Annotated in this window: 54 protein-coding genes (2 of these 54 running past the window's edge); 29 read left to right on the forward strand and 25 right to left on the reverse strand. The window is 65.9% G+C overall.

Going from position 1 to position 57290, the window contains the following annotated elements:
* Both D619_RS0107830 and D619_RS0107835 read right to left on the reverse strand, forming a co-directional pair.
* Positions 1-301 carry the start of an NADP-dependent oxidoreductase gene (locus D619_RS0107830; RefSeq protein ID WP_017668026.1) on the reverse strand. It extends 707 nt beyond the left edge of the window, so only the first 301 of its 1008 coding nucleotides appear in the window; it begins with the start codon at positions 299-301; its stop codon lies beyond the left edge, outside the window.
* Complete coding sequence (locus tag D619_RS0107835; RefSeq protein WP_152417363.1) at positions 301-1224, reverse strand: alpha/beta hydrolase; 924 nt, start codon at positions 1222-1224, stop codon at positions 301-303. The genes D619_RS0107830 and D619_RS0107835 overlap by 1 nt, the downstream gene beginning before the upstream one ends.
* A gap of 69 nt (positions 1225-1293) precedes the next feature.
* On the opposite strand from D619_RS0107835, the gene D619_RS17240 reads away from it, so the two are divergent.
* Entirely contained in the window at positions 1294-2013 is a 720-nt protein-coding gene (locus D619_RS17240; protein WP_017668028.1) for a TetR/AcrR family transcriptional regulator, read from the forward strand.
* Between the two features lie 30 nt (positions 2014-2043).
* On the forward strand, positions 2044-3417 hold the full coding sequence (locus D619_RS0107845; protein ID WP_017668029.1) for a protein adenylyltransferase SelO family protein: 1374 nt from the start codon (positions 2044-2046) through the stop codon (positions 3415-3417).
* A gap of 181 nt (positions 3418-3598) precedes the next feature.
* Here D619_RS0107845 and D619_RS0107850 read toward each other — a convergent pair whose 3' ends face one another.
* On the reverse strand, positions 3599-3976 hold the full coding sequence (locus tag D619_RS0107850; protein ID WP_017668030.1) for a histidine triad nucleotide-binding protein: 378 nt from the start codon (positions 3974-3976) through the stop codon (positions 3599-3601).
* Between the two features lie 82 nt (positions 3977-4058).
* Between D619_RS0107850 and D619_RS0107855 the strand changes: the two genes are divergently transcribed.
* Entirely contained in the window at positions 4059-4367 is a 309-nt protein-coding gene (locus D619_RS0107855) for an alkylphosphonate utilization protein (protein ID WP_020480429.1), read from the forward strand.
* A gap of 138 nt (positions 4368-4505) precedes the next feature.
* Positions 4506-5762 (forward strand): transcription termination factor Rho, encoded by a 1257-nt coding sequence (gene rho, locus D619_RS0107860; protein WP_017668032.1) that lies wholly within the window; start codon positions 4506-4508, stop codon positions 5760-5762.
* Positions 5763-6061: 299 nt separating this feature from the next.
* Here rho and D619_RS0107865 read toward each other — a convergent pair whose 3' ends face one another.
* On the reverse strand, positions 6062-6613 hold the full coding sequence (locus D619_RS0107865; protein WP_017668033.1) for a TlpA disulfide reductase family protein: 552 nt from the start codon (positions 6611-6613) through the stop codon (positions 6062-6064).
* A 91-nt stretch (positions 6614-6704) separates the two neighbouring features.
* Here D619_RS0107865 and argH point away from each other — a divergent pair, with 91 nt between their 5' ends.
* From argH to D619_RS17245, 6 genes are all read left to right on the forward strand, one after another.
* Entirely contained in the window at positions 6705-8201 is a 1497-nt protein-coding gene (argH, locus tag D619_RS0107870; protein ID WP_152417364.1) for an argininosuccinate lyase, read from the forward strand.
* Positions 8198-8440 (forward strand): hypothetical protein, encoded by a 243-nt coding sequence (locus D619_RS0107875; protein WP_017668035.1) that lies wholly within the window; start codon positions 8198-8200, stop codon positions 8438-8440. The genes argH and D619_RS0107875 overlap by 4 nt, the downstream gene beginning before the upstream one ends.
* Before the next feature lie 4 nt (positions 8441-8444).
* Positions 8445-9710 (forward strand): diaminopimelate decarboxylase, encoded by a 1266-nt coding sequence (gene lysA, locus D619_RS0107880; RefSeq protein WP_026090839.1) that lies wholly within the window; start codon positions 8445-8447, stop codon positions 9708-9710.
* A 130-nt stretch (positions 9711-9840) separates the two neighbouring features.
* Positions 9841-11103 carry an MFS transporter gene (locus D619_RS0107885; RefSeq protein ID WP_017668037.1) on the forward strand — a complete coding sequence of 421 codons (1263 nt, stop codon included), beginning with the start codon at positions 9841-9843 and terminating at the stop codon, positions 11101-11103.
* Positions 11100-13268: a penicillin acylase family protein gene (locus D619_RS0107890; RefSeq protein ID WP_017668038.1), complete on the forward strand. Its 2169-nt coding sequence runs from the start codon at positions 11100-11102 to the stop codon at positions 13266-13268. The genes D619_RS0107885 and D619_RS0107890 overlap by 4 nt, the downstream gene beginning before the upstream one ends.
* 25 nt (positions 13269-13293) lie before the next feature.
* The gene (locus D619_RS17245) at positions 13294-14070 is read left to right on the forward strand and encodes a GNAT family N-acetyltransferase (RefSeq protein WP_017668039.1); all 777 of its coding nucleotides are present in this window, start codon (positions 13294-13296) and stop codon (positions 14068-14070) included.
* 2 nt (positions 14071-14072) lie between these two features.
* On the opposite strand, the gene D619_RS0107900 is transcribed toward D619_RS17245, so the two are convergent.
* The 6 genes from D619_RS0107900 to D619_RS0107925 are packed head-to-tail and all read right to left on the reverse strand — an operon-like array spanning position 14073 to position 19941.
* A complete protein-coding gene (locus tag D619_RS0107900) occupies positions 14073-15569 on the reverse strand; it encodes a M28 family peptidase (RefSeq protein WP_017668040.1) in 1497 nt (498 codons plus the stop codon).
* Positions 15570-15600: 31 nt separating this feature from the next.
* Positions 15601-15894 carry an HPr family phosphocarrier protein gene (locus D619_RS0107905; protein WP_243442619.1) on the reverse strand — a complete coding sequence of 98 codons (294 nt, stop codon included), beginning with the start codon at positions 15892-15894 and terminating at the stop codon, positions 15601-15603.
* Positions 15891-16292 (reverse strand): PTS sugar transporter subunit IIA, encoded by a 402-nt coding sequence (locus D619_RS0107910; RefSeq protein WP_017668042.1) that lies wholly within the window; start codon positions 16290-16292, stop codon positions 15891-15893. Before D619_RS0107910 ends, D619_RS0107905 begins: the two co-directional genes overlap by 4 nt.
* Positions 16289-17647: an RNase adapter RapZ gene (gene rapZ, locus D619_RS0107915; protein ID WP_193743271.1), complete on the reverse strand. Its 1359-nt coding sequence runs from the start codon at positions 17645-17647 to the stop codon at positions 16289-16291. Before rapZ ends, D619_RS0107910 begins: the two co-directional genes overlap by 4 nt.
* A 1-nt stretch (position 17648) precedes the next feature.
* Positions 17649-19190, reverse strand: a complete 1542-nt coding sequence (locus D619_RS0107920) for a HAMP domain-containing histidine kinase (protein ID WP_017668044.1) — start codon at positions 19188-19190, stop codon at positions 17649-17651.
* Between the two features lie 7 nt (positions 19191-19197).
* The gene (locus D619_RS0107925; protein WP_017668045.1) at positions 19198-19941 is read right to left on the reverse strand and encodes a response regulator transcription factor; all 744 of its coding nucleotides are present in this window, start codon (positions 19939-19941) and stop codon (positions 19198-19200) included.
* A gap of 202 nt (positions 19942-20143) precedes the next feature.
* On the opposite strand from D619_RS0107925, the gene D619_RS0107930 reads away from it, so the two are divergent.
* The 3 genes from D619_RS0107930 (at position 20144) to D619_RS16065 (ending at position 26087) form a co-directional block, all read left to right on the forward strand.
* On the forward strand, positions 20144-21745 hold the full coding sequence (locus D619_RS0107930; protein ID WP_017668046.1) for a phosphoenolpyruvate carboxykinase: 1602 nt from the start codon (positions 20144-20146) through the stop codon (positions 21743-21745).
* Positions 21746-21949: 204 nt separating this feature from the next.
* Positions 21950-25261, forward strand: a complete 3312-nt coding sequence (locus D619_RS0107935) for a TonB-dependent receptor (RefSeq protein ID WP_017668047.1) — start codon at positions 21950-21952, stop codon at positions 25259-25261.
* Positions 25262-25364: 103 nt separating this feature from the next.
* The gene (locus D619_RS16065; protein ID WP_017668048.1) at positions 25365-26087 is read left to right on the forward strand and encodes an HNH endonuclease; all 723 of its coding nucleotides are present in this window, start codon (positions 25365-25367) and stop codon (positions 26085-26087) included.
* A gap of 22 nt (positions 26088-26109) precedes the next feature.
* Here the strand turns inward: D619_RS16065 and D619_RS0107945 are convergent, their stop codons facing one another.
* The 6 genes from D619_RS0107945 to D619_RS0107970 all read right to left on the reverse strand — a co-directional run bounded on the left by D619_RS0107945 (position 26110) and on the right by D619_RS0107970 (position 32563).
* Entirely contained in the window at positions 26110-26847 is a 738-nt protein-coding gene (locus D619_RS0107945) for a phosphoadenylyl-sulfate reductase (RefSeq protein ID WP_017668049.1), read from the reverse strand.
* On the reverse strand, positions 26844-27338 hold the full coding sequence (locus D619_RS0107950) for a DUF934 domain-containing protein (protein WP_017668050.1): 495 nt from the start codon (positions 27336-27338) through the stop codon (positions 26844-26846). The genes D619_RS0107945 and D619_RS0107950 overlap by 4 nt, the downstream gene beginning before the upstream one ends.
* Positions 27331-28968, reverse strand: a complete 1638-nt coding sequence (locus tag D619_RS0107955; RefSeq protein ID WP_017668051.1) for a nitrite/sulfite reductase — start codon at positions 28966-28968, stop codon at positions 27331-27333. The genes D619_RS0107950 and D619_RS0107955 overlap by 8 nt, the downstream gene beginning before the upstream one ends.
* Positions 28968-29255, reverse strand: coding sequence for a DUF2849 domain-containing protein (locus D619_RS0107960; RefSeq protein ID WP_017668052.1), 288 nt, complete (start codon positions 29253-29255; stop codon positions 28968-28970). Before D619_RS0107960 ends, D619_RS0107955 begins: the two co-directional genes overlap by 1 nt.
* On the reverse strand, positions 29240-30010 hold the full coding sequence (gene cobA / locus D619_RS0107965) for a uroporphyrinogen-III C-methyltransferase (RefSeq protein ID WP_017668053.1): 771 nt from the start codon (positions 30008-30010) through the stop codon (positions 29240-29242). Before cobA ends, D619_RS0107960 begins: the two co-directional genes overlap by 16 nt.
* A gap of 72 nt (positions 30011-30082) precedes the next feature.
* Complete coding sequence (locus D619_RS0107970) at positions 30083-32563, reverse strand: Rne/Rng family ribonuclease (RefSeq protein WP_193743272.1); 2481 nt, start codon at positions 32561-32563, stop codon at positions 30083-30085.
* Positions 32564-33044: 481 nt separating this feature from the next.
* On the opposite strand from D619_RS0107970, the gene D619_RS0107975 reads away from it, so the two are divergent.
* Positions 33045-35240 (forward strand): DPP IV N-terminal domain-containing protein, encoded by a 2196-nt coding sequence (locus D619_RS0107975; protein WP_017668055.1) that lies wholly within the window; start codon positions 33045-33047, stop codon positions 35238-35240.
* 186 nt (positions 35241-35426) lie between these two features.
* On the opposite strand, the gene rpsD is transcribed toward D619_RS0107975, so the two are convergent.
* Complete coding sequence (gene rpsD / locus D619_RS0107980) at positions 35427-36038, reverse strand: 30S ribosomal protein S4 (protein WP_017668056.1); 612 nt, start codon at positions 36036-36038, stop codon at positions 35427-35429.
* Positions 36039-36295: 257 nt separating this feature from the next.
* On the opposite strand from rpsD, the gene rpoZ reads away from it, so the two are divergent.
* The 7 genes from rpoZ (at position 36296) to lepB (ending at position 42656) form a co-directional block, all read left to right on the forward strand.
* Positions 36296-36637 carry a DNA-directed RNA polymerase subunit omega gene (gene rpoZ, locus D619_RS0107985; protein WP_017668057.1) on the forward strand — a complete coding sequence of 114 codons (342 nt, stop codon included), beginning with the start codon at positions 36296-36298 and terminating at the stop codon, positions 36635-36637.
* 245 nt (positions 36638-36882) lie between these two features.
* Complete coding sequence (locus tag D619_RS0107990) at positions 36883-38991, forward strand: bifunctional (p)ppGpp synthetase/guanosine-3',5'-bis(diphosphate) 3'-pyrophosphohydrolase (RefSeq protein WP_017668058.1); 2109 nt, start codon at positions 36883-36885, stop codon at positions 38989-38991.
* 57 nt (positions 38992-39048) lie between these two features.
* On the forward strand, positions 39049-39630 hold the full coding sequence (gene pyrE / locus D619_RS0107995) for an orotate phosphoribosyltransferase (protein ID WP_017668059.1): 582 nt from the start codon (positions 39049-39051) through the stop codon (positions 39628-39630).
* The gene (locus D619_RS16070) at positions 39627-40658 is read left to right on the forward strand and encodes a serine hydrolase domain-containing protein (protein WP_017668060.1); all 1032 of its coding nucleotides are present in this window, start codon (positions 39627-39629) and stop codon (positions 40656-40658) included. The genes pyrE and D619_RS16070 overlap by 4 nt, the downstream gene beginning before the upstream one ends.
* Positions 40655-41416, forward strand: coding sequence for a pyridoxine 5'-phosphate synthase (locus D619_RS0108005; RefSeq protein ID WP_017668061.1), 762 nt, complete (start codon positions 40655-40657; stop codon positions 41414-41416). Before D619_RS16070 ends, D619_RS0108005 begins: the two co-directional genes overlap by 4 nt.
* Positions 41417-41424: 8 nt before the next feature.
* Positions 41425-41844: a holo-ACP synthase gene (acpS, locus tag D619_RS0108010; protein WP_033373241.1), complete on the forward strand. Its 420-nt coding sequence runs from the start codon at positions 41425-41427 to the stop codon at positions 41842-41844.
* Positions 41841-42656, forward strand: coding sequence for a signal peptidase I (gene lepB, locus D619_RS0108015; RefSeq protein WP_017668063.1), 816 nt, complete (start codon positions 41841-41843; stop codon positions 42654-42656). Before acpS ends, lepB begins: the two co-directional genes overlap by 4 nt.
* Positions 42657-42936: 280 nt before the next feature.
* Here the strand turns inward: lepB and D619_RS16075 are convergent, their stop codons facing one another.
* Positions 42937-43455 (reverse strand): FKBP-type peptidyl-prolyl cis-trans isomerase, encoded by a 519-nt coding sequence (locus tag D619_RS16075; protein WP_017668064.1) that lies wholly within the window; start codon positions 43453-43455, stop codon positions 42937-42939.
* A gap of 128 nt (positions 43456-43583) precedes the next feature.
* The gene (gene rpsU / locus D619_RS0108025) at positions 43584-43790 is read right to left on the reverse strand and encodes a 30S ribosomal protein S21 (RefSeq protein WP_017668065.1); all 207 of its coding nucleotides are present in this window, start codon (positions 43788-43790) and stop codon (positions 43584-43586) included.
* Positions 43791-44011: 221 nt separating this feature from the next.
* Between rpsU and D619_RS0108030 the strand changes: the two genes are divergently transcribed.
* The 3 genes from D619_RS0108030 to feoB all read left to right on the forward strand — a co-directional run bounded on the left by D619_RS0108030 (position 44012) and on the right by feoB (position 46829).
* Positions 44012-44650, forward strand: coding sequence for a COQ9 family protein (locus tag D619_RS0108030; protein WP_017668066.1), 639 nt, complete (start codon positions 44012-44014; stop codon positions 44648-44650).
* 62 nt (positions 44651-44712) lie between these two features.
* Positions 44713-44967 carry a FeoA family protein gene (locus D619_RS0108035; RefSeq protein ID WP_017668067.1) on the forward strand — a complete coding sequence of 85 codons (255 nt, stop codon included), beginning with the start codon at positions 44713-44715 and terminating at the stop codon, positions 44965-44967.
* Between the two features lie 14 nt (positions 44968-44981).
* Positions 44982-46829, forward strand: coding sequence for a ferrous iron transport protein B (gene feoB / locus D619_RS0108040; RefSeq protein ID WP_026090845.1), 1848 nt, complete (start codon positions 44982-44984; stop codon positions 46827-46829).
* Here feoB and D619_RS16080 read toward each other — a convergent pair.
* A complete protein-coding gene (locus tag D619_RS16080) occupies positions 46795-48132 on the reverse strand; it encodes an amino acid permease (protein ID WP_017668069.1) in 1338 nt (445 codons plus the stop codon). The genes feoB and D619_RS16080 overlap by 35 nt on opposite strands.
* A 173-nt stretch (positions 48133-48305) precedes the next feature.
* Complete coding sequence (locus D619_RS0108050) at positions 48306-48761, reverse strand: nucleoside deaminase (protein WP_026090846.1); 456 nt, start codon at positions 48759-48761, stop codon at positions 48306-48308.
* Positions 48762-48806: 45 nt separating this feature from the next.
* On the opposite strand from D619_RS0108050, the gene acs reads away from it, so the two are divergent.
* Complete coding sequence (gene acs / locus D619_RS0108055; protein WP_017668071.1) at positions 48807-50765, forward strand: acetate--CoA ligase; 1959 nt, start codon at positions 48807-48809, stop codon at positions 50763-50765.
* Between the two features lie 273 nt (positions 50766-51038).
* Here acs and D619_RS0108060 read toward each other — a convergent pair whose 3' ends face one another.
* Positions 51039-51635 carry a TetR/AcrR family transcriptional regulator gene (locus D619_RS0108060; RefSeq protein WP_017668072.1) on the reverse strand — a complete coding sequence of 199 codons (597 nt, stop codon included), beginning with the start codon at positions 51633-51635 and terminating at the stop codon, positions 51039-51041.
* Between the two features lie 72 nt (positions 51636-51707).
* Between D619_RS0108060 and D619_RS0108065 the strand changes: the two genes are divergently transcribed.
* Positions 51708-52595, forward strand: coding sequence for an SDR family NAD(P)-dependent oxidoreductase (locus D619_RS0108065; RefSeq protein ID WP_017668073.1), 888 nt, complete (start codon positions 51708-51710; stop codon positions 52593-52595).
* 3 nt (positions 52596-52598) lie between these two features.
* Here D619_RS0108065 and D619_RS0108070 read toward each other — a convergent pair whose 3' ends face one another.
* On the reverse strand, positions 52599-53120 hold the full coding sequence (locus D619_RS0108070) for a GNAT family N-acetyltransferase (protein ID WP_193743273.1): 522 nt from the start codon (positions 53118-53120) through the stop codon (positions 52599-52601).
* A 93-nt stretch (positions 53121-53213) separates the two neighbouring features.
* Here D619_RS0108070 and D619_RS0108075 point away from each other — a divergent pair, with 93 nt between their 5' ends.
* The 3 genes from D619_RS0108075 to D619_RS0108085 are packed head-to-tail and all read left to right on the forward strand — an operon-like array spanning position 53214 to position 55926.
* Positions 53214-53717, forward strand: a complete 504-nt coding sequence (locus D619_RS0108075; protein ID WP_017668075.1) for a GNAT family N-acetyltransferase — start codon at positions 53214-53216, stop codon at positions 53715-53717.
* Positions 53714-54727, forward strand: a complete 1014-nt coding sequence (locus tag D619_RS0108080; RefSeq protein WP_017668076.1) for a phosphotransferase family protein — start codon at positions 53714-53716, stop codon at positions 54725-54727. Before D619_RS0108075 ends, D619_RS0108080 begins: the two co-directional genes overlap by 4 nt.
* Complete coding sequence (locus tag D619_RS0108085; RefSeq protein WP_017668077.1) at positions 54724-55926, forward strand: acyl-CoA dehydrogenase family protein; 1203 nt, start codon at positions 54724-54726, stop codon at positions 55924-55926. Before D619_RS0108080 ends, D619_RS0108085 begins: the two co-directional genes overlap by 4 nt.
* A gap of 142 nt (positions 55927-56068) precedes the next feature.
* Here D619_RS0108085 and D619_RS0108090 read toward each other — a convergent pair whose 3' ends face one another.
* Positions 56069-56692 (reverse strand): HAD-IA family hydrolase, encoded by a 624-nt coding sequence (locus D619_RS0108090; protein WP_017668078.1) that lies wholly within the window; start codon positions 56690-56692, stop codon positions 56069-56071.
* Between the two features lie 323 nt (positions 56693-57015).
* On the reverse strand, positions 57016-57290 hold the 3' portion of the coding sequence (locus tag D619_RS0108100; RefSeq protein ID WP_017668080.1) for an iron-sulfur cluster assembly accessory protein. It continues 58 nt past the right edge of the window; only the last 275 of its 333 coding nucleotides appear in the window; its start codon lies beyond the right edge, outside the window; the stop codon is at positions 57016-57018.

Raw genomic sequence — 57290 nt, forward strand, 5'->3', positions numbered from 1 at the left:
TATGATCGGCCCATTCACCGAGCCCGGCCATGATCTGGCCAACCTCGACACCGGCCTTGCGGCTGGCCACGACGCGCCCGCACACGCCGGCGCGCATCGGCGCACCGAGTTCGACCGGGGGCATGTACTGCTCCTGATCGCTCATCCAGATGCGGTTGGTGGGATCAAGCGACATGTAGATCACGGCGAGCAGGAACTGGCCGTCGGCCAGCTCGGGCAGGGTTTCGCTCACCAGTTCCAGATCATTGTCGGCGATATCGCCCACCGGCCGGCGCGCCAGTTTCCACACCTTGCGTTGCATCAGGCTTCTCCCCGTTTGATGACATCCAGAAAATCACGCAGCGCGGCGGCCGCCACCGGTTCGGCCAGCGTCGGCGCATGGCCAACGCCCGGCACTGTCACGGCCGTCAGGCCGGCGAGACGGCGCTGCATTTCGGCTTGCGTCGCGGCCGAAAACACGTCCGACAGCGCGGCGCGCAGGCTCAGCACCGGCAGGCCGGCCAGGCTGTCGAACGCGGCCCAATCATCCGCACCGGCATCGCCATGCGGCAACCGGAAGGGTTCGGCGATGCGCGGATCATAATCGAAGATGATGCGGCCCTGCGGCCCGACCCGGCACAGGCGCTTGGCAAAGGCCAGCCATTCGTGCAGGCCCCAATCCGGGTGGATGGCGGCATTGCGCACACCCAGATCGCGGGCGGCGTGCACCCAGGTCATCCAGTTGCCGCCACGCCCGACATTGGCCTGCAGGCGCTTGAGGCCGGCCGGCTCGATCGCGGGGCCGATATCGTTCAGCACAACGCCGGCCATGCGGGCGCGATGCGCCGTCGTCATGCGCAAGGCCAGCAGGCCGCCCATTGAAGAGCCGATGGCCACAAAACGATCAACGCCCGCCGCGTCCAGCACCAGCGACAGGTCGCGCAAATAGGTCAGCGGCAGATAGGTGAGCGAATCGCGGGCCCAGCCCGATTCGCCGCGGCCGCGCAGATCAGGCGCGATGATGCGCCAATCGGCCCCGAGTGATTCGGCAAAATGGGCAAAATCGGCGCCATTGCGGGTCAGGCCGGCCAGGCAAAGCAAGGCCGGGCGGCCGGGCGGCACACGGGCGTCATGATGCTCGCGCCAGCACAGCCGCACGCTATCGCCTGTAATCGCATAGAGTTTTTGCCAGCCGGGCCGCTGTTCGGGCCGGGGGGAGAGGGCAGAGGGGGCAGCGAGGGCCATATTTTGACTCTGACTCAACTCTCTTGTTATAGGAAGTCAATTACCGGGGGGTAAGGAAGAACAAGCACAGTGGCAACGCGCGCTCTCGATTCTCGCAACAACGCTGGTGGTGCCAATGCCGGCCCGGCCCGTTCCGCTGGTCGTGCCGCATCGCGCGCGGCGCAGCCCGCCGCCGACATGCGGGCCCGCCGCTATGATCCCACCGAGACCAAGGCCCGGGTGCTGGCCGCGGCTCACATGCTGTTCTCCCGCAATGGCTTTGCCGCCACCGGCACTGCCGATATTGCCCGCGAAGCCGATGTTTCGGAAGGCTCGATCTTCTATCATTTCGGTTCCAAGAAGGCGCTGCTCGAAGAATTGGGCCGCCGCCATGGCGAAGCGATGATCGCCGCCATGGAAGAAGGCTATGCGCTTGAAGATCTGGAGCCCGGCATCACCGTGCCGCGCGTGCTGCGCTTCGTGCGCGACAACATGATCTGGGAAGGCAGCGAGCCTGATTGCAACGACTGCGGCCCCAAGGCCGCCATGGCTTCCAACGCCGATGCCGAACCCTTCTACCATGCTGCCAAGGCGGTCACGACCGACTGGATCAAGCGCCACATGCAGGCCGCCTTTGCCAAGCGCGGCGTGACCGGCGTGGAGATCGACATCGCCGCCAGCTTCACCCACCATATCGTTGGCGATGCCATCGATCGCTGGCTGTGCGCCGCCACGCCGGAAGAGGCGGACCGCGTCGAACGTGAAACCGTGCGCTTCATCCGCGCGGCCAGCGGATACGTGGTGGATTGACGCCGCCGCCTCGGCCATAGGCTCAGGTCCATGGCCGATTTCATTCCCGAAACCACGATCCTGGAACTGGGCGCGGACTTCTTCGATCCGGTCGAAGCCGCGCCGTTTCCGCAGGCCATCCTGCGTTTCCGCAACGATCGTGCCGCCGCCCAGGTGGGGCTTGCCGCGCTGAGCGACGACGCGTGGCTGCAGCATTTCGGCCGCTTCACCCCCCTGCCCGGCAGCCTGACCGGGCCGCTGGCGCTGCGCTATCACGGCCACCAGTTCCGCACCTACAACCCCGATCTGGGCGATGGCCGCGGCTTCCTGTTCGCCCAGTGCCGGGATGATCGCGGCCGCCTGATGGACCTGGGCACCAAGGGCAGCGGCACCACGCCCTGGAGCCGCATGGGCGATGGCCGCCTCACCCTGAAGGGTGGTGTGCGTGAGATCCTCGCCACCGAAATGCTGGAGGCGCTGGGCGTCGCCACCAGCCGCACCTTCAGCGTGATCGAGACCGGCGAGAAGCTGATCCGCAGCGATGAGCCCTCGCCCACCCGCGCCGCCGTGCTGGTGCGCCTCAATCACAGCCATGTGCGCTACGGCAGTTTCCAGCGCCAGGCCTTCCACCAGAACCGCGAAGGGCTGACCAAGCTGGTCGATTATTGCCTCACCCATCTCGCCCCCGATGCCAGCGGCCCCACCCCGGTGGCGGCGCTGATCGATCACGCGGTGAAGGGCGCTGCGCGCATGGCGGCGCAGTTCATGGCCGCCGGTTTCGTGCACGGGGTGCTGAATACGGACAATATCAACATTACCGGCGAGAGCTTCGACTATGGCCCCTGGCGCTTTGCCCCGGCATGGGATGCCGGATTCACGGCGGCCTATTTCGATCATTCCGGCCTCTATGCCTTTGGCCGCCAGGCCGAAGCCTTGCAGTGGAACCTCTATCAACTGGGCAGCGCGCTGCGGCTGATCGCCGAGACCGACGAGTTGAAAGGCCCGCTGGAAACCTATCCGCTGCGCTATCGCGCGGCCCTGTCAGACGCGGTGCTGGGCCGGCTGGGCGTCAAGCGGCTGGGACCAAGCGAGGACGAAGTGCTGGTGGGCGCCATCCAGAAAGCGTTGGTGACGACGCAGATGGACCCGGATCGCTTCTTCTTCGATTGGCGCGGCGGTGTGCGGCGTGGGCCTTCAGTGGCCGACCCGCACTACAGCCACGATGGCTTCACCGATTTCCTGACGCTGATCCCGGATTTCGCCTCCGGGCCGCCGTCACACCCCTATTGGGCCGACGAAGCGCCCTGCACCATGCTGATCGACGAGGTGGAGGCGCTGTGGGCGCCAATCGCCGAACAGGATGACTGGGCACCGCTGCACGCCAAGGTGGCGGCGATCAGGCGGATGGGCGAAGCGCACAAATAACCCCTCTCCCCCAAACCCGCCCCACGCGATTTCATCGCGTGGGGACCCCGGGGCGGGAGAGGGTCGACTCGCGCGAAGCGCGGCGGGGTGAGGGGTTGCTCAGGTGACAACAGGGGCAACACCCCTCACCCCGGGCCGCCTGCGGCGTCTCTCGCCCTCTCCCGAAAGGGGAGAGGGGAAATTACCGCGCCAGCATCGGCCCCAGCGCCCGCCCGCCAAAGATGTGCACATGCAGATGCGGCACTTCCTGGTGCGCATTCACCCCGGCATTGGCGAGCAGGCGATAGCCCGGCTCTTCCAGCCCCAGCAGCTTCGCCGTCTCCCCCACGGCCCGCACGAAGCCGGCGATCTCCACCTCGCTTGCCGTGGCCGAAAAATCCGCCCAGCTGCGATACGGCCCTTTGGGAATCACCAGCACATGGGTGGGCGCCTGCGGGTTGATGTCGTGAAAGGCCAGCGCGTGATCCGTCTCGTGCACCTTGCGGCACGGAATCTCGCCACGCAGGATGCGGGCAAAGATATTGTTGTCGTCATAGGCGCCCAGCGCGTCCACCGGCATGTTACGGACTCCCCATCGGTTGCGCCCCGTCGTATCACCGCTTTCGCGTTCGCCACAACTGGCGCGCACCAGGGATATGCCAATGGCCAGCGACGACGATGACTATGTGTATGACGAGGCCAGCGGCGAATGGCTGCCCGCTGCCGAAGCCCGCGTCCGCGCCGCTGCTGCCAACGCGGTGGAAGTGCGCGATGCCGTCGGCAACCTGCTTGCCGATGGCGATCAGGTGACATTGATCAAGGATCTCGACGTGAAGGGCGCCGGCCAGACGCTGCGCCGCGGCACGCTGATCAAGTCGATCCGCCTCACCGGCGACCCGCAGGAAATCGACTGCAAGTTCGACGGCATCAAGGGTCTCGTGCTGCGCGCCGAGTTCGTCAGGAAGCGCTGAGCAGAGTTTTCTTGCGTCCGCGCACCCACGGGCTTATTCACCCCTTGCTCGCACCCGTCCTGGCGTGCGGCAGGCTTCATCACATCATCGCCGCGTATCCGGGCCACGCGCTCGCCGCCGCGAAGCCGAAAGACCAACATGCACCTGCAAGAACTCAAGAAGACTCCGCCCGCCGAACTGGTAGCCATGGCCGAGGAAATGGGCGTCGAGAACGCCTCCACCCTGCGCAAGCAGGACATCATCTTCGGCATCCTGAAGGCCGCCGCCGAAGCCGGCACCGAAGTGATGGGCATGGGCACCATCGAAGTGATGCCCGATGGCTTCGGCTTCATGCGCTCGGCCGATGCCTCCTATCTCGCCGGGCCTGACGATATCTACGTGAACCCGCAGATCGTGCGCCGCTATGGCCTGCGCACCGGTGATACGGTGGAAGGCGAAATCAGCGCGCCCAAGAATGGCGAGCGCTATTTCGGTCTCAACAAGGTGACGGCGATCAATTTCGATGATCCCGAAGCCGTGCGCCACCGGGTGAATTTCGACAACCTCACCCCGCTCTATCCGGATGAGAAGCTCAACCTCGAGAATTTCGACCCGACCTCGAAGGACAAGACCGGCCGGGTGATCGATATCGTCTCGCCATTGGGCAAGGGCCAGCGCTGCCTGATCGTCGCCCCGCCGCGCGTCGGCAAGACGATCATGATGCAGAACATCGCGAAAGCCATCAGCGCCAACCACCCGGAATGTTTCCTGATGGTGCTGCTGATCGACGAGCGCCCCGAAGAAGTCACCGACATGCAGCGCACGGTGAAGGGCGAGGTGATCTCCTCCACCTTCGACGAGCCGGCGACCCGCCACGTGCAGGTGGCCGAAATGGCGATCGAGAAGGCCAAGCGCCTGGTCGAGCACAAGCGCGACGTGATCATCCTGCTCGACAACATCACCCGTCTGGGCCGCGCCTACAACACGGTCGTCCCCAGCTCCGGCAAGGTGCTGACCGGCGGTGTCGACGCCAACGCCCTGCAGCGCCCCAAGCGCTTCTTTGGTGCGGCGCGCAACATCGAGGAAGGCGGCAGCCTCACCATCATCTCCACCGCGCTGATCGATACCGGCAGCCGCATGGATGAAGTGATCTTCGAAGAGTTCAAGGGCACCGGCAACGCAGAAATCGTCCTCGACCGCAAGATCGCCGACAAGCGCGTCTTCCCGGCTATCGACATCGGCAAGAGCGGCACCCGCAAGGAAGAGCTACTGGTGGACAAGGAGACCCTGTCCAAGATGTGGGTGCTGCGCCGCATCCTGATGCAGATGGGCTCGACGGATGCGATCGAGTTCCTGATGGACAAGATGAAGGACAGCGTGACGAACGCGGATTTCTTCAATGCTATGAATAAGTAGTGAGGCGGCGCGAAAATAGCGAAGCTATTTTCCGACTCGCCGAACGGTCGGCCAGCGACCAAAAAAGGGCGGCCCCCACAGGCCGCCCTTTTTTGTGTCGTCTGACGGCGTGGCTCCGCCACGCTCTGCCACTTCCTTCCTTCGGCACCCCGAGCGGACTCGGCGGCTCCGCCGCCGGCCGCGCTTACACGCGCTACCTCGACAGACGGCGGGGTGCCTCGACAAGCTCGGAATGAGCGGGATGGTGCTTGCGGCAAGACCCACCCCCAACCACTCCCGCAAGCGGGAGGGGATTCGCCTTACCCCACTATCGCCTTGCGCACCTCAGCCGACCCCCAATCCAGCGTCCCCGACACCCGCCAGATCTCCTTGCCCTCTTCATCATAGAGGATCGTCACCGGCAGGCCGCGCGCCTTGATCGCCTCGGCATAGCTGCCCGGCTGATCCAGGCCGGTTTCGATATTCTTGAACTTGTCCTTGCCCCAGAACTTGTCGACCGCCTGCCAGCCTTCCATGTCTTCGGAAATCGGCAGCACCATCACCGGCACCTCGCCGGCCAGCTTGTCCAAAGCCGGCATTTCCGCGATGCACGGCGCGCACCAGGTCGCCCACAGATTGACCAGCATCTTCATGCCCTTGTGATCGGCGAGGCGCTGTTTCGTGCCGCCCTTCATCTCCCACGTCACGGCGGCCGGGCCGGGTTCGCCGGCGTGGCTGCGATCAATGGTGTTGATCGGCGCTTCGCCGGCCTTGGCCGCCGGAGCCGCCGCCGGCTTTTCCGGGGCAGTGGGGGCGGCCTGGTTGCAGCCGGCAAGCGCCAGCGTGGTGAGCAGCAGCAGCGTCTTGCGCATCATCAAATCCTTCCAACGTTGCCGCCCCGATAAACAGCGCAGTGGCACCTGCCAAGGCGCTGTGGCACCAAGGCGCAAAGGGGACAGGGCAATGACGGTTTCACGACGGGACGCAATCAAGCTGGCGGCACTGGCGGCCGGTTGCGGGGCAGGCGGCAATGCCCTATCGGCAGCGCCCATGAGCAACGACCCGACCCAGCCGGCCACCGGTGCCGCCAACAGCCTGTGGGGCGGCCGCTTTGGCGCCGGCCCTTCGGCCATCATGCAGGAAATCAACGCCTCCATCGGCGTGGACAAACGCCTGTGGCGGCAGGACATCCAGGGCAGCCGCGCCCATGTCGCCATGCTGGCCAGGCAGGGCATCGTCTCGGCCGAGGATGCCGCCGCCATCGACAAGGGGCTGCAGCAGATCGCCGCCGAATATGAAGCCGGCAAGTTGGTGGAAAACAAGGCGCTGGAGGATATCCACCTCCATGTTGAAACAAGGCTGAAGGAAATCATCGGCCCCGCCGCCGGCCGCCTCCACACCGCGCGCAGCCGCAACGACCAGGTGGCGGTGGATTTCCGCCTGTGGGTGAAGGTCGCCTGTGGTGACGCCGATGCGGCGCTCAAAGGTCTGATCACGGCCCTGCTGAAGCGCGCCGAGGAACATGCCGACACCATCCTGCCCGGCTTCACCCATCTGCAGGTGGCGCAGCCGGTGACGCTGGGCCATCACCTGATGGCCTATGTCGAGATGTTGACCCGCGACCGTGGCCGCTTTGCCGACGCAATGAAGCGCATGGACGAAAGCCCGCTCGGCGCCGCCGCGCTGGCTGGCACCAGCTTCCCGATCGACCGCTACATGACCGCCAAGGCACTGGGCTTCAGCGGCCCGACACGCAACAGCCTCGACAGCGTGTCGGATCGGGATTTCGCGCTGGAATATCTGGCCGCCACCCACATGACCGGCCTGCACCTGTCGCGCCTGGCGGAAGAGATCATCATATGGGCGAGCCAGCCCTATGGCTTCATCACCCTGCCCGATGCCTGGTCCACCGGCAGCAGCATCATGCCGCAAAAGCGCAACCCCGATGCTGCCGAACTTGTGCGTGCCAAGGCGGGTGAGTTCCTCGCCGCCTTCACCCGCCTTTCGGTGGTGATGAAGGGCCTGCCGCTCGCCTATTCCAAGGACATGCAGGACGACAAGGCGACCGTGTTTGCTGCCTTTGACGATCTGGGCCTGTGCCTTGCGAGCATGACCGGCATGGTGGAGACGATCACCTTCAACAAGGCGAAGATGCGCGCCGCGGCCAACAGCGGTTTCTCCACCGCCACCGATCTGGCCGATTGGCTGGGGCGCGCCGGCGGTGTGCCGTTCCGCGAAGCCCATGAAATCACCGGCAAATGCGTGAAGGCCGCCGAAGCCAAGGGCACCGATCTCAACGGCCTCACCGACGCCGAACTCGCCGCCATCGACACGCGCATCACCAGCAAGGTGCGCGATGTGCTCTCCGTCGAAGCCAGCGTCGCCAGCCGCACCAGCTTTGGTGGCACCGCGCCGGCCAATGTGCGCGCTGCCATTGCCGCGGCCCGGAAGACACTGTGACGCGGGCGATTGCCTTTGCGGCGCTGCTGCTGCTGAGCGCCTGTGGCAAGCAGGGCGCGCTGGAGCCGAAGGCCGGCCGGCCGCCACCGGTGCGCAGCGAGACCCAGACCCGTGCGGCCACCCCGCAGGAAATGCTGAAGCTCGACCCGCAGGCCGTGCCGACCCGGGTGGACGACAACCAGGGCCCGCTGCCCGAACGCGGCAACGACCCGTTCAACCTGCCGCCCCCCAGAAAGTAGCACAGTGGACCATTTCCAGTTCAGGGACGGCGTCATGCACGCCGAGGGCGTCAGCCTTGCAATGCTGGCCGAAACGGTCGGCACGCCCTTCTATTGCTATTCCAGCGCGACGATGGAGCGGCATTTCACCGTGTTCCGCGATGCCGTCGCTGGGCTGGGCGATGGCAATCCGCTCGTCGCCTTTGCCGTGAAGGCCAACCCCAACCTGGCCGTGCTGCAGACGCTGGCGCGGCTGGGCGCGGGGGCTGACGTGGTGTCGGGCGGTGAGCTTGCCCGCGCGCTGGCGGCCGGCGTGCCGGCGGAGCGCATCGTGTTTTCGGGTGTCGGCAAGACCCGCGCTGAACTGGCAGCGGGCGTCGAGGCCGGCATCCTGCAGTTCAACGTCGAATCCGAAGCCGAGATCGACATGCTCGCCGCCGTCGCCGCCGCGAAGCAAGCAACGGTGGAAATCGCCATCCGCATCAACCCGGCGGTCGATCCCAAGACGCACGGCAAGATTTCGACCGGCGGTGCGGACGCCAAGTTCGGCATCCCGTGGGAACGCCTGCCCGCCGCCTTCGCCCAGGCCGCCGCGCATCCCAATCTCAAGCCCGTCGGCCTCGCCGCCCACATCGGCAGCCAGTTGACCGATCTGGGGCCGGTGGAAGACGCCATCCGCAAGCTGGGCGTTCTGGCCTGCGAACTGGAAGCCCTTGGCCACAAGATCAAGCGCGTCGATGTTGGCGGCGGCCTGGGCGTTCCTTATCGCCGTGACCAGCCGGCGCCGCCCAGCCCGGCCGAATATGCCGCGATGGTGGCGCGTGCCACCGCCGGCTGGCCGTGGCAATTGATGTTCGAACCCGGCCGCATGATCGTCGGCAATGCCGGCGTGCTGGTGAGCGAGGTGATCCTGACCAAGGAAGGCGCGTCGAAGCATTTCGTGGTGGTCGATGCCGCGATGAACGATCTGCTGCGTCCGTCGCTCTATGGCGCCTGGCACGACATATTGGCGGTGCGGCCCAAGGATGCACGCACTGTCGCCACGGTGGTCGGCCCCATTTGCGAGACCGGCGACACCTTCGCCGAGGATCGCGAGATGGAGGATGTGCAAGCCGGTGATCTCGTCGCCTTCATGACCGCCGGTGCCTATGGCGCGACCATGGCCAGCACCTACAATTCGCGGCCGCTGGTGCCCGAAGTGATGGTGAAGGGTGATGAATGGGCCATCGTTTCCCAGCGCAACCAGCCCGCCGCGATGCTGGCGCTGGATGCAAAGGCGCCGTGGCTGTGAGGAGCAACGAATCTCCCCTCCCTGCTTGCAGGGAGGGGGCGGGGGAGGGTTCTCCCCGGCATCGCGCCTTTCCCCACTCGCTCGCTGCACTCGCACCCTCCCCCAGCCCCTCCCTGCAAGGGAGGGGGGCATGAAGGCCAGTCGCATTCTCACCGCCAGCCTCGTCGGCACGGCGGTGGAATTCTATGATTTCTACATTTACGCCACCGCCGCCGCGCTGGTGTTCGGGCCGCTGTTCTTCCCGTCCGACAATGCGGATCTGCAACTGCTGCTCAGTTTCGCCAGCTTCGCCGTGGCCTTCGTCGCCCGGCCGATCGGCGCGCTGGTGTTCGGCCATTATGGTGACCGGCTGGGCCGCAAGTCCACGCTGGTCGCCTCGCTGCTGCTGATGGGTGGCTCCACCTTCGCCATCACCTTCCTGCCCACCTATGCCGCCATCGGTGTCGCCGCGCCGGCGATCCTGTGCCTGCTGCGCTTCGGCCAGGGTTTTGGCCTGGGCGGCGAATGGGGCGGGGCGGCGCTGCTGGCGGTGGAAAATGCCCCGCCCGGCTGGCGCGGGCGCTATGGCATGTTCCCGCAACTGGGCGCGCCGGTGGGTTTCATCGCCGCCAATGGCCTGTTCCTCGCGCTTGGCCTGTGGCTGGATGATGGCGAATTCCTCAACTGGGGCTGGCGGCTGCCGTTCGCCGGCTCGATCCTGCTGGTCGGCATCGGCCTGTGGGTGCGGCTGACCATCCTCGAAACCCCGGCCTTCGCTGCCATGCTGGCCCATGAAAAGCCGCCGGCCGTGCCGCTGGCCGAACTGGTGCGCGATCATGGCCGCGCCACCATCTGTGGCATCGCCACCGCCGTCACCTGCTTTGCCATCTTCTACATCGCGACGGCCTTCGCACTGGGCTATGGCACCACGCAACTGGGCTACAGCCGCGAGGCTTTCCTGCAATTGCAGCTGGGCGCCATATTGTTCCTCGCCGCCGGCATCCTGGTCGCCGGCTGGCTTTCCGACCGCACCAGCCCCCAACGCGTGCTGATGATCGGCAGCCTCGCCAGCATCGGTGTGGGCGCCGCCATGGGGCCGCTGATGCAGGCCGGCAGCGGCGGCGTGTTTGCCTTCCTGTCGCTCGGCCTGTTCGTGATGGGCTTCGTCTACGGGCCATTGGGGGCCTTCCTGCCCGGCCTGTTCCCGGCGCGGGTGCGCTACACCGGCGCATCGGTGGCCTTCAACCTGGGCGGCATCATCGGCGGCGGCCTCACCCCCGTGATCGGCGCGGCGCTCTCGGCGCGCTATGGCATCGGCGCGGTTGGCTGGTATCTGGCCGGCGCGGCGCTGGTCTCTGTGATAGGCTTGGCGCTCTTGCCGAAGGGGGATGCGGCCTCTAGCCTTGGCGGATGATCCTGCGCCTCACCCTTCTCGCCGCCCTCGTCTCAACCTCGGCCCTCGCCGCACCTGACAGCACCCGCTGGGACAAGCACAGGGCCGCCGTCACCATCACCCGCGACGATTTCGGCATCCCGCACATCAAGGGCAAGACCGACGCCGATGCCGTGTTCGGCATGATCTACGCCCAGGCCGAAGACGACTTCAACCGCGTCGAAACCAACTTCATCAACGCCCAAGGCCGCCTCGCCGAAACCGAAGGCGAAGCCGCCATCTGGCGCGACCTGCGCATGAAGCTGTTCATCGATCCGGCCGAACTGAAGGCGCAATATGCCGCCAGCCCCGGCTGGCTGAAGTCGCTGTGCCAGGCCTGGGCCGACGCGCTGAACTATTATCTCGCCACGCATCCGGCCGTGAAACCCCGTGTCATCACCCGCTTCGAGCCATGGATGGCGCTCAGCTTCTCCGAAGGCAGCATCGGCGGCGATATCGAGAGCATCAACCTCGGCAAGCTGGAGAGCTTCTATACCGGCCAGCCGGTGAAGCTGACTGCCGTCGAACTGGGCAGCGAACTGCTGGAACCGGCCGGCTCCAACGGCATGGCGCTGGCGCCCAGCCGCAGCACGTCGGGCGACGCGCTGCTGCTGATCAACCCGCACACCAGCTTCTATTTCCGCAGCGAAGCCAAGGTCGAAAGCGGCCAGGGCCTCGATGCCTATGGCGCCAGCACCTGGGGGCAGTTCTTCGTCTATCAGGGCTTCAACCGGAACACCGGCTGGATGCACACCTCGTCGGGCGTGGACAATATCGACGAATTCGCGCTGACCGTGGAGAAGAAGGGCGGCGCTTGGCATTATCTGCACGGCACCACGTGGAAGCCGCTGGCCGAGAAGAGCATCACCATCCCCTACAAGGCCGCTGATGGCAGTATGGCGCGGCGGACGTTCACCACCTGGCGTTCCCACCACGGCCCGGTGATCCGCGCCGAGAACGGCAAGTGGATCGCTATTGCCCTCATGCACCGGCCGGTTGCCGCGCTGGAACAGAGCTTCCTGCGCACCAAGACGACCGATCTGGCCAGTTACCTCAAGGTCGCCGAGCGCCGCGCCAACTCGTCCAACGCCACGCTGTTTGCCAGTTCGAAGGGCGAGATCGCCTATCTCCACCCACAATTCGTGCCGATCCGCGACACGAAGTTCGACTGGAAGAAGCCGGTGGACGGCAGCGACCCGGCCACCGACTGGCAGGGCGAACACAGGCTTGATCAACTGCCCAGCGTGATGAACCCGGGCAGCGGCTTTGCGTTCAACGTCAACAACTGGCCGTGGACCGCGGCGGGCCCGGACAGCCCGAAGCAGGCGGCGTTTGCGCGCTACATGGACTCCGCCGGCGAAAACCCGCGCGGGCCCAACGCGTTGCGGTTGCTGAGCGGCGACAAGAAGTTCGATCTCTCCGGCCTGCTGACGGTCGCCTACGATCCGTTCCTGCAAGGCTTTGCCGATACCATCCCGCCGCTGGTGAAGGCGTGGGACGCCCTGCCCGCCGGCGCACAGAAGGATCGGCTGGCCGGTCCGATCGCCACGCTCCGTGCCTGGGATTATCGCAGCGGTGAAGGCTCGACTGCCACCAGCCTCGCGGTGTTCTGGGGCGACGAGATGATCAAACGCTTCGGCCCCGTCGCCAAGCTGGATGAAGAAGCCATCGTGCCCTATCTCGCGGGCGCCAAGGTGCCCGATACCGATCGCCTCGCCGCGCTCGATGCTGCCGTTGGCCGGCTGGCCGGCGATTTCGGCGGCTGGGACGTGCCGTGGGGCCACATCAATCGCTTCCAGCGCCTGACCGCCAATATCAACCAGTCCTATGACGATAGGCTGCCCTCAACCCCGATCGGCTTTGCCAGCGGCAACTGGGGCAGCCTCGCCAGCTTCGGCTCCAAGCCGGAAGCGGGCACGAAACGCTGGTACGGCAGCTATGGCAACAGCTTCGTCGCCGTCGTCCGCTTCGGCAAGGACGGGCCAGAGGCGCGCGCCGTCCACGCCGGCGGCCTGAACAGCAACCCGGCCAGCCCGCACTTCCGTGATCAGGCCGAACGCTATCGCAGCCACGATTTCCGCACCGTCTATTTCACCGACGCGCAACTGCAGGGGCATGTGGAGAAGACCTATCGGCCGGGGGAATGACCGGCAGCCAAATGGGGGGGAGGCCATGACACCAGCGACCACCGAGGTCGTCAGCAGCCTTGTTGACGCCTGGGACTATATGACGGGGCAATATCCCGGCCATCTCCACACCCGCACGCCGTCGCTCGCCGTGTCGCTGTCGCAAACGGATTGCGCCTTTTTCAACATGCTGACGATCGATCGCCCGGTCGGCGACCTGGCGGCCCTGCACGAGACGCTGCGCGAAGCCCGCCAGTTTGAAGCCCGGTGTCCGCACGACGCCATGCTCTCCATCTGCCCGGAATGGCTGCCAACCGGCGCTGAGGAGGTGCTCACCGAGCACAAGATGGTCTTCTACATGAAGATGTGGGGCATGTGCGCCGACAGCGTGCTGCTGCCGCGCCGCCCGGCGCCGCCGCTGGATTTCCGCGTCGCGGCCGACCGGACGACAGCGCTCGATATCGGCATCATCAACGCCGCTGCCTACGGCATCCCACCCGAAGCCATGGCCGTGACAGGCGTGATTCCAGACTGGTCGGGGCAGGCCTATGGCATCGTCGGCTATGATGGCGACACCGCCGTTACCAGCACGTTGAGTTTCATCACCGGTGACATGATCTACATCGCCATGGTGGCAACCCTGCCCGATCTGCATGGCCGCGGTTATGCCGAAGCCGCCATGCGCCGCGCCATCGCCGAAGCGCAAGCGGCGGGCGGCCACCGCCGCATCTGGCTCCACGCCACTGCTGCCGGCCGCCCGGTCTACAAGGCGATGGGGTTTGCCGACGGCGCAGAGCTGGCGATCTACACCTTCGGCAGCTGAGTTTACCGCGCCATTGTCGCCTTCATTGCCGGCTTCTCCACGGCATTCGCCGCCGTCTCCACCAGCGTGTAGAAAAACCGGTTGAAATCCCGCGCTGCATCAAGATCCATTGGCGTCGAGATGTCATCCTGCGGGCGGTGGTAGCGACGCTGGTACCAATCGCGGTAGATGCGCTCTTCCTCGGTGCGCGGGTTGTAGGCGAAGATGAAGTTCACCGCCGGGATGCCGGCTTCCATGAACGGCCAGCTATCGACGCGGCGGATCAGGTTGCGCTCGGGTTCGCGGTCGGGGCGGATCTGGATTTTCAGGGTCTCCGCCACCGATTTCGCCGTATCCGCCAGCGTGTTCTGGCCCAGCCCGTGCAGGGTGAGCGCCTTCAGCGGGAACAGCGGCCGCAGCTGATCAAGATTGATCACGCCCACCAATTGTTCCTTCGGCACGGTCGGGTGCTGCAGCCACCAGCGCGCGCCGAGCAGGCCCTTTTCCTCCGCCGTCCACGCCGCGAACAGCACCGGGCGGGCAAAGCCCTTGCCCTTGCGGCGTGCCGCCAGCTGGCCGAGCAGCGCCACATAGCCGGCATCATCGAGCGTGCCGTTGTAGAGCCTGTCCCCGTCCACCGGCTCGCCAAAGCCATAGCCATCGATATGGGCGCCGAGCAGGATCACCTCCTGCGCCTTCGTCTTGTCGGTGCCGGGCAGCAGGCCGATCAACTGTTCCGATCGGAAGCGGCGCTGCTCCATCGTCAGCGATGCTTCGAACCGACCGGGCAGATCGAAGGGTTCAAGATCGCGGTGATAAGTGGCTTCGGTCAGCAGCGTCGCCGCCAGCCGGCCAGTGCCGGCGATCAACGTCGCCAGCGCCGCGCCGTTCACCCGGAACTGCGGCAGGCCGGAAGGCAACGCCGTGCCCTCGTGCGCCAGCGCACGGGCATAGGCATCGGGCCAGCGCGGCGGTTCCAGCGTGAAGCCGACATCATCGATGGTGAGCAGCGCCACCGCACCGGCCGCTTTCACCGCCGCCAGCCGCTCGTCGGCGTTCGCCCGCCCGGCACGGCGGCTGCCGAAGCACAGGGCGATCTTGCCCTTCAGTTCCGGGCCAGCCTCGGCCTTGCTGCAATAGCCGGCAAAGCGCATCGGCCCGGCAAGCATAGCCGGCAGATCGGTGGCCGGACGCGGCGTGATGTCGTGCAGGAATTTCAGCGGCGCGGTGCTGCCATCGGGCTGCACCACCCGCATCTCCGCTGCCGTCACCGCAACCTCGTGCAGCGGCACCCGCTGGCGAAATTGGCCGTTTTCGCCGGCCGGTTGCAATTTTGCCGCCTTGAACCAACCTTCCACCAGCGCAATGGCACGGGCGTGGCCGGGGCTGCCGGCATCGCGGCCCTCCATCGCGTCGCTGCTGAGTTCGGCGGTGCGCGCCAGCCAGGCGCGCGTGTCGGCGTCGGGCTTGGCAAGCGCCGGGGCGGCGAGAAGGGCGGTAGCGAGGAGGAGATGGCGCATCGGGGAAGAAGAGACCCGAACGCGCAGTCGGTCAATCCTCGCCGAACTTGTCCAGCACCAGCCCGGCCAGTTTCGATACGGCGGCTTCCGCTTCCGGGCCGCTGGCGCTGATGGTGATGCTGTCGCCCATGGCGGCGGCGAGCATCATCAGGCCCATGATCGACGTGCCCGTAACGGACGAACCATCATGGCTCACCGTTACTTCCGCATCGAAGCTGGAAGCGACAGTGACGAACTTGGCACTGGCGCGTGCATGCAGCCCGCGCCGGTTGGTGATCGGGACCAGAACAGGACCAGCAGTTGGGGGGCCAGCCGTCTCGCTCAAGCGGCCTCGCCCAGCATGCGGCTGGCCACCGCGATATATTTGCGACCCGCGTCCTGCGCGGCCTGCACGGCGGCTTCCACCGTGCCGGTCTTGCGCACGCTGGCCAACTTGATCAGCATCGGCAGGTTCACGCCGGCAATCACTTCCACCTGCGGCCCAAGCAGCGAGATGGCGAGGTTGGACGGGGTGCCGCCAAACATGTCGGTGAGGATGATCACGCCCTGGCCTTCGTTGCAGCGGGCGACCGCCGCCGCGATATCGGCGCGGCGCAGTTCCATATCATCATCAGCAGCGATGCAGATTGGCTCCAGACAAAGCTGGGGGCCGACGACATGCTCCATCGCTGCCACGAATTCAGCCGCCAGACGGCCATGCGTTACCAAGACAAGTCCGATCATCGTTCGCCGCCGTCGCGCGCTTTGGCCGAGTCTGTCAATGGGGAGCCTGCCACCACGGCGGCATCCCCGGCCTGTTTCGCGATATCCCGATGCACGAGAGCGACACTCTGCCCGGAAGACTCCAGCCGCGCCGCCAGCGCCCGCGCCACCGCCACGCTGCGATGGCGGCCGCCGGTGCAGCCAATGGCGATGGTGAGATAGGCCTTACCCTCGCGCGCATAGCCGGGGAGCAGGGTGCGCACGAGATCATCGATCTTGTCCAGCGTCGGGGCATAAAGCGGATCGGCGGCGACATGGGCGGCGACGCGGTCATCCTCGCCGGTCAGGGGCCGCAGCGCGATATCCCAGTGCGGATTACTGAGGAACCGCATGTCGAACACCAGATCGGCGTCGCGCGGCAGGCCAGCAGAAAAGCCGAAGCTGAGGATGGTGACGGTCAGGCCCGGCGAGAAGCCGCCGCCAAAACGTTCGGCGATGCGGGCGCGCAGATCGGTAACCGACAATTCGGTAGTGTCGATCACCAGATCGGCCCAGCGCTGCAGCGGCGCCAGCAGTTCGCGTTCGGCGCGGATGCCATCGATGGCCGGGCGATCAAGCGCCAGCGGATGGCGGCGGCGGGTTTCGGAAAAGCGCCGGATCAGCACATCATCACCGCATTCGAGCAGGATGAGCTTTGCCTCGCGGCCGGCATCTTTCAGGGCGGCAACGCGCGCACCCAGTGCGGCGGCATCAAAGGCGCGGGTGCGGGTATCAATGCCCAGCGCCAGCGGGCGGCCTTCGGCGCCGGCGATCAGCGCATCGAGCAGGGTGAGCGGCAGATTGTCCACCACCTCGTGCCCGGCGTCTTCCAGGGCGCGCAGCACGGTGGACTTGCCGGCACCGGACAGGCCGGAAATGATCAGGATCGGCGGATTCATCGCGTCCCTAGTGCCGGGAAGCCCGTGCATTGCCAAGCCATGGCGACCCAGGGCCCATGCGGCACGTTGCGGCGCTGATTCCCCGAACGGATCAAATGCGAGCCGCGGCACTGTCTGCCCGGCCAGTTGCAGGTGATCGGGATCTGGCAGCCGATCAGGCGCGGCGGCCAGATCAAGCGCCAGTGCAATCGGGGCGGGCGCCGTGGGTTCCGGCACGATGCCCACGCCGCGCACTTCCATCAGGCCGGCCAGACGCGGCGGCGCGGACGCAATCAGCCGGTCGCCATCAACCGTGACCACCACCTGATCATCCGCCACCAACCGCCAGCCCGCTGCCACCAACCGCAGCGCCAGATCGGATTTGCCGGCACCAGACTTGCCGAGCAGCAGCACCGCCCGTCCATCAAGCGCAACGGCAGTGGCGTGCAGCGTTTCCACCTCAGGCCGCCGGCAGAACCACGCGGAACAGGGCGCCGCCGCCCGGCACATCCTCCACCACGATCTGGCCGCCATGCGCCGCCACGATGGCGCCCGCGATGGAGAGACCCAGACCCGAATGCCGGCCGAAATCCTCGCCGGCCGGCCGCTCCGAATAGAAGCGGCGGAAGATGTCACGACGGTTGGCGGGCGGCACGCCGGGGCCCTGATCGCTGACCAGCAGTTCGACCTCGGCGCCAGCGCACTGCAGCGCCAGCGCCACCTCGCCGCCATCGGGCGAGAAGCTGATGGCATTGTCGATCAGGTTCCTCAGCACCTGCGCCAGCCGGCTGGCATCGCCTTCGATCAGCACGGGCTGGGATGCGCCCCTGCGCACCACCGTCACGCCGCGCGCCGGCACCGAAATGCCATAGGCCGCCACCAGGCCGTCACACAGCGCGCCGATATCGATGGGCTGAAACCCGGTGCGCGACAGTTCGGCATCCAGCCGGCTGGCATCGGCGATATCGGTGATCAACCGATCGATGCGGCCAACATCGTCACGGATCACGCCAAGCAATTGCGCGCGCAGATCGGGCTGTTCGACGCGTTCCAGCACTTCGACGGCGGAGCGCAGGGAGGCGAGCGGGTTCTTCAATTCATGGGCGACATCGGCGGCAAAGGCCTCGGTCGCGTCGATCTGGCGACGCAGCGCGGTCGACATGTCGGAAATGGCGCGGGCCAGGGCGCCAATCTCGTCCTTGCGTTCCGGCAGGCGCGGCACCACCACTTCGCGGCTGCGGCCCAGCCGCACCCGGTGCGCGGCGATCGCCAACAGGCGCAGGGGGCGCACGATGGTGCGGGCCAGATACAGCGACAGGCCCAGCGTGAGCGCCATGACGCTGAGCAGCAGCCAGGCCGAAGTCAGGCGTTCGCGCCGCAGGATGTCGGCCAGATCGTCGGCCGAATCGGTGAGCAGCACGGTGCCGACACCGGGAACCTGCGTCGCCGCGTTGACGATCAGGCTGCCATCGCTGGCCCGCCGCAATTCGGTGACCGGGCGGGCCGCGCTGGCGCTGCGGGCCAGCTCGGGCCAGACACTGGCTGTATCGACCGCAGGTTCGACATAGGCGCTGAGCGTGCGGAACCCCAGCACGGCATCCAGCCCGCGATCGATCGCCTTGGCCGACGCCCGGCGCCAGCCATAGGCCGCCGGATCCTCGATCACGAAGCGCGGATTGCGCGGGCTCTGCCAATTGTCGGCCAGCCGTGTGCCATCGTCGGCATAGAGCCGCACGCGGGTGCCGCGTTCCATGCCGAGCCGGGTGACACTGCCGGCTCGCATCGCCTCTGGCACGTCGGCCACCAGCCGCGACACGGTGATGGCTTCATTGGCCAGGCTGGCGGTGCGTTCATCGAGCAGGCGCGAGCGCACCGTATCCAGATAGAGCAGCATGATCGCCAGCACGATCACCGCCAGCAGGTTCACTGCAAAGATGCGGGCGCGCAGGGAGCCGAAGCCGAGGCCGCGGCGCCATTCCTGCACGGCCTCTTCGGCCTTCACGCGGGGCTCACTCCTCGTTGAAGCGGTAGCCGACGCCATACAGCGTCTCGATGGCCTTGAACTGGTGATCGACAGCGCGGAACTTCTTCCTGAGGCGCTTGATGTGGCTGTCGATGGTGCGATCATCGACATAGACATCATGGGAATAGGCCGCGTCCATCAACTGGTCGCGCGATTTGACGAAACCGGGACGGGCCGCCAGCGTTTCGAGGATCATGAATTCGGTCACGGTCAGCGCCACGTCGCCGCGCCGGCCTTCGCCGGCATCCCAGAACACGCGGTGACGCGCCGGGTCCATGGTCAGGCGGCCACGCACGATGGGATCGGCCGCCGGCACATCCTCGTCGCCGGTTTCGGGGGACACCCGGCGATTGGCCGTGCGCCGCAGCACGGCGCGGATCCGCTCGATCAGCAGGCGCTGGCTGAATGGCTTGCCGATGTAATCATCGGCGCCCATGGCCAGGCCCAGCGCCTCGTCGATCTCGGTGTCCTTGCTGGTCAGGAAAATCACCGGCACCTGGGCTTTCTCCCGCAGGCGGCGCAGCACCTCCATGCCGTCCATGCGCGGCATCTTGATATCCAGCACCACCAGATCGGGCTGATTCTCGATCAGCGCCTTCAGCGCCGTATCGCCATCGGAATAGAGCCGCACCGCAAAGCCTTCGGCCTGCAGCGCAATCGAGACCGAGGTGAGGATGTTGCGATCATCATCGACCAGGGCAATGGTGGGGGACGAGGCTTCGATGTCCATCGCTTGGCCTTTTGGAACCTTGCAGGCGCACTGGCAAGTCCATGCTGCCGCCCGGCCCGCCTCCAGCCTGATGGTAACGACAGGGCATGGCAGACATGCGCCGTGGGCAGGCCCGGCTTCTTTGACGAATACGTATGCGTGGGCTATGCGGACGTGCAAAATCGGGCAGCAAGGCTGACCCAGCGATGAGGGAGTATTCACCGTGCCGTCCACCATTGTGCCCGCCCATGATCTTGCGCAACAGGGCCTCGCCACGCCGGCGGCCCTGCACTGGAATCTGCTGACCGGCCCGCTGGTGGAGCTGGCCGTGCAGCGTGGCGAAGGCCTGCTGTCGGAACATGGCGCGCTGGTGGTGAAGACCGGCAAGCACACCGGCCGCTCCGCCAACGACAAGTTCATCGTGCGCGACGCTGCCACCGACGGCAGCATCTGGTGGGACAAGAACAAGAGCATCACCCCTGAGCAGTTCGCCGCCATCAAGGCCGATTTCGAAACCGCGCTGAAGGGCAAGAGCGACCTGTTCGTGCAGGATCTCTATGGCGGTTCGCAGCCCGAATATCGGGTCAAGGTGCGCGTCATCACCGAATTTGCCTGGCACAGCCTGTTCATCCGCACCCTGCTGGTGCGCCCGGAACTGGCCGATCTGGCGGCGTTCGTGCCGGAATATACCATCATCGATCTGCCCAGCTTCAAGGCCGATCCGGCCCGCCACGGCTGCCGCAGCGAAACCGTGGTTGCGGTCGATTTCGAAGGCAAGACCATCCTGATCGGCGGCACCGCCTACGCGGGCGAGATGAAGAAGAGCGTCTTCTCCATCCTGAATTACCTGCTGCCGATGCAGGGCGTGATGCCGATGCACTGCTCGGCCAACATCGGCCCGGCCGGCGATACCGCCATCTTCTTCGGCCTGTCCGGCACCGGCAAGACGACGCTTTCCGCCGACGCCAGCCGCACGCTGATCGGCGATGATGAACATGGCTGGTCGGATACCGCCGTCTTCAATTTCGAAGGCGGCTGCTATGCCAAGATGATCCGCCTTTCCGCCGAAGCCGAGCCCGAGATTTACGCCACCACCCGCCGGTTCGGCACGGTGCTGGAAAATGTCGTGATGGATCCGACGACGCGCGTGATCGACCTGGACGACAACAGCCTCGCGGAAAACAGCCGCGGTTCCTATCCGATCGATTTCATCCCCAACGCCAGTGCCGACAACATGGGGCCGGTGCCGCGCAACATCATCATGCTGACGGCGGACGCCTTCGGCATCCTGCCGCCAATCGCCCGGCTGACGCCGGATCAGGCCATGTATCACTTCCTGTCGGGCTACACGGCGCGCGTGGCCGGCACCGAGATTGGCGTGACCGAGCCGGATGCGACCTTCTCCACCTGCTTTGGTGCGCCGTTCATGCCGCGCCACCCGTCGGTCTATGGCAATCTGTTGAAGGGACGCATCGCCAAGGGCGGCGTGGACGTGTGGCTGGTCAACACCGGCTGGACCAGCGGCAGCGCGACGGCTGGCGGCCACCGCATGCCGATCAAGGCCACCCGTGCGCTGCTCAACGCCGCACTCGATGGCAGCCTGAAAGCGGCGGAGTTCCGCATCGATCAGAATTTCGGTTTCGCCGTGCCCGTCTCGGTGCCCGGCGTTGACCCCACCATCCTCAACCCGCGCGACACCTGGGCCGACAAGGCCGCATACGATGCACAGGCCCAAAAGCTGGTCGGCATGTTCATCGCCAACTTCGCCCAGTTCGAAGCCCATGTGGATGCCGGCGTGCGCGAGGCGGCACCCAAGGCGGCCTGAAACGACGGATCGACACCTCCGATCAGGCCGGCACCTGATCGGAGGGCCCGGTAGCTGTCATGAAGTCATAACGCCGGCGTCATGTTGCCGTAACGCAACAATGACCGCGCAATGTGATTGCCATCACGCAGTGCGACCATTTCCTTGTTGAATTGACCATGACCCGGGGCAAAACGTGCGCCGTCGAATAGTCAAACAAGGGCAATGATCGTGCTGAACAAGAAGATGCTGCTGCTCGCCGGCTCCGTGCTGGCCGCCTCGTTCGCCAACGCCGCGCTGGCGCAGGAGAAGGCCGCTGCCGCTGAAGCGGCTGCTGAAGAACTGATCGTCACGGGTTCGCGCCTGCGCAGCAATCCGAACGAAACCGCGCCGCTGCCGATCACCACGGTTGATTCGGCCGCGCTGCGCGCGCTGGGCAACAGCGATCCCACCGCCACCCTGCGCCAGATCCCGGCGCTGCTGGCATCGGGCACTGTCGCTGACTCGCTGGAGCGCGGCGCGGGTGGCGTTGGCCAGGCCACGCTGAGCCTGCGCCAGCTGGGCGCCAACCGCACGCTGGTGCTGGTTGATGGCTGGCGCCACGTTTCGGGTGTGGCCGGCAGCCAGACGGTTGACGTGTCCACCATCCCCAACGCCCTGATCGAGCGCGTTGACGTGCTCACCGGCGGCGCTTCGGCCGTCTATGGCGCCGATGCCGTCACCGGTGTCGTCAACTATGTGCTGAAGAAGAATTTCGAAGGCCTCAACCTCGACGCCCAGTTCGGCATTTCCGATTTCGGCGATGGCCAGACCTATCGCATCGAAGGCGCCTGGGGCCGGAATTTCGCTGATGGCCGCGGCAACATCACGTTTGCCGCCGGCTACACCAAGGATAGCGAAGTGCTGCAGGGCGACCGCCCGATCACCGCCGACAACGGCCGTGGCAACAACAGCACCACCTACAGCAACCCGTTCCGTCGCTTCCAGCAGGGCGACATCAATGCGGCCACCATGCCGAACTTCGCCAACTATTATCGTGTTGGCGGCCCCGGTCCGCGCAGCAGCCGCATCAGCTTTGGCCCGGCAATCCCGACGGCGGCGCAGTTTGCGACGCTGTTCCCCGGCGTGACGCCGTCTGCCGCCGAACAGGCCCTGATCGACCGCGCTGCCAATTCGCCGCTGTTCGTCATCGGCCGTCAGCCGGCCTTTGGCATCTCGTCGAATGCCGGCCTCATCTTCCGTGGTGACTTTGCCCGCTTCACCACCGATCTCAACAACAACGGCGTGCAGGATTGCAATGAATCCTATGTTGGCTGGACCGGCTTTGGCGGCGGCGGCTGCTATGTCTCCACCGCCGGCAATGGCGTGCGCATCTTCAAGGATGGCGTGATTTCCACCAGCCAGAACCAGTTTGGCGGCGATGGCGCCCCGGAACGCGTGAACGGCGCGTCGCTGCTGCCCGAATCGCAGCGCGTCTATGCCAATCTGCGCGCCCGCTATGAATTCTCGTCGGCTGCCGAAGTGTGGATCGATGCGAAATATACCCGCAACACCGCGATCAGCCGCAACCCCTACAACACTTTCTATGATACGCTGCTGATCTTCCCGGAAAACCCCTTCACCCCGGCCGCCCTGCAGGCGGAATCGGATGATGCCGGCGGCCTGCGCGTCAGCCGCGACTTCACCGATCTGGGTGACAACCAGCAGAACGCCCGCCGCGAGACCTATCGCCTGGTGGCCGGCCTGCGCGGCGAACTCTCCTCGCACCTGAGCTACGAGATCGTGGCCAACTATGGCCGCACCGATAGCTCGGTAACGCAAGCCAATTCGGTTCAGTATGACCGCCTGTTCGCCGCCATCGACGTGGTGCGCGGCCCCAACGGTCAGCCGGTCTGCCGCGTCAACACCGGTGATTCCACCCCGCACCCGGGTTCGGAAACCTTCCCGTTCATCGCGCCGGGCTTCTTCACCTTCCGCCCCGGCGATGGCACCTGCGTGCCCGCCAACATCCTGGGCGGTGCCAATTCGATCAGCCAGGCGGCGGTGAACTGGATCACCACGCCCACCACCGATCGCTTCCGTCTTGAACAGACGGTGGTCACGGCGCTGTTCACCGGCGATACCGGCGGCTTCCTCACCCTGCCGGGCGGCGCCATCCAGTTCTCCGCTGGCGCGGAATATCGCGAAGAAAAGTCCAGCTCCACTTTCAGCAATCTGGAACTGGGCATCATCCCGTCGACCGGCCCGGCCAATCTGGTGGGCCAGTTCATCGGTGACGTGTCCGACAACCAGCAGCTGATCTTCGATCCGTCCAACCGCACCCGCAATGCCGGTGGCCGGTTCGACGTGGTGGAAGTGTTCGGCGAAGTGAAGGTGCCGATCCTGAAGGATATGCCCTTCTTCCACGAACTGACCGTGGGTGCCGCCGGCCGCTATGCCGATTATTCGACCATCGGCGGCGCCTTTACCTGGAATGTCACCGGCACCTGGGCGCCGATTCCGGATATCCGCTTCCGCGGCACCTATGCCCGCGCCATCCGCGCCCCGAACATCACCGAGCTGTTCGATCCGGCGCAGGGTGCCACCTTCCGCCCGGCCGATCCGTGCGACCTGGTCAACCAGACCGCCACGGCCAACCGCCGCGCCAACTGCCTTGCGGCCGCGACCGCACTGGGCATTGCCAATCCGGCCACCTTCCTGGCCGGCTACAATGATCCGCTCACCGGTCGTTTCACCGGCACCATCGGCGGCAATCCCGATCTGACCGAGGAAAAGGCCACCACCTGGTCGGTCGGCACGGTGATCCAGCCCCGCTTCGTGCCGGGCCTGACGCTGTCGGCGGATTATTATTCGATCAAGATCGCCAACGCGATCGCGACCGTGACCGCGCAGGACATTGTCAACACCTGCTACGACAACTCGACCTTCCCGAACCAGTTCTGCAGCCTGTTCGAACGCATCGGGCCGACCACGCCGGGCGCCACCTCGGCCACCCAGCCCAATCTGTTCGGCTTCCGTACGCTCAACCAGTCGCAGCTGAACTTCGGCCGCATCGAAACGGCGGGTATCGATTTCTCGGTCAACTATCGCTTCACCCTGTGGGACAAGAACAACATCACCCTGGGCGTGAACGGCAACTGGACCGAGAAGGTGAACCGCTTCTTCGATCCGCAGGATCCGAACCTGGTCAACCCGGCGCTGCGCGAACTGTCGGTGCCGGAATGGTCGGGCGTTGGCTCGGTCACCTATAACCGCGGTGCCTTCACCTTCGGCTACAACGTGCAGTATGTGCAGTCGACGGCGGCCGCTGCTGCTGTCCAGATCGAGCGGATCAACACCGAATTCGGCCCGGCCGGCTTCGCGCCCGATTACTGGATCCACAATCTCAGCTTCAACGTGGATGTGATCGGCGACCGCTTCAGCGTCTATGGCGGCATCAACAACCTGACCAACGCCGAGCCCTACATCGCGTCGTCGGCTTATCCGGTGTCCGGCATGGGCCGCTTCTACTTCCTCGGCATCCGCGCCAAGCTCTGACGCGCAGCGCCATCGGAACGGACGCCGATGAAACGGAAAAGGGCGGCCCCACGGGCCGCCCTTTTTCGTTGCGGGATAGGGATTGGCCTGGCAGCCTGATGCCATGGCCAACAACTGGACCCGTGATCAGCTGTTCCTCGCATTGCGGCTTTATTTCGAAACGCCATTCGGACGGCTGCACCAAGGCAATCCGGAAATCATCGCGCTAGCCGCAAGGATCGATCGCACGTCCTCGGCGGTTGCAATGAAGCTTTCCAACTTTGCCAGCATTGATCCTGAAATCGTCAAGTCTGGCCGAAAGGGATTGAGCGGCGCTTCAGTAGCCGACCGGTCGGCTTGGAGCGAATTTACCAGCGACTGGACCACAGCGGTGGAAGCCACCGAGTCCGCTCCTCAACCGCCAATCTCCGAAACCGAAATCGAAACCCTGCAAAAGCGCCGCGTTGGACAGGAATTTTTTCGCCGCGCCGTGCTGGGCAATTTCAACAACCACTGCTGTGCCACCGGCATTGCAATACCCCGCCTGTTGGTAGCCAGCCACATCGTGCCTTGGGCAGACGACAGGTATAACCGGCTCAATCCGGCCAATGGTTTGTGCCTTGCCGCCACACACGACAAGGCCTTCGACGCTGGCCTTATCACACTGGACAATGACTTTCGCTGGGAGATCAGCCGGGATTTGCTTGTCGGGGCCAATCTTGCCACACAATCACTGTTCCGTCCGCTGGCCGGTCAACAGATTCGCCCTCCCGCAAACATCAGTCTTTCTGCTGATCTGGTGCGACAACACCGAGAACGCGCAAGGCAGCAATGCCACTACGCCTGAGCCATGCCCTGACCGCCCCTCATCAGAACACCGGCTGATTGTGAATCCCGCATTCGGTCTTGTCCCAGTGGCGCCAGCGGCCGGCGCGGGGGTCTTCGCCGGGTTGCACTTGGCTGGTGCAGGGCTGGCAGCCGATAGAGGGGTAGCCGGCGGCCTCGAGCGGGTGGCGGGGGAGTTCGCGCAGGGCAAAATGCGCGTCGAGGACGGCTTTGTCCCAATCTGCGAGTGGGTTGATCTTCAGGCGGCCCTCATCGAGTTCAAATCTGGGCAGAGCGGCGCGGCCGGCCTGGAAGCCCTTGCGACCCGAAATCCACGCGTCAAAGCCGGCCAGCGCGCGGCGCAGCGGTTCGACCTTGCGCAGATCGCAGCAGCCATCGGGATCATAGGCCCAGCGCAACGACTTGTCGTCACGGCGGGCAAGTTCATACGGATCGGGGCGGTAGACACGCAGATCGGTGAAGCCCAGTTGTTCGGCCAGGCTGTCGCGATAGGCGAGCGTCTCGCCGAACATCTTCTGGGTGTTGATGAAGATCAGCGGCACGCTGCGATCGACCGCGGCAACCAGATCGAGCAGCACCGCCGATTCCGCCCCGAACGATGAGACGAGCGCGACACGGCCTTTCAGCTCGCCGGTCAGCAATTCCGCGAGCATCGCTGCCGTATCGTGGCCAGCGAAACGCGCATTCAGCGCTGCCACCTCATCTGCCGTGAAGGCCGGCGCCGTGTCGATCAGGTCGATCTGGCGCGCCGGTTCGATCATGCCCCGGCCTGGTGCCGTAGCGCCCACACCGGCGCCAGCCCGTCGGCAGCCTTCATGTAGACATGGGGAAAGCGCGCCAGCGTGGCGGCCACGACGGCGGGATCGAGCGGGCGGTTGGGTGCAAAACTGTCGAAACCGACCCGGCGCATGAAGCCCAGTTGATCGACCAGCACATCGCCGGCCGCGCGGATTTCGCCTTCGAATCCCGCCTCGCGCAGGATGCGGGCCGACGAATAACCGCGGCCATCACGGAATTTGGGAAAAGCGATTTCCACCAGCTTCAGCCGATCGAGATGCGGCAGCAGGGTGCGGACATCCTCGCCCGGATCGACACGCACCGCAGCGAAATTGCCGCCTGCCAGGAAATCCGCCAGCGGCGCGATCGGGCTTTCGAACGGCGCATCGCTGCGGAAGCGCAGCCGGGCGGGCGCATCGTCAAGCGGCGGTGAGGCAGCGCCAGCGACGGCCTGCTGGTCCTGATGATCAACCATAAACGGCTTCCTTGAAGGGCGCGGGGCCAAGGCGGCGATAAGTGTCGAGGAAGCGCTCCTGCGGCCCGCTGCGGGCGCCGCGATAGAAGCCAATCAGTTTCTCGACGGCGACGACAATGCCGTCTTCATCGAAACCGGGGCCGAGGATCTTGGCCAGCGTCGTGTCTTCCGCGCCGGAGCCGCCGAGCAGCAGCTGATAGGCTTCCTCGCCCTTCTTATCGACGCCCAGGATTCCGATGTGGCCAGCATGGTGGTGGCCGCAGCCGTTGATGCAGCCCGAAACCTTGATCTTCAGCTCGCCGATATCGCGTTGCGTTTCGAGATCCTCGAATTTCGCGGCGATCTTCTGGGCGATCGGGATCGAGCGGGCGTTGGCCAGCGTGCAATAATCCATGCCCGGGCAGGCGATGATATCGCTGACCAGATCGAGATTGGGCGTGGCCAGCCCGACCGCATCAAGGCCCTGCCACAGCGCGTAAAGATCGGCCTTCTTCACATGCGCCAGCACCAGATTCTGGCTGTGGGTCACGCGGATTTCATCATGCGCATATTTTTCAGCGAGGTCGGCCACGGCATCCATCTGCGCCGACGAAGCATCGCCCGGAATGCCGCGCTTCGGCTTCAGGCTGATGGTGGCGATGGCATAACCGGGTGCCTTGTGGGCGTGGACATTCTGCTTCACCCAGACAGCGAAATCGGGATCAGACAGATCAAGCGTGTCGGGCGCGGCCAGATCAAAGGCCGGCGGGGCAAACTGGGCGATGATCCGGTCATACTCGGCCTGCGGTGCATCGAGCCCGAGCGGCGCCAGTTCGGCCCATTCGGCCTCGACTTGGGCAGTGAATTCTTCGACGCCAAGCTCGTTCACCAATATCTTGATGCGGGCCTTGTAGATATTGTCGCGCCGGCCATGGCGGTTGTAGACGCGCAATATGGCCTCGGAATAGCTGAGGAACTGGCCCACCGGGATCCAGTCGCGCACCACGGAGCCGATCACCGGCGTGCGCCCCATGCCGCCGCCCACATAGACGCGGAAGCCCAGTTCGCCGGCGTCATTCCGGCGCAGTTGCAGGCCGATATCGTGCAGCTGGATGGCGGCGCGATCGGTGTCGCTGGCGATCACCGCGATCTTGAACTTGCGCGGCAGGAAGGAAAATTCCGGATGCAGCGTCGACCATTGGCGCAGCAGCTCGGCATAGGGGCGCGGATCGGCGACTTCATCGGCAGCAGCGCCGGCGAACTGATCGGAACTGATGTTGCGGATGCAATTGCCGCTGGTCTGGAAGGCGTGCATTTCCACCTTCGACAGATCATCGAGCAGATCGGCGAACTGTTCCAGCTTGATCCAGTTGTACTGGATATTCTGGCGCGTGGTGAAATGGCCGTAATCACGGTCATATTTGCGCGCGATATGCGCCAGCATCCGCATCTGCGTGCCCGACAGCGTGCCATAGGGGATGGCGACGCGCAGCATATAGGCGTGCAATTGCAGATAGAGGCCGTTCATCAGCCGCAGCGGCTTGAACTGATCCTCGGTGATTTCGCCGCGCAGGCGGCGCGCGACCTGGTCCTTGAACTCGGCGACGCGGGCATCGACGATGGCCTGATCATATTGGTCGTAGCGATACATCAGATGACGTCCGTTGAAAGGCTGCCGCGCGCCAGATCGGCGCGGACACTGGGGCCGGAAGCGCGCACGCGTTCCCGGGTGGTGGTGGGCAGCCAGTTGCCCGGCGTGCCGGTGACGTCGATCAGCGCCGGATCGTTGATGCGTTCGGCAGCGACCAGACTGGCGATGAGCGCGTCACCCTCATCGCCGATGGCAACGGCGTCGCGGATCAGCGGGCTCCAGTCGCGGCCGGTCCACCACAGCACATCGCCGGTTTCGAGGCGGTTTCCAGTCAGGAGACGAGGCATGCGATTTCCTTCTGCCTGGCGCGCGCCGCCGGCAGGGCAGCGACATCGCCAACAACAATCAGCGCCGGCGAGGCGATGGCTTCACGCTCGACCAACCCGGCCAGATCGGCGAGCAGCGAGGTGACGAGGCGTTCACCCGCCTGGGTGGCGCGTTCGATGACGGCGACCGGCGTATCAGGCGCGAGGCCATCGGCCATCAGTTTCTCGGCGATCGGCGCGGCACCGGCCAGGCCCATGTAGATCACCAGCGTGCGTCCCTTGCCGGCCAGCCCGGCCCAGTTCTGTTCGGCCAGCCCACGGCATTCGCCAGCAACGAAACTGACCATCGAGGCATGATCGCGGTGGGTGAGCGGCATCAGCGTGGAGGCGGCGGCACCATTGGCAGCGGAAATACCGGGGATCACCTGCACCGGGATCCCGGCAGCCAGCGCCGCATCCACTTCTTCGCCGCCCCGGCCGAAGATGAACGGATCGCCGCCCTTCAGCCGCACCACCGTATGGCCGGCGCGGGCTTCGGCCACCAGCAGATTACCGATGGCATCCTGAGCCAGCGTGTGGCGGGCGCGGCGCTTGGCCACCGAGATGCGGCGGGCGTGAGCCGGGATCAGCGCCATCACTTCATCGCCCACCAGGCCATCGTGGACCACGACATCGGCGGCGGCCAACGCGCGGACGGCACGCAGGGTCAGCAGATCGGCAGCGCCGGGGCCGGCGCCGACCAGCAGGATGCGGGCGGAGTGAGGTTCAAAATCCATGCGCCCCCTTTGCCGCATCGGGCGGCAAGGGGGGAGCAAGGCTTTCTTTCGTGCGGCCTAGACCGGCTTTGGTCAGTTATTGCCGAACGTGCGCTGCCACCAGCCCTTGCGGGCCGGAGCGGCCGGCTCGGCGGGCGCTGCTGCTTCGGCCGATGCCACATCGTTGGCGGCTTCGGGTTCGGCCACAGCGGCGTCAACCTTCCTGGCGCGGCTGCGCTTGGGCTTGGCGGGCGCGAGTTCGGGTTCGGGTTCGGCGGGGGCCACTGGTTCCGGCGCAGTTTCGACAACCGGTTCCGGTGCGGCTTCGGCAACCGGGGCCTCCTCCGCCTTCTTGCGGCGGCTGCGCTTCGGCTTGGCGGCTTCAGCTTCGGCGACCGGTTCCGGCGCGACGGCCACCGCTTCCGGGGCTGCGTCGGCCTCAGCCTCGATCACCGGCGCATCATCACCCTTCCGGCGGCGGCTGCGCTTGGGCTTGGCCGGCGCGGTGTCTTCCGCCACTGGTTCCGCTGCGGCCGGCGCGGCTTCGGCAGCCTCATCACCCGCCTCGCCTTGCTGGCGATCGGCACCGCCGCGACGGCCGCGACGGCCGCGACGGCGACGCTTGCGCCGGCCACCATTTTCGCCGCCCTCGGTGTTTTCGGTGGCTTCGTTGCCGGCTTCTTCGCCGTCATCGTCACCTTCGTCGCTGGCGGCCTGATCGTCGGCCTGATCGTCACCGCGCTCTTCCGTGCGCTCGTCACCCTTGTCGCGGCCACGGCCATCGCGGCCCCGGCGGCGGCGGCCACGGCCACGGCGGCGACCATCCTCGCCGCGCTCTTCACGGGCTTCTTCGCTGTCGTCACCATCATCGCTGTCGGCATCGTCGGCGTCGCTTTCCTCGGCGATCTTCACGATCGGCGGCAGCGCCACCATCTCCACCTTCTTCGATGGCGGCGGGCCGCCGGCATCAATCTCGAAATTGGGGCCGATCAGCGAATCATCCGGGCGGGTGACGATGGTCACGCCATAGAGTTCTTCCAGCTCGGCCAGTTCGATGCGCTTGCGGTTGAGCAGATAGACCGCCACTTCCTCGCTGGCGCGCAGCACCAGATCGCTGTGACGGCCGCGCAGCGCTTCGGCCTCCAGCGCGCGCAGCGCAGCGAGCGCCGCCGACGACACCGAACGCACCATGCCAGTGCCTTCGCACATCGGGCAGACATGGGTGGAGGCTTCGAGGATGCCGGTGCGCAGGCGCTGCCGGCTCATTTCCATCAGGCCAAAGCTGGAGATGCGGCCGATCTGCACGCGGGCGCGATCATTCTTCAGCGCCTCCTTCATGGCCTTTTCGACCTTGCGGACGTTGGAGCCATTTTCCATGTCGATGAAATCGATCACCACCAGGCCGGCCATGTCGCGCAGGCGCAGCTGGCGGCCGATCTCGTCCGCGGCCTCAAGGTTCGTTTTGGTGGCGGTTTCCTCGATGCCATATTCGCGGGTGGAGCGCCCGGAGTTGATGTCGATCGACACCAGCGCCTCGGTCGGGTTGATCACCAGATAACCGCCGGATTTCAGCTGGACGACCGGCTGGTACATGGCTTCCAGCTGATCCTCGACGCCGAAACGCTGGAACAGGGGCACGCTGCCCTCATATTCCACCACCTTGGCGGCGTGCGTTGGCATCAGCATCGACATGAAGCGGTGCGCGGCCTCGAAGCCTTCGCGGCCTTCGACCAGCACCTGATCGATCTCGCGGTTATAGACGTCGCGGATGGCACGCTTGATCAGGCCGCTGTCTTCGTGAATCAGCGCCGGGGCCTGGCTGGCCAGCGTCTTTTCGCGGATCTCGTCCCACAGGCGGGTGAGATAATCGAAATCGCGGCGGATATCGACGGCACTGCGCTTCAGGCCGGCGGTGCGCACGATGGCGCCCATGCCGCTGGGCAGATGCAGATCAGCCATCACCTGCTTCAGCCGCTTGCGATCGGCCGGGTTGGAAATCTTGCGCGAAATGCCGCCGTGCGCGGTGTTGGGCATCAGCACGCAGTAACGACCGGCCAGCGACAGATAGGTGGTGAGCGCCGCGCCCTTGGAGCCGCGTTCTTCCTTCACCACCTGGATCAGCATCACCTGGCGGCGACGGATGACTTCCTGGATCTTGTAGCGGCGGCGCAGCGCCATGCGCTTGCGGCGCAGCGCATCCGACGGTTCGTCGTGATGGCCGCCGGTTTCCTGCACCTCGTCATCACCCTCGCCCTCGTCGCCATCATGGCCATGGTCTTCGGCCGCCAGTTCGGCTTCCTCGCGCAGCAGGGCATCGCGATCTTCCTTGGGGATCTGGTAGTAATCGGGGTGGATTTCGGAAAAGGCCAGGAAACCGTGGCGGTTGCCGCCATATTCGACGAACGCCGCCTGCAGCGACGGTTCAACGCGGGTCACCTTGGCGAGATAGATATTGCCCTTGAGCTGACGCTTGTCAGCGGCTTCGAAATCAAATTCCTCGATGCGCTGGCCGTTGATCACGGCCACCCGGGTTTCTTCCGGGTGGCGGGCGTCGATAAGCATGCGATTTGACATTGATGGTCTCCGTGGCGCCGGACCCTGGCTCAGCACCCGGCAGGCGGGCAGCTTCTGGACGGCGCGATATGAACAGGCCGGCCCCATCGGAATGATGGTGCCGGCAGATGCGGGAAATGGGATGGAAATCAGTTGGCGCGGCAGATTGACCGCTGGCCAGACGGCGCTGGAAGCGCTGCCCTTTCGCCAGTTCGATCAATCCGTTCATCCGCATGGCCTTTGGTCAACAAGGGCGGTCGGCTGCGCTTGCAATGTGCAAGGCTGTAACCGCCATATCCCCGGCCCCTTCGCGAAACACCGGCCAGCAGATGCGGCGGCAGCGCGAATGGTCGCGGGAAAGTGCAACGGCAAAACCGCTGCTAAGTTCTTGCTAGCAGGCACTTGGCGCAGGAGCAAGGGTGCGGCAATGAAGCATGATTGTCACACGGGGCCACGGCCGGTGCCAGCGGCGATCACGCTGCACACGAAGGGGAATAGGGAAATGAAGTTCGCCACTGCGGCCAGCCTGCTGCTTGTTTCGTTGCCGGCTCTGGCTGAACCCGCGACCCAGCCGCTCACCCTGGAGCGGGTGTATGCCTCGCCCGCGCTCAGCGGGCCGCGGCCGCGCGTGTTGAAACTCTCCCCCGATGGCCGACTGGCCACGCTGCTGAAGAGCCGGGCCAGCGACAAGGACCGGTTTGATCTGTGGGCGGTGGATACTGCCACCGGGCAGAGCCGCATGCTGGTCGATTCGGAAAAGCTCTCCTCCGGCGCTGCCCTGTCCGAAGCCGAGCGCATGAACCGCGAGCGCAAGCGCATCGCCGATGTGAAGGGCATCACCGATTATGCCTGGGCGCCAGACGCAAGGCGCCTGCTGGTGCCGGTGGAAGGCGATCTGTGGGTGGCCGGGCTGGATGGCAACGTGTCGCGCCTGACGCAGACGCCGGAAACGGAGACCGACGCGCAACTGAGCCCCAAGGGCGGCTTTGCCAGCTTCGTGCGCGATGGCCATCTGTTCGTGCAGGCGTTGGCCGGCGGGGCGGCGCGCGAGGTGGCTGGCGAAGCCACACCCAAGGTGAGCTGGGGCGTTGCCGAATTCATCGCGCAGGAGGAACTGGACCGGTTCGATGGCCATTGGTGGGCCCCGGATGACAGCCGGATTGCAGTGGCGCGGGTCGATGAAGGCCCGGTGCAGGAGGTCACGCGCGCCGCCATCGGCGCCGATGGCACCCGCCTGTTCACCCAGGCCTATCCGGCGGCCGGCACCGCCAACGCCGATGTGTCGCTGTGGCTGGTGAACCCGGATGGGTCGGGCAAGGTGCTTGCCGATCTGGGTTACAACAAGGGCGAATTCTACATCGCCCGAGTGGCGTGGGCGGTGGACGGCAAGACGCTCTATGTGCAGCGGCTGGCGCGCGATCAGCAGCGGCTCGACATTCTCGCTGTCGATCCGGCCACCGGCGCATCGCGGGTGCTGGCCAGCGAAACCGCGAAGACCTGGGTCAATGTCCACAACAGTTTCCGGCCCCTGAAGGACGGCAGCATCCTGTGGGCCAGCGAGCGTGACGGGTATCGCCATCTCTATCGGCTTGTTGGCGGCACCGCGCAGCAACTGACCAACGGACGCTGGGTGATGGACGAGCTGGTCGGCATCGATGAGAAGCGCGGCCGGCTGTGGTTCACCGGTTTTGCCGATTCGACCCTGGAAAAGCACGTCTATGCGCTCGATTTCCGCAAGGCCGGTGCCAGACCCGTTCGCCTGACCGCGCCCGGTGGCTGGCACGAAGCGGTGATGGACGATGCCGGCCAGCGCCTGATCGTCACCAGCGCCACGCCCAGCCAGCCAGCGCAGGTGTGGCTGGGCGACAGCCACGGCAAACGGCTGGCGTGGATCGAGGAGAACCGCCTCGATGGCAGCCACCCCTATGCGCCCTATCTGGCAGCGCATGTGCAGCCGCAGTTCGGCACGCTCACCGCTGCCGATGGCCAGGCGATGGACTGGCGGCTGCTGAAGCCGGCCGGGCCCGGCCCGTTCCCGGTGCTGCTGCAGGTTTATGGTGGGCCACACGCGCACAATGTGAGCGCCAAGTTCACCGCGCCGATCGAGCAATATCTGGTCAGCAAGGGCTGGGCCGTGTTCCAGCTCGACAATCGCGGCAGCAACAACCGCGGCATGGCCTTCGAAGCGCCGATTTATCGCGCCATGGGCGGGGTGGAGGTGCAGGACCAGCTGCAGGCGCTGCAGTGGATCAAGAGCCAGCCGTGGGCGGGCAAGGTCGCGGTCAACGGCTGGTCCTACGGCGGTTACATGGTGGTGAAGCTGCTGGAAGCCGCGCCGGGCGCCTTTGCCGCCGGCATTGCCGGCGCGCCGGTGACGCGCTGGGAGCTGTATGACACGGCCTATACCGAGCGTTACCTCGGCAACCCGGTCACGGAGCCGGGCGTCTATGCGAAATCGGGCGCGCTCGGCGACGCCGGCAAGATTGCCGACCCGCTGCTGCTGATCCACGGTATGGCCGATGACAATGTGGTATTCGAGAACTCCACCGCGCTGATGACGGCGCTGCAGCGGGCGAGGAAGCCATTTGACCTGATGGTCTATCCCGGCGCCACCCACGCCACGCCGGGGCTGGAAGTGCATACGTGGATCACGCGGCTGAAGTTCCTGGGGCGGACGGTGGCGCCAACGGGATATTAAGCGCGCGCGGCCGGCGGCAAAGCCGCCGAGTCCGCTGGGTTTGCAGAGGAAGACAAGAAGGAAGTGCGTGGCGGAGCCACGCCGTCAGACGAATCAAAAAGGGCGGCTGGAGAGCCGCCCTTTTCGTTCGCTGGCCGAGCCGATGCGAGTCGGTGGACAACGCACAAGCGTTGTCCACGCGCCGCATTAACGGCTGTAGAATTCCACGACCAGGTTCGGTTCCATCTTCACCGGGTACGGCACTTCGTCCAACGTCGGCACGCGGACATAGGTGGCCTTGTTGCCGTCGACCGACACATATTCCGGCACGTCACGCTCGGACAGGCCCTGGGCTTCCAGCACCAGCGCCATCTCGCGGGCCTTCGGGCCCAGCTCCAGCACGTCGCCCGGCTTGATGCGGGCCGAACCGATGTTGCAGCGCACGCCGTTCACCCAGATATGGCCATGGTTGACGATCTGGCGGGCGGCGAACACGGTCGGCGCCCACTTGGCGCGATAGATCACCATGTCGAGGCGCTGTTCGAGCAGGCCGATCAGGTTCTGCGAGGTATCGCCCTTCATGCGGACGGCTTCGGCATAGACCTTGCGGAACTGCTTTTCGGTCACGTCGCCGTAATAGCCCTTCAGCTTCTGCTTGGCGCGCAGCTGCAGACCAAAGTCGCTGACCTTGCCCTTGCGGCGCTGGCCATGCTGGCCGGGGCCATATTCACGCTTGTTGACCGGGCTCTTCGGACGACCCCAGATATTCTCGCCCATGCGGCGATCGAGCTTGTACTTGGCGTTTGAACGCTTGGACATTGTTCACCTTGCTATCAACGGCCTGCCGGGATTGGCGGGCCTGCCCGGTCTCGCCAAACCGACCTGTTGCCAATGCAACATCCGGAGTGGGCCGCCGCTTCACCGGGGTGCGGGGCCAGATGCGAAGCGGGTGCGTTAGGGGGGTGCGCCCACAGAGTCAAGACGCGCCACCATCGTGGAGGGGCAATTTCCTTGACTTTGCGCCCCCGAATCGTCAGGGAGCCGCATTCCCATTCCATCATTGCTGGAGCCATTTCATGGCACGCGTCACTGTTGAAGATTGCGTTGACAAGGTCCCCAACCGGTTTGACCTGGTGCTGCTGGCGGCCCATCGCGCCCGCAACATCTCGTCGGGTTCGGAACTGACCATCGATCGCGACCGCGACAAGAACCCGGTCGTGGCGCTGCGCGAGATTGCTGAAGAGACGATCCGTCCGGCTGATCTGAAGGAAACCATGGTGCAGGGCATGCAGCGCGTGCAGGCCGAAGATGATGACACGCCCGATGTGATCGGGTCGTTGTCAGCGTCGGCGGAAGCGCTGCGGATCACCGCTGCGCAGCCGCCGCGAAATCAGAATATGGGTGGTGATTACGAATGAGCCGGCACGAAATAGCGTAGCTATTTCGAGACTCGGCGAATTCCGGCCAGCGACTGAAAAAGGCGGCTCTCCAGCCGCCTTTTTTCATGTCGTCTGACGGCGCGGCTTTGCCGCGCTCTTTCTTCCTTCTTCCTTCCTCCTTGAGACCCCCAGCGGACTCGGCGGCTCCGCCGCCGGCCGCGCAAACACGCGCCTCCCCCGTTCACCCTTGCGCCTCCCCCCAATCCCCCCCAAGATACTCGGCTATGCTGCGCCAGTATGAATTGGTGGAACGGGTCAAGGCCTATGATCCGGACGCGGATGAGGACCTCCTCAACCGCGCCTATGTGTTTTCGGTGAAAGCACATGGCAGCCAGCTGCGCGCCAGTGGTGACCCCTATTTCAGCCACCCGGTCGAAGTCGCCGGCATCCTCACCGACCTGAAGCTGGACGACAAGACCATCGCGACGGCCATCCTGCACGACACCATCGAGGACACGGTGGCAACGCAGGAACAGATCGAGCGGCTGTTCGGGCCCGATGTGGCCCGGCTGGTCGACGGCGTCACCAAATTGTCGAAGATCGAGACGCAGACCGAAAGCGAGCGCCAGGCCGAGAATCTGCGCAAGTTCCTGCTGGCCATGTCCACCGATATCCGCGTGCTGCTGGTCAAGCTGGCAGATCGGCTGCACAACATGCGCACGCTGCACCATATCGGCAAGGAAGAGAAGCGCCGCCGCATCGCCCGCGAGACGATGGACATCTATGCGCCGCTGGCCGAGCGCATCGGCATGTATGGCTTCATGGAAGAGATGCAGGAGCTGGCCTTCAGCCATCTCGAGCCGGACGCCAGCCAGATGATCAGCCAGCGCATGGCCCGGTTGCGCGACACTACCGGCGCCAACGTCCACCGCATCACCAGTGCGCTTGTCAATCTGCTGACATCCAAGGGCATCGCCGCCACCGTCACCGGCCGCGAGAAGCGCCCCTACAGCATCTGGCGCAAGATGGCGGCACGGCAGATGAGCTTCGAGCAATTGTCCGACGTGATGGCGTTCCGGGTGATCCTCGATGATGAAAGCGACTGTTACCGCGCGCTGGGCGTCGTGCACGGGCGCTGGCCGATGGTGCCTGGCCGCTTCAAGGATTTCATCTCCACGCCGAAGGCCAATGGCTATCGTTCCCTGCACACATCGGTGCTGGTTGGCGGCGAGGCAGCGCGCATCGAAGTGCAGATCCGCACCAGGCTGATGCACGAGGAAGCCGAATATGGCGTCGCCGCGCACTGGGCCTACAAGCAGGGCAGCGACGGCGCCCCGGCACGCGAGGCCTATCCGTGGATCGATGATCTGCTGGACGTGCTGCAGGATGCGGCCAGCCCGGAGGAATTGCTGGAAAATGCCCGGCTGGCGATGTTCCAGGATCAGGTGTTCGTGTTCACCCCCAAGGGCGAGCTGTACCAGTTGCCCGGCGGCTCCACCCCGGTGGATTTCGCCTATGCCGTGCACAGCAATCTGGGCGACAGTTGCGTGGGTGCCAAGGTGAACGGCCGCGCCGTGCCGCTGCGCACCCGGCTGGTGAACGGTGATCAGGTCGAGATATTGAAGGGCAAGGTGAAATCGCCCGATCCGGCGTGGGAGGCCTTCGTGGCCAGCGCCAAGGCCCGCGCCGCCATCCGCCGCCATGTCCGCCACAAGCGCCGCGAGGAATTGCTGGCGATGGGGGCCAAGTTGCTTGACGCCGTGGCGGGCCGGCTGAAGGTGACCTTGAACGACGAGATCATGGGGCCGGCGCTGGGCCGGCTGAAGCTGCATGATCGCGCCGCCCTGCAACTGGCGATGGCGGAAAACCGCCTGTCGGACGATCAGGTCGCCGAAGCGCTGGTGCCCGGCGCATCGACCCGCCCGAGCCGGCCGCGTGGCGCCAAGGCCAAGGCGGCAGCGAGCATTTCGATCGAGGGGCTGACACCGGGCGTTGGCTTCCTGCTGTGCGATCATTGCCGGCCGGTGCCGGGCGATCGCATCGTCGGCATCCGCCACCCCGATGGGCCGATTTCGGTGCACGTGATCGATTGCGATCATCTTGCCGATGAAAGCGGCGAATGGCTGGATGTGAAATGGGGCGCCGAAACGGCTGGCGCCGCGGCACGCATTGCCGTTGTAGTGCACAACCAGCCCGGCGCGCTGGCCAGTCTGGCGGCCAGCATCGCGGCGCACAACGCCAATATCGTTGGCCTGGCGCTGAAACACCGGGACCGCGAGTTCCACACCGACATCGTTGATATCGAAGTGGAAAGCGTGTCGCATCTTGCCACCATCCTTGGCGCGCTGCGCCAGGTTAAGGCGGTGGTATCGGCCGACAGGGTGCGGTTGTAAGGCCGCTTGCGCTGCCATCGGCACACTGCCAATGCGGACGCGACGGGAGTGAAGACGATGACCGATGATGACGTGCTGGCCGAATTCCGCGCTGCCGAGGCGCTGCTGGAAGGCCATTTCATCCTGTCATCGGGCCTGCGTTCCTCTCGCTACCTGCAATGCGCCCGCGTGCTGATGAGCCCGGCGCGGGCCGAGCGGCTGGCGCAGGCGCTGGCCGCGAAGATCCCGGCAGAGGTGAAATCCCGCATCACCGCCGTGATCGCGCCGGCGATGGGCGGCCTGATCTGCGGCTATGAACTAGCGCGCGCATTGGGCGTTGATTCGATGTTCGTCGAGCGGCCGACCGGCACGTTCGAACTGCGCCGCGGTTTCCGGCTGGAACTGGGCCAGCAGGTGCTGCTGATGGAAGATGTCGTCACCACCGGGCTGTCGAGCCGCGAGGCCATCGCCGCCATCACCGCCGCCGGTGGCGAGGTGATCCATGCCGCCTCGCTGGTGGACCGGTCGAATGGCAAGGCCGATCTGGGCGTGCCGTTCACGCCGCTGATCCGGCTGGATGTGCCGAGCTATCAGCCCGACGCGCTGCCGCCCGAGCTTGAGGCCATTCCCGCCATCAAGCCGGGCAGCCGCGCCGCATGATCCCGCTGATCGCCATGATCGCGGCCTTTTACGGACCGGAGCCCGCAGGCCGGGTTGCCGAGACCGCTGATCTTGGCGGCTTTGCTGGCATCGTGCTGCTGTCGGAAGGCGGCAAGGTCACGCTGGAAAAAGGCTTTGGCACCAAGGTACCGCAGCGCATGGTCCGCGCCCGCACGCCCTCCGATTTCCTGCCCGGCGACAGCTGGCGCTGGGCATCGGTGACCAAGCAGATCACCGCCACCATCGCCATGCAGGATGTCGCCGCCGGCCGGCTTGATCTGGATGCGCCGATCACCCGCTATCTGCCGGCCTTCAAGGGGCCGACGGGCAAGCGCATCACCGTGGGCATGCTGCTCGGCCACACATCGGGCCTGCCCGACAGCAATGCCAATGATGGCGCCGCCTTCCGTCCCGGCGCGCGCGTGCTGCCCGACGCCGTGTGCGCCGGCGCGGTGCGCGATCAGCCGGGCGCCAGCTTCAACTACGACAATTGCGATTACATCATCGCCGGCCGCGTGCTCGAAGCCGTCAACCACAAGCCCTATGCGCAGCTGCTCACCGAACGCATCACGAAGCCGCTCGGCATGGCCAGCGTGCGCATTGCTGGCCCGCATGTCGCCGGGCTGGGCGAATCGCCGATCAATCTGGCGGCTTATGGGGCTGCCGGCGCCATCACCGGCACGATCCGCGATCTGTGGCGGTTCGATCAGGCGCTGATCAATGGCAAACTGCTGCCGGCCACGGCCCGCACCACGATGTGGGAAGGCCGACCGCAATATGGCTATGCCGCGCTCGGCCAATGGGCCTACACGGTGCCGCTGCGGGGCTGCGACAGCGCCCAGCGCATCATCGAACGACGCGGAGCCATTGGCGGCGTGCAGGTGCGCAACTATATCCTGCCCGACCGCAACATCGTGCTGATCGCCATGACCAACCGCTCCGACACCGAATTTGGCGAACTTTGGCAGGGTGCCGGGCTGGGCCATGATCTGCTCAGCGCGGCCGCCTGCAAGGCTGTCGACGCATGACCAGTCACTTGCGCCCCACCCACCTCCGACTGGGCGTCAACATCGATCATGTCGCCACCATCCGCAACGCGCGTGGTGGCCTGCATCCCTGCCCGCTGCGCGCGGCCGAAGTGGCCGCCGCCGCCGGGGCCGATGGCATCACCATCCATCTGCGTGAAGATCGCCGCCACATCACCGATGCTGATCTGATCCGGCTGAGCGGCGCCATCGCGCTGCCGATCAACCTCGAAATGGCCGCCACCGATGAAATGCTGGCCATCGCGCTCGCCCACAAGCCCCACGCCGCCTGCATCGTGCCGGAACGCCGCGCCGAACGCACGACCGAAGGCGGGCTGGATGCCGCCGGCCAGCACAACACGCTGCAACCGATCGTGGCGCGGCTGCAGGACGCCGGCATCCGCGTCTCCCTGTTCATCGCGCCGGATGATCGCCAACTGGAGGCTTCGGCCCGGCTGGGCGTGCCGGTGGTGGAACTGCACACCGGGCCCTATGCCCACGCCGTGACGCCGGAACAGATTGCGGCTGAACTGGCCCGGCTGACCCGGGCCGCCGAAACCGGCGCCGCGCTGGGCCTCGAAATGCACGCCGGCCATGGCCTCACCTACGACAATGTCTTGCCTGTCGCAGCGCTGCCGCAGCTGGCCGAACTCAACATCGGCCATTTCCTGATCGGCGAAGCGGTGTTCGTCGGCCTTGATGCCGCCATCCGCCGGATGCGCGGCTTGATGGACAAGGCACGGCAGGACTCTGGCGCTTGAGCAGCCTGATGATCCCATCCGGCCTGGCGCTGATCGGGCTGGGGTCCGACCTGTGCAATATCGAGCGGATCGCCAACAGCATCGATCGCTTTGGCGACCGCTTCATCAACCGCATCTTCACCGATATCGAACAGGCCAAGGCCAACCGCCGCGAGCTCACCCGCGCTGCCACCTTCGCCAAGCGTTTTGCCGCCAAGGAAGCCTGTGCCAAGGCGCTGGGCACCGGCTTTCGCCAGGGCGTGTTCTGGCGCGACATGGGCGTGGTCAACCTGCCCAGCGGCCAGCCTACCCTGCAGCTTTCCGGCGGCGCGGCGGCAAGGCTGGCACAAATCACGCCCAGCGGGCATAAGGCGGCGATTCATCTGACGATGACTGACGACCATCCCTGGGCGCAGGCCATCGTGCTGATTACCGTGAGTGTGGAATGAGCGAAGCTGTGGCGACCAAGAAGAAGATCAACTGGGCGGAGGAAGCCTGGCAGCTTTTCCTGCTGGCGCTGGCCGTACTTGCCGTCCACACGGCGGTGGCCAAGCCCTTCTATATCCCGTCCGGCTCCATGCTGCCCGGGCTGCTCGTGGGCGATCGGCTGATCGTGTCGAAATATCCCTATGGCTATTCCTATCTGTCGCCGTCGCTGAACGTGCTGCCCAAGCTGGATGGTCGGCTGTTCGGCAGCCTGCCCGAACGCGGTGACATCGTCGTGCTGAAATCCCCCATCGCCCAGGACGACTGGATCAAGCGCGTCATCGGCCTGCCCGGCGACACGGTGCAGATGAAGGATGGCCAGTTATGGCTGAATGGCCAGCCGGTGCCCAAGCTGAAGCTGGCCGATACGGTGATGAAGGTGACGCCCAACAGCGATTGCGCCACCATGATCGACGCGCAATATCGGGTGATCACGCCCGACGGACAGGCCGAATGCCATCTGCCGACCTATCGCGAAACGCTGCCCGGCGGCCGCACCTACACCGTGCTCGATCTGGCCAACCTGCCGCAGGACAATACCGAGCCCGTGCTGGTGCCGGAAGGCCATGTGTTCCTGATGGGCGACAATCGCGACAATTCGGAAGACAGCCGCTTTCCGGCCGAAGTTGGCGGGCTGGGCCTGCTGCCGGTGGAGAATATCGTCGGCCGCGCCGAGTTCACCACCTTCAGCCTGGATGGTTCGACCAGCTTCAACCCGGTGACGTGGGTGACCGCCCTGCGTGACCGCTGGTTCCTGTCGCTGCGGGATAATTGAGCAAGAAAGGTGCCTCCGGCGGGCAGGCCTGAGGCCTGCACCCGTTTGTTTTTACGATCCAAATGCTCTGGGTTTGTCGCGCAGACCCGATTGCCGATAGATTGAACCGCTCATGCCGCGCTTGTCGAGGCACTCGCTGACTGTGGTGCGTGCCTCGACAAGCGCGGCATGAGCGGGTTTGGTGCTTCTGCCAAACTGCAATCGACTAAAGCGCACGGCAAACGAAAGCGGGTCCAGGGGCTCAGCCCCTGGCCGCCGGAGGCATCTCTGCCAGGCCCAGTTATTCCGCCGGTTTCACCGCCAGCAGTTCGATATCGAATTCCAGCACCGCGCCGGGCGGGATCACGCCGCCGGCGCCTTGTGCGCCATAGGCAAGCTGCGGCGGCACGACGAAATGATATTTGGAACCGACCGGCATCAGCTGCACGCCTTCGGTCCAGCCCGGAATCACCTGATCGAGCGGGAAGGCCGCCGGCTGGCCGCGCTGGTAGCTCGAATCGAACACCGTGCCGTCGATCAGCTTGCCTTCATAATGCACCAGCACCGTGTCCTTGGCGGCCGGCTTCGGGCCCTGGCCGGCTCTGATCACCTGATATTGCAGGCCCGATGCGGTGGTGATCACGCCGGGCTTGCTCTTGTTGGCGGCCATGTATTTCACATCGGCGGTGCGCACTGCGGCCACCTGGCTCTGGGTACCGGTATAGACCAGCACGCCCACGGTGCCGATCACGACGGCGCCCGCCGCCAACCACTTGCCGATACCGACACCGCCGGCGCTGTTCGTTGCCTGACCTGACATATGTGCCTCGAAATCCGAAAATTGCTGGCGCCTGCTTGGCGCGTGACTGTGCGCAGCGCCTACATGGCGAGGGCCGGGCAGAGGGTCAACCCTGCCCGGCCCTCAGCCGAAATTCAACGAGGGGCGTCTTACTTGATGCCGTCACGTTCCATGCGCTTGCGGTCCATCTTGCGGGCGCGACGGACGGCGGCAGCCTTTTCACGGGCGCGCTTTTCCGACGGCTTCTCGTAATGGCGGCGCAGCTTCATTTCGCGATAAACGCCTTCGCGCTGCAGCTTCTTCTTCAGGGCGCGAAGGGCCTGATCGACGTTGTTATCGCGAACCAGAATTTGCATGAGGTGCCGTCACTCCATTTCGTTCGGGGGCAGCGGCCCCATATTCGGGTTTGTTCGAGAAATAAGGATGCCCACCGAGTCGCCCCGATGACAGAGGCGAGGCCGATAGCAGATGCCCGATGGGCCTGCAAGCGGGGCAGCACGGGCGGCTCGCCGCGCCGAGGCCCCCGCGACGCAAAAGCGACTGTGAAGCCAGGGGCGGGCGCGCTATGAGGGACGCCATGAACGAGGATATCCCGCTCAGCGAGCTTGCTCGCCGCCTGGCCCGGGCGATGCTGCCCCATGTGCCATTCGACGGCTGGAGCCCGGCCGCACTGGCCACAGCCGCCCACGATACCGGCATCGATCCGGATATCGCCGCCATGGCCCTGCCCGATGTCGAAGCCATGTTGAGCGCGTGGACGCAGGACGTGAACGCCCGCATGGCCGAGACGATGGCCGCCAGCCACAACATGAAGGTGCGGGATCGGATCCGCATGGCGCTGGTCACGCGGCTGGAGCAGGGCGACCGCGAAGTGACGCGCCGCGCGCTGAATATCCTGGCGCAGCCGCAGCACGCCGCGTTGTCGGCCAGGCTGCTATGGCAGGCCGCGGATGCCATGTGGCGCGCCGCCGGCGATACCGCGACCGACTATAATCATTACACCAAGCGGCTGATCCTGTCCGGCATCTATTCCGCCACCCTGCTGCACTGGACGCAGGATGATTCGGCGGATTTCGCTGCCACCCGGGCCTTCATCGATCGCCGCATCGATGGCGTGATGCGCTTTGAAAAGGCCAAGGCCAAGCTCACCGGCATGGCGGGCAAGCTGCCCGATCCGGCGCGCTTCCTTGGCCGGCTGCGCTACCCGGCGGTTTAACGCTGGCGCCCCGCGCGCAATATTGATAACGGTTCGCAACTTTCCGCGACCGGACCATCCGCTTGACCAATCATGCCCTTCATCGCCCGATCGACGCGCTGGCCGTGGGCGAAGTGGCGTTGATCGCCGCCATCGATCGCGCCGGGCTGGATCCCGGCACGGCGCAGCGCCTGTGCGAACTGGGCTTTGATGAAGGCGTGGATGTCGAAATCCTGCACCGCGCCCCGTTCGGCGGCGATCCGCTGGCGGTGCGGGTGGGCAACATGGTGGTGGCGCTGCGCCGCGACATGGCCCGCCTGATCGAGGTGGAACCATGAACGCGCCCGTATCCATCACGCGCCAGCCGGTGGTGGCGCTCGTCGGCAACCCCAACGCCGGCAAGACCAGCCTGTTCAACGCGCTCACCGGCAGCCGGCAGAAGGTGGGCAATTATCCCGGTGTCACCGTCGAGCGCAAAGCCGGCCGCCTCGCCCTGCCCGATGGCCGCACGGCCGAGCTGATCGATCTGCCCGGCACCTACAGCCTGTCGCCACGCTCCCCCGATGAAGCCGTGACCCGCGATGCCATCTTTGGCCGCATTGCTGGCGAACGGCCGCTGGATGCGGTCGTGGCGGTGGTGGACGCCACCAATTTGCGCAACCATCTGCGCTTCGTGCTGGAATTGAAGGCGCTGGGCCTGCCGCTGGTGGTGGCGCTGAACATGATCGATCTCGCTGCGCGCGACGGCATCGGCATCGATTCGGCCCGGCTGGGCGCGCTGCTCGATCTGCCGGTGGTGGAAACCGTGGCGGTGCGCCGCCGCGGCCTCGAAGCGCTCGGCGCCGCGCTCGCTTCCCGTATCGGCGATACGCCGCCAGCGCTGCCGCAGGAACGCCCCAGCGACGTGCGCGCCCTGCAGAAACAGGCCCGCCAACTGGCCGCCACGGTGCAGACCAGCACCGGCAGCGCCAGGGCCTGGTCGCAGCGCATCGATGCCGTGGTGCTGCAGCCGCTGGCCGGCCCGCTGCTGCTTGCCGCCGTGCTGTTCTTCATGTTCCAGGCGGTGTTCAGCTGGGCTGAAGCGCCGATGGGCTGGATCGAGGCCGGGGTGGCGGCGCTTCAGGTCGAACTGGCTGCCGCCCTGCCCGAAGGCTGGTTCCTGTCGCTGCTCAACGATGGCGTGCTCGCCGGCGTCGGCGCCGTGGTGGTGTTCCTGCCGCAGATCCTGATCCTGTTCCTGTTCATCATCACGCTGGAACAGACTGGTTACATGACCCGCGCCGCCTTCCTGATGGACCGGCTGATGGCGCGGGTCGGCCTCAATGGCCGCGCCTTCATCCCGCTGCTGTCCAGCTTTGCCTGCGCCGTGCCGGGCATCATGGCCACCCGCACCATCGATTCGCCGCGCGACCGGCTCACCACCATATTGATCGCGCCGCTGATGACCTGTTCGGCGCGCCTGCCGGTCTATGCCGTGGTGATCGGCGCCTTCATACCGGCCCGCGATGTCGGTCCGTTCGGTCTGCAGGGGCTGGTGTTGTTTGCGCTCTATCTGGCCGGCATATTGGGCGCGCTGGTCGCCGCCTTTGCTCTCAGGCGCACCGTCACCAAGGGCGCGGCGCCGCCGTTCCTGATGGAGATGCCGAAATATCAGTGGCCGGCGCTGCGCGACGTTGGCCTGGGCCTTTATGGCCGCGCCACCGCCTTTCTGCAGCGGGCCGGCACCATCATCCTGGCTTCCACCGTCGTGCTGTGGGCCATGGCCAGTTGGCCGCAACCGCCGGTTGGGGGCACCAAGCCGCCCATTGAATACAGCCTTGCCGGCAAGATCGGCAGCGCGCTGGAACCGATCTTCGCCCCCATCGGCTTCAACAAGGAAATCGTCATCGCGCTGGTGCCCGGCATGGCGGCGCGCGAAGTGGCCGTCTCCGCGCTCGGCACCGTCTACGCCCTCAACGATGTGTCCGAAGACAATGCCGGCAGCCTGATCGAGCGGCTGCGCAGCGCCTGGCCACTGCCCACGGCACTGGCTTTCCTGGCCTGGTTCGTGTTCGCGCCCCAGTGCATCTCAACGCTGGCCATCACCCGCCGTGAAACCGCCAGCTGGCGCTGGCCGATCTTCATGTTCAGCTATCTGTTCGCGGCGGCCTATGTGGCGGCGGGCGTCACTTACCATCTGGCGGTTGCAGCGGGGCTTTGAGAGCGAAGCGCACGCCCAGCCCAAGGCCCAGCATGCCGAAACTGATCGCGCTTCCGGTCCAGCCGACATAGCGCAGCGAGCTTTGCAGCACGAACAGGCAGCCGGCGGTGAAGACCAGCGGCACCAGCGGATAGAGCGGCACCAGGAACGGTCGCTCCACCTGCGGCAGGCGGCGGCGCAGGATGATCAGCGCGGGGCCGGTGAGGGAAAGGAACAGCCAGAACACCGGCGACAGGAAATCCACCATCTGGGCAAAGCCGGTGGAGAGCGACCCCCACGCCACCAGGCACAACGAGACAGCGCACTGCACCCAGATCGCCCGGCGTGGCACGCCGGCCGCCGCGTCCCACGCGGCCAGCCGGCCCAGCGCCGGTTCATCGCCAGCCACGGCATAGAGCGTGCGGCCACCCACAATCACCAGTGCGTTCACGATCGCCAGCGCCGCGATGCCGACGAAGATCACCATGGCAATTTGCCCGGTCTGGCCGAAGGCGATGGCCATCAACTGCGCCGCCGGCGCCGCACTCGCCGCCAGTCCAGCGCCACCCAGGCCTGTGAGATAGGCCCAGTTGGCCAGCAGATAGAGCGCGGTGACCAGCCCCATGCCGCCCACCATCGCCAGCGTCATGTCACGCGGGCGGCGCACTTCGGCCGACAGGGTGGCGGCATCATTGAAACCGCCAAAGGCCAGCATGACAAACACCATTGCCTGCCCGAACGCCGCCGCGCCAAATGGTTGCGGCACCGGCGTCGGCGTGAGCGGCGGCGTGCCGGACGCGATCAGACTGGCGGCGGCCACGCCGAGCACGAGCAGCGCCAGCACATCGGCGCTGACCAGCACGATCTGGCCGCCCGTCGATCGCTTGACGCCCGCCAGATTGAGCCCGGTGAGCACGACAATCGCCAGCCCTGCCACCCCGCCGCGCGCAACGCCCGAAAGCGGCACCAGTTCCGCCAGGTAATCCGCCGCCACAAATGCCAGCATCGCCGCCGACGCCGAGAAGATCACCGCAAAGCGCGACCAGGCAAACAGGAATCCCACGAGCGGCCCATAGGCGAGCTTCAGAAAGCGATAGTCGCCGCCCGGATGCGGGAAAGCGTTGGACAATTCGGCATAGACCAGCGCGCCACACAGCGCGAACACGCCGCCCAGCCCCCACGCCGCCAGCACCAGCGTGTCATTCTGCAGATTGGCCGCGACCAGGCTGGCCGAACGGAAGATGCCGGCCCCCACCACCATGCCGACAACGACGGACGCGGCGGCGAACGGCCCGAGGACACGGCGGGGAGCGGTGGTTGTCATGCTGGCAGCGTGGCGAAGCGATGCGCCGGCGGCAAGCCCCCCTCTCCCCTTGCGGGAGAGGGTCGACTCGGCGAAGCCGAGCCGGGTGAGGGGTGGCCAAGGCGGCCCCGCGAGCGCCCCCTCACCCCGCCGCGCTGGCGCGCGAGTCGCCCTCTCTCACAAGGGGAGAGGGTTCAACGCCGCCCTGCAAAGAAATCCTTCAGCAACGCTGCGCTTTCCGCTTCCGCCACGCCCGCCACCACTTCGGGCCGATGGTGCGCTTGGCGGTGGCTGAACACCCGCGCGCCCTGCTCCACCCCGCCGGATTTCGGATCGGACGCGCCATAGACCACCCGTTCCAGACGCGCCGCCGCAATGGCCGCCGCACACATGGCGCACGGCTCCAGCGTGACGGTGAGGGTGCAGCCCAGCAGCCGTTCGCTGCCCAGCGCCGCACAGGCCGCACGGATCACCAGCATCTCGGCATGGGCGGTCGGATCATTCAACTCCCGGGTACGGTTGCCGGCCAGTGCGATCACCGCGCCCGAAGCATCAGTGATCACCGCGCCCACCGGCACTTCGCCGCGCGCCGCCGCTGCGCGGGCCTCATCCAGCGCGCATGCCATCGCTTTGGAGGGGGGAAAGACCATGCACAACCTCTAGCGGCAAGCAGCGCTGCGGCCTAGTCTGCGCGCATGAGCGACACGATGCACCCCGTCACCCCAGAGGCCCTCGCCATCACGCGCACCACGGCCGAACAATATGCGGCTGCCTATGCGCAGAGCCTCGCTGATCCCGATGGCTTCTGGCGCGGCCAGATCGGCAGACTGGATTGGTACAAGGCCCCCACCATCATGGGGAACTGGTCGTGGGACCAGGTCGACATCAAGTGGTTCGAGGACGGCGTCATCAACGCCAGCTGGAACTGCCTCGACCGCTGGGCTGATGCCGACCCGAAGCGCACCGCCATCATCTGGGAGGCCGATGATCCCAACACCAGCGCCCGCCGCCTCAGCTATGGCGAACTGCGTGACGAGGTGGCGCGCATGGCCAATGCGCTGGTGGCACTCGGCGTCGACAAGGGCGACTGCGTCACCATCTACATGCCGATGATCCCGGAAGCGGCGATGGCGATGCTGGCCTGCGCCCGCATCGGTGCCGTGCATTCGGTGGTGTTCGGTGGCTTTTCCGCCGAAAGCCTGGCCGGCCGCATCGAGGATGCGCAAAGCCGCTTCATCATCACCGCCGACGAAGGCCGCCGCGGCGGCAAGGCGATCCCGCTGAAGGCCATCGCCGACGAGGCCTGCGATAAAGCGGAAGTCGCCGGCGTCAACGTCGAGGCCATGCTGGTCATCCGCCACACCGGCGGCCGTGTCGCCATGGTGGAAGACCGCGATCATTGGTGGCACGAGATCCGCGCCGAGGTGCCGGAAACCTGCACGCCGGAACCGATGAACGCCGAGGACCCGCTGTTCATCCTCTATACCAGCGGTTCGACGGGCAAACCCAAGGGCGTGCTCCACTCCACCGCCGGCTATCTGCTGTGGGCCAATCTCACCTTTGAAACCGTGTTCGATTATCGCGCCGGTGAAATCTTCTGGTGCACCGCCGATGTCGGCTGGGTCACCGGGCACAGCTATATCGTCTATGGGCCGCTTTCCGCCGGGGCGACCGTGCTGATGTTCGAAGGCGTCCCCAGTTACCCGGCCAATGATCGCTTCTGGGAAGTGATCGACAAGCACAAGGTCAACATCTTCTACACCGCCCCCACCGCGCTCCGCGCCATCATGCGCGACGGCGATGAGCCGGTGAACCGCCACGACCTCTCCTCGCTGCGCCTTCTCGGCACGGTGGGCGAACCCATCAACCCCGAAGCCTGGAACTGGTATCATCGTGTCGTCGGCAAGGGTCGCCTGCCCATCGTCGACACCTGGTGGCAAACCGAAACCGGCGGCGCCCTGATCACCCCATTGCCCGGCGCGACGCCCTTGAAGGCCGGCAGCGCGTCGTGGCCCTTCTTCGGCATCGAGCCTGCCCTGGTCGAGGCCGATGGAACCATCATCGCGTGGACACCGGGTGCGGAAATCAGCGGCAACCTCGTCCTCCTGCGCTCGTGGCCCGGCCAGGCCCGAACGGTGTTTGGCGATCACGAACGCTTCACCCAAACCTATTTCACCACCTATCGCGGCCGCTATTTCACCGGCGACGGCGCCCGCCGCGACGCCGATGGCTATTGGTGGATCACCGGCCGGGTGGACGATGTGATCAACGTCTCCGGCCACCGCATGGGCACGGCCGAGGTCGAATCGGCACTGGTCGCGCATCCGGACGTGGCGGAAGCGGCCGTCGTCGGCTTCCCCCATGATGTGAAAGGCCAGGGCATCTATGCCTATGTCACCCTCAACATCGGCATCGAAGCCAGCCCCGAACTCGTCGCCGCGCTGAAAGCCACGGTGCGCGCCGAAATCGGCGGCATCGCCATCCCCGATCACATCCACCTCACCCCCGGCCTGCCCAAAACCCGCAGCGGCAAGATCATGCGCCGCATCCTGAGGAAGATTGCCGAGAACGATTTCGGCGCCTTGGGTGACACCTCGACACTGGCCGATCCGTCGGTGGTCGAAGCCCTGATCGAAGGCCGGCTGAACCGCTGAAGAGGAAGCAGGGCCTCCGGCGGGCAGGGCCTGAGGCCCTGCACCCACTTTCGTTTTGGTGGGGCGCGTGTGTTGCGTTTGCCAGTCATGCTGGCGCAGGCCAGCATCCACCGTTCAGCCTGATCCCGCAGCTGCCACCGATAGCATGGCGCAATGGATGCTGGCCTGCGCCAGCATGACTTGCCTCTGAAATATAAGCAAAAACCCAACCGAAGTGGGTGCAGGGCCTCAGGCCCTGCCCGCCGGAGGCCACTTTTCCTTCAGTCCTGACCGCTACAGCGCCCCCCACCCGGCCAGCAGCGCCGCTGCGCCATCAGCGGCGAGGGGTTCGGGATTGGCGAGATAATTGTCGATGGCCAGCGTGCCGATGCCGTGGACCAGCGCCCAGAGGATCTGGCCGGCATCGCCGGGGCTGATGCCGTGCAGGCGGCCGGCCTGGCCAAGTTCGGCGAGCATGGCGTGGAGAGAGGCGCCGGGCTTTGCAGCGGCGGCGGCGAGTTCGGGGAAGGCGGCGCGGTTGGCCAGTTCCGGGCCTTTCATCAGGCGGTAGAGTTCGGGGTGATCGGCCACGAAGCGGACATAGGCGATGGCGCCGGCCACGATGCGCTGGGCGGGGTCGCCGGGGGCATTGGCGAGGGCAGCGATCTTGTCGCTGTAAAGCTGGTTGAAGCCCGAAGCTGCGACGGCCGCCACGAGCGCCGCGCGATCCTTGAAGTGGTGGTAGGGTGCCATGGCGGAAACGCCGGTGGCGCGGGCGACGGCACGCAGGGACAGGGCGGCGGCGCCGTCGGTTTCGACGATAGTGCGGGCGGCGGCCACCAGCGCCTGTTTCAGGTCGCCATCATAATGCCAGGCCGATTCGGATTTCACTCCCACTCTCTAGCTTGACCATCGCGCCGGCGCAATTTATACAGCGTAAACTTTACATTGTAAGGAAACGTCATGCAGATCGTGATGACCGGCGGCAATCGCGGCATTGGGGCCGAAGCCTTGCGCCACCTGGCGGCCCTGCCCGATGCGCGCATCCTGCTCGGGGTTCGCAATGCGGCGCCGGCAGGCGTGACCGGGCTGCCGCTCGATCTGGCCAGCCTGGCCAGCGTCAACCGCTTTGCCGATGCCGTGATTGCTGCGTTGGACAGCGCCGGCATCGATGCGCTGGTGCTCAATGCCGGCGGGCAGCGGCCCACGGTGGCCGAGCGCTCGGCCGACGGCCATGAACTGACGTTCGCCGCCAATCACCTGGGTCATTTCCTGTTGCTCCACCGCCTGTGGCCGCATCTGGCCGACGGCGCCCGCGTGGTGATCACCAGCAGCGGCACCCATGATCCGGCCGAGCGCACTGGCGTGCCGCCGCCCCTTCACGCCAACGCCCGCTGGCTGGCGGATCCCGCCAGCGACCCCGGCCTTGACCGGAACGCCATCACCGCCGGCATGCGCGCCTATTCCGCTTCGAAACTGTGCAACCTGATGACGGCGATCGTGGCCGCCGGCCGGGCGACACGCGGCATCAGCGTCGTCGCCTATGATCCGGGGCTGACGCCGCAGACTGGCCTGGCGCGTGAACAGATGTGGGTGGTGCGCACGCTGGTGTGGCCGCTGTTGCCGCTGCTGCTGCCTTTCAGCCGCACGATGAACAGCCTGGCCGCCGCCGGGCGCGGGCTCGCCGATCTGGCCACGGCCGAACGCCCGCCGGCGGGCCGTGTCTATGCCTCGCTGCGCAAGGCCCGGCTGACCTGGCCGGCTCCATCCATGCTGGCGCAGGACGGCCCAGCGGCAACGGCGCTGTGGCAGGACAGTCTGGCGATGTGCGGCCTGCCGGGCGACCCCTGATCGTCAGGCCGGCCGCGGCCGTTCCCACAGGCCGACCGGTTCGGCGCGATAGGTGGCTTCGCCGTAAATGGCAAAGCCGCAGCGCCGCGCTACGCCGATGCTGGCAGCATTGCCGGGGTTGATCATCGCCACCGTGCGATCGAAGCGGGTGTCGGCCCATTCCAGCGCGCAGGCCACCGCTTCGCTGGCATAGCCCTGGCCTTGTGCTTCCGGGTGAAAGGCCCAGGCCGCCTCCGGGCAACCGAACGGCGCCACCCCGCTGCGCTCTCCATGCAGGAAGCCGACATCGCCGAGGTGGACATCCTCCCCCGGCCGCGTCACGGCCCACATGCCATAGCCCATCAACTGCCAGTGGCCGGCATAGCGCAGCAGCCGGTTCCAGCTGTCTTCGCGGTTGAACGGCTTGCCGCCGAAATGCGTCACCACCACCGGGTGTGACCACATTGCCGCCAGTCGCTCGAAATCCGCCAGCCGGTGCGGGCGCAGCACCAGCCGCTCTGAAGCAAGGACAGGCAGTTCAGACATCGGAATCAGCATAGGCAGTCGCCATGCCATTATCCAGTAACCGCTTTGTGACAGGCTGTTGCCGCCCCGCCCGATCATGATAGCGAGACGGCGATGATCCGTGTTGCCCACCCTGCGGACCTCCCGCTGCTGCCCGCCATCGAGGCTTCGGCGGCAACCCTGTTTGCCGGCACGGCCATGGCCCATGTCGTGGGCGGTGCGACCACGCCTATGGATGCCCTTGTACGCGGGTTGGCGCATCGCAGCCTGTGGGTGGCAGACGATGACGGACCTTGCGGTTTCCTACTCGCCGCGGCTGAGCAAGGCTGGCTGCATGTTTTCGAACTGTCGGTGGCACGCGGCGCGCAAGGGCATGGGCTGGGCGCAGCCCTGCTGTCTGCGGCCATTGTCGGCGCGCCCGCCTTGGGCTGTGAGCGCCTGTCGCTGACCACCGATCGCTTCCTGGCTTGGAACGCGCCTTTCTATGCCCGGCACGGCTTTGTTGAAATCGCCGCCGATGATCCGTCCCTGCCAGACTGGCTGGCTGCCATGCCGGAACGCGAGGCCGCCAGCGGGTTGGACCTGACTCGGCGTTGCATCATGGTGCGCCAAGCATGAGCGATCTTGACCGGCTTGCCGCCTGGCTGCCCGACCAAGGCCTGGCGCTTGCCCCTGGAGCGCGACTGGAGCGGCTGGGCGGCGGTATCGCCAATCGCAACGAGGGTGTGATGCTCAGTTCTGGCCCGGTTGTATTGCGCCGGCCGCCACCCGGTGTTCTGGCCGCCGGAGCCAGCGACATGGCGCGCGAAGCCAAGGTGCTGGCGGCGCTCAGCGCCCATTTTCCGCTGGTACCGAGCCTGATCGCCTTCTGCGATGACGAATCCGTGCTGGGCACCAAATTCCAGATCATCGAGCGGCGCGATGGTGTGGCGATTGCCGGGGCCTTGCCACCACAAGCCGAAGACGGGCTGGCGCTGGTCGAAACCACGCTACAGGCCATGGCCGCCCTGCACGCGCTCGACCCCGCACCGGTCGGATTGGGCGATCTGGGCAAGCCGGAGGGTTTCAACGCGCGCCAGCTCAAAGGCTGGACGGCACGGGCCGAGGCGGTGTGGCCCGATGGTCTGCCGGCGCACGTGGCCGCGCTGATTGCGGCGCTGGCGGCCCATGTGCCGCCCGAAACCGGCACGCCGGTGCTGCTGCACATGGATCTGAAGCCCGACAATCTGCTCGTCGATCCGGTGACATTGAAGCCAAACGCCATGATCGATTGGGACATGGCGACACGGGGCCCGCGCGGTTTCGATCTCGCCGTGCTGCTGTCCTACTGGATCGAGCCGGGCGATCCCGTCGATGTGAAATCGCTGCAGGCGGTGCCTTCGCTCACGCCCGGCTGGCCAGGCCGGGCGGCGGTGGCAGCGCGCTATCAGGCGATCAGCGGGCACGATCCGGGCGATCTCGTCTGGCCCACGGCGCTGGCGCGTTTGCGGCTGGCGGTGGCGTGGATGCAGCTTTACCGAAAATGGCAGCGCGGCGAGATGGACGGCACGCGCTATGCAGGTTTCGAAACCTTGGCGCTGGCGATCGTTGCCCACGCGCTGGCGCAATATCAGAAAGGTGCCTTGTGACCGATTTCACCCTGCCCGAAGCCACCAAGGCGCTGGCCCGCCGCACCCGCCAGTTCGTGATTGACAAGATCATCCCCTTCGAACGCGATCCGCGCCTGACGCAGCACGGCCCCACCGATGATCTGCGCGCCGAACTGGTGGCGCTGGCCAAGACCGAAGGCCTGCTCACCCCGCAGGCACCAAAGGAACTGGGCGGCATGGGATTCGATCACGCCACCCAGGCCGCCGTGTTCGAAGCGGCAGGCTGGTCCACGCTTGGCCCGGTTGCCATGAACTGCGCCGCGCCGGACGAGGGCAACATGTATCTCCTCTCCCGCATCGCCCGGCCGGATCAGGTGAAGCAATTCCTTGCCCCCATGGTCAGCGGCGAGCGCCGCAGCGTGTTCGCCATGACCGAGCCCGATGGCGCCGGCAGCGATCCCGGTCAGCTCAAGACCAAGGCGGTGTTCAACGGCAACGATTATGAAATCTCCGGCCTGAAATGGCTGATCACCGGGGCGAACGGCGCGAAAACCTGGATCATCATGGCCAACGTGGAGGAGAATCCTCATGGTCCGCACGGCCCCACCCTGTTCCTGTGCGAAGGCGACACGCCCGGCATCCAGATCGAGCGCGTGATGGACTCGATGGACCGCAACTATGTCGAAGGCCATTGCGTCGTGCGCTTCGAAGGGCTGCGGCTCGGCCCGTCGCACCTGCTCGGCGAGATCGGCTCGGCCTTCCGCTATGCCCAGATGCGCCTGGCGCCAGCGCGCCTCACCCACTGCATGCGCTGGCTGGGTGCGGCCGCCCGCTGCCAGCATATCGCGCTGGAACACGCGCGGGTGCGCACCGCCTTCGGCAAGCCGCTGCTCGCTCACCAGGGCGTCAATTTCATGCTGGCCGATAATGAAATCGCCCTGCACCAGGCAAGGCTGGCCATCCGCCACGTCGCCTGGCTGCTGGATGAAGGCGTGCGCGCCCGCCACGAAAGCTCGATCGTGAAGGCCAGCGTGTCCGAAGATCTGTTCAAGGTCGCCGATCGCTGCGTGCAGATATTGGGCGGCATCGGCGTCACATCCGAAACCGTCGTCGAAATGATCTTCCGCGACATGCGGCCGTTCCGCCTCTACGACGGCCCGACCGAAGTGCACAAATTCGCCATCGCGACGCAACTGGAGCGACAGGGCAGCGCCTTCACCGATCCGGTGGGGTGGTAACCCTTCTGCTCCCCTCCCTGCAAGGGAGGGGCTGGGGGAGGGTGCGAGCACAACGAGCCCTTCTAACCGTGCGGAAGGGCCCAGGCTCGCCCTCGGCTCGCCACCCTCCCCCGACCCCTCCCTGCAAGCAGGGAGGGGGGACTCAGAACCGCAACCCCGTCGCCGCCGCCAGATCGACCAGCGCCTGGCGCTCACCCGTCACCTTGATCGCCGTCATGCCCAAGGCGGCAGCCGGCTTGCAGTTGATGCCCAGATCATCAAGGTAAACGCACGCCGCCGGCTCCACCCCCAACGCCTCGCACATCATCAGGTAAATGCGCGGATCCGGCTTGCGCAGGCCCACCTTGGCGCTCTCGATGACATGGTGAAACTCGCTCAGGATGTGGCGAACGCTCGGCCCCCAGCCGATATCCTCCTCGCTCGCCACATTGTTGGTGATGCAGCCGATCTTGAACGCCGCCTTGCAGGCCCGCAGCGCTGCCACCATCCCCGGCCGCACATCCCCCGCCAGCAACGGCAGCACATCGCCACCCGGCACATCATGGCCCAGGCTGATCGCTTCCGCACGGAACGCCGCATCAAATTCGCCAGTGCTGATCTCGCTGCGCTCCAGCCGCGCCCAGGCGTTGCCATCGGGATTGGTGGCATTCACCGTGCGGATGAAACCATGCGGCAAGCCACGCTGCGCCTCATAGCGGGCAAAGGCCTCGAACGGCGACGAGGTGATCACCCCACCGAAATCGAAAATCACCGCCTGAATTGCCATGTGCGCGTCCTTGCCGTTGTGACGCCAGTCTTAGGCGCGACCCGCCAAGACTTCACCCGAGAAAAGAACAGGGAGGGCCTCCGGCGGGCAGGGGCTGAGCCCCTGCACCCACTTTCGCTTGGAGCCGGTCCATCATTTGAAGATGTCGTCATGCTGGCGCAGGCCAGCATCCATTGACGCGCATGAACTCACCGCATTGTTCCTGACTGCACGATGGATGCTGGCCTGCGCCAGCATGACGGCGGCTTTTGATTGAGGGCTCGGCAAGAACAAACGGGTGCAGGGTCTGCGACCCTGCCCGCCGGAGGCCAACTTTCTCTGCCTTAAATCGAGAAACTCGACCCGCACCCACAGCCCGAGGCTGCCTGCGGATTCTTCACCTCGAACGCGGCTGCGCCGATCTTTTCGACATAGTCCACCTCGGCGCCGGCCACGAAGGGCAGCGAATCGGGATCGACCAGCATGGTGACGCCGTCGGTTTCGACCGCCGTGTCACCTTCGGCCGGGGCGGATTCGAGGCCGAAGCGATATTGGAAGCCGGCGCAGCCGCCGCCATCGACGGCGAGGCGCAGCATCATGCCGGGTTTGCCCTGGCGCG

The organism is Sandarakinorhabdus sp. AAP62, assembly GCF_000331225.1.
In the GTDB taxonomy this organism is placed as follows: Bacteria; Pseudomonadota; Alphaproteobacteria; order Sphingomonadales; family Sphingomonadaceae; genus Sandarakinorhabdus.

Coding starts and splice junctions, on each gene's coding strand:
- D619_RS0107835 (WP_152417363.1), bottom strand. CDS start 1,224: ATGGCCCTCGCTGCCCCCTCTGCCCTCTCCCCCCGGCCCGAACAGCGG.
- D619_RS0107845 (WP_017668029.1), top strand. CDS start 2,044: ATGGCCGATTTCATTCCCGAAACCACGATCCTGGAACTGGGCGCGGAC.
- D619_RS0107850 (WP_017668030.1), bottom strand. CDS start 3,976: ATGCCGGTGGACGCGCTGGGCGCCTATGACGACAACAATATCTTTGCC.
- D619_RS0107855 (WP_020480429.1), top strand. CDS start 4,059: ATGGCCAGCGACGACGATGACTATGTGTATGACGAGGCCAGCGGCGAA.
- rho (WP_017668032.1), top strand. CDS start 4,506: ATGCACCTGCAAGAACTCAAGAAGACTCCGCCCGCCGAACTGGTAGCC.
- D619_RS0107865 (WP_017668033.1), bottom strand. CDS start 6,613: ATGCGCAAGACGCTGCTGCTGCTCACCACGCTGGCGCTTGCCGGCTGC.
- argH (WP_152417364.1), top strand. CDS start 6,705: ATGACGGTTTCACGACGGGACGCAATCAAGCTGGCGGCACTGGCGGCC.
- D619_RS0107885 (WP_017668037.1), top strand. CDS start 9,841: ATGAAGGCCAGTCGCATTCTCACCGCCAGCCTCGTCGGCACGGCGGTG.
- D619_RS0107890 (WP_017668038.1), top strand. CDS start 11,100: ATGATCCTGCGCCTCACCCTTCTCGCCGCCCTCGTCTCAACCTCGGCC.
- D619_RS17245 (WP_017668039.1), top strand. CDS start 13,294: ATGACACCAGCGACCACCGAGGTCGTCAGCAGCCTTGTTGACGCCTGG.
- D619_RS0107900 (WP_017668040.1), bottom strand. CDS start 15,569: ATGCGCCATCTCCTCCTCGCTACCGCCCTTCTCGCCGCCCCGGCGCTT.
- D619_RS0107910 (WP_017668042.1), bottom strand. CDS start 16,292: ATGATCGGACTTGTCTTGGTAACGCATGGCCGTCTGGCGGCTGAATTC.
- D619_RS0107925 (WP_017668045.1), bottom strand. CDS start 19,941: ATGGACATCGAAGCCTCGTCCCCCACCATTGCCCTGGTCGATGATGAT.
- D619_RS0107935 (WP_017668047.1), top strand. CDS start 21,950: ATGATCGTGCTGAACAAGAAGATGCTGCTGCTCGCCGGCTCCGTGCTG.
- D619_RS16065 (WP_017668048.1), top strand. CDS start 25,365: ATGGCCAACAACTGGACCCGTGATCAGCTGTTCCTCGCATTGCGGCTT.
- D619_RS0107945 (WP_017668049.1), bottom strand. CDS start 26,847: ATGATCGAACCGGCGCGCCAGATCGACCTGATCGACACGGCGCCGGCC.
- D619_RS0107950 (WP_017668050.1), bottom strand. CDS start 27,338: ATGGTTGATCATCAGGACCAGCAGGCCGTCGCTGGCGCTGCCTCACCG.
- D619_RS0107955 (WP_017668051.1), bottom strand. CDS start 28,968: ATGTATCGCTACGACCAATATGATCAGGCCATCGTCGATGCCCGCGTC.
- D619_RS0107960 (WP_017668052.1), bottom strand. CDS start 29,255: ATGCCTCGTCTCCTGACTGGAAACCGCCTCGAAACCGGCGATGTGCTG.
- cobA (WP_017668053.1), bottom strand. CDS start 30,010: ATGGATTTTGAACCTCACTCCGCCCGCATCCTGCTGGTCGGCGCCGGC.
- D619_RS0107970 (WP_193743272.1), bottom strand. CDS start 32,563: ATGTCAAATCGCATGCTTATCGACGCCCGCCACCCGGAAGAAACCCGG.
- D619_RS0107975 (WP_017668055.1), top strand. CDS start 33,045: ATGAAGTTCGCCACTGCGGCCAGCCTGCTGCTTGTTTCGTTGCCGGCT.
- rpsD (WP_017668056.1), bottom strand. CDS start 36,038: ATGTCCAAGCGTTCAAACGCCAAGTACAAGCTCGATCGCCGCATGGGC.
- rpoZ (WP_017668057.1), top strand. CDS start 36,296: ATGGCACGCGTCACTGTTGAAGATTGCGTTGACAAGGTCCCCAACCGG.
- D619_RS0107990 (WP_017668058.1), top strand. CDS start 36,883: ATGCTGCGCCAGTATGAATTGGTGGAACGGGTCAAGGCCTATGATCCG.
- pyrE (WP_017668059.1), top strand. CDS start 39,049: ATGACCGATGATGACGTGCTGGCCGAATTCCGCGCTGCCGAGGCGCTG.
- D619_RS16070 (WP_017668060.1), top strand. CDS start 39,627: ATGATCCCGCTGATCGCCATGATCGCGGCCTTTTACGGACCGGAGCCC.
- D619_RS0108005 (WP_017668061.1), top strand. CDS start 40,655: ATGACCAGTCACTTGCGCCCCACCCACCTCCGACTGGGCGTCAACATC.
- acpS (WP_033373241.1), top strand. CDS start 41,425: ATGATCCCATCCGGCCTGGCGCTGATCGGGCTGGGGTCCGACCTGTGC.
- lepB (WP_017668063.1), top strand. CDS start 41,841: ATGAGCGAAGCTGTGGCGACCAAGAAGAAGATCAACTGGGCGGAGGAA.
- D619_RS16075 (WP_017668064.1), bottom strand. CDS start 43,455: ATGTCAGGTCAGGCAACGAACAGCGCCGGCGGTGTCGGTATCGGCAAG.
- rpsU (WP_017668065.1), bottom strand. CDS start 43,790: ATGCAAATTCTGGTTCGCGATAACAACGTCGATCAGGCCCTTCGCGCC.
- D619_RS0108030 (WP_017668066.1), top strand. CDS start 44,012: ATGAACGAGGATATCCCGCTCAGCGAGCTTGCTCGCCGCCTGGCCCGG.
- D619_RS16080 (WP_017668069.1), bottom strand. CDS start 48,132: ATGACAACCACCGCTCCCCGCCGTGTCCTCGGGCCGTTCGCCGCCGCG.
- D619_RS0108050 (WP_026090846.1), bottom strand. CDS start 48,761: ATGGTCTTTCCCCCCTCCAAAGCGATGGCATGCGCGCTGGATGAGGCC.
- acs (WP_017668071.1), top strand. CDS start 48,807: ATGAGCGACACGATGCACCCCGTCACCCCAGAGGCCCTCGCCATCACG.
- D619_RS0108065 (WP_017668073.1), top strand. CDS start 51,708: ATGCAGATCGTGATGACCGGCGGCAATCGCGGCATTGGGGCCGAAGCC.
- D619_RS0108070 (WP_193743273.1), bottom strand. CDS start 53,120: ATGTCTGAACTGCCTGTCCTTGCTTCAGAGCGGCTGGTGCTGCGCCCG.
- D619_RS0108075 (WP_017668075.1), top strand. CDS start 53,214: ATGATCCGTGTTGCCCACCCTGCGGACCTCCCGCTGCTGCCCGCCATC.
- D619_RS0108080 (WP_017668076.1), top strand. CDS start 53,714: ATGAGCGATCTTGACCGGCTTGCCGCCTGGCTGCCCGACCAAGGCCTG.
- D619_RS0108090 (WP_017668078.1), bottom strand. CDS start 56,692: ATGGCAATTCAGGCGGTGATTTTCGATTTCGGTGGGGTGATCACCTCG.